The 57,671-nt window shown below is 35.1% G+C and carries 48 protein-coding genes and 1 tRNA gene (2 of these 49 cut by a window edge); 16 read left to right on the top strand and 33 right to left on the bottom strand.

Going from position 1 to position 57,671, the window contains the following annotated elements; genetic code table 11:
* The 15 genes from nuoL to aspS all read right to left on the bottom strand — a co-directional run.
* Nucleotides 1–1,401, bottom strand: partial view of an NADH-quinone oxidoreductase subunit L gene (gene nuoL, locus ACFX5F_RS08575; RefSeq protein ID WP_379851655.1) — the 5' portion only. It extends 483 nt beyond the left edge of the window; only the first 1,401 of its 1,884 coding nucleotides appear in the window; its start codon is at nucleotides 1,399–1,401; the stop codon falls past the left edge of the window.
* Between the two features lie 6 nt (nucleotides 1,402–1,407).
* Complete coding sequence (gene nuoK, locus ACFX5F_RS08580; protein ID WP_066079401.1) at nucleotides 1,408–1,728, bottom strand: NADH-quinone oxidoreductase subunit NuoK; 321 nt, start codon at nucleotides 1,726–1,728, stop codon at nucleotides 1,408–1,410.
* A 1-nt stretch (nucleotide 1,729) separates the two neighbouring features.
* Nucleotides 1,730–2,242 carry an NADH-quinone oxidoreductase subunit J family protein gene (locus ACFX5F_RS08585; RefSeq protein WP_379851656.1) on the bottom strand — a complete coding sequence of 171 codons (513 nt, stop codon included), beginning with the start codon at nucleotides 2,240–2,242 and terminating at the stop codon, nucleotides 1,730–1,732.
* Entirely contained in the window at nucleotides 2,242–2,787 is a 546-nt protein-coding gene (locus ACFX5F_RS08590) for a NuoI/complex I 23 kDa subunit family protein (RefSeq protein WP_379851657.1), read from the bottom strand. The genes ACFX5F_RS08585 and ACFX5F_RS08590 overlap by 1 nt, the downstream gene beginning before the upstream one ends.
* Nucleotides 2,788–2,902: 115 nt before the next feature.
* The gene (gene nuoH / locus ACFX5F_RS08595) at nucleotides 2,903–3,955 is read right to left on the bottom strand and encodes an NADH-quinone oxidoreductase subunit NuoH (protein WP_379851658.1); all 1,053 of its coding nucleotides are present in this window, start codon (nucleotides 3,953–3,955) and stop codon (nucleotides 2,903–2,905) included.
* Nucleotides 3,948–4,997 (bottom strand): NADH-quinone oxidoreductase subunit G, encoded by a 1,050-nt coding sequence (locus ACFX5F_RS08600; RefSeq protein WP_379851659.1) that lies wholly within the window; start codon nucleotides 4,995–4,997, stop codon nucleotides 3,948–3,950. The genes nuoH and ACFX5F_RS08600 overlap by 8 nt, the downstream gene beginning before the upstream one ends.
* Before the next feature lie 56 nt (nucleotides 4,998–5,053).
* Nucleotides 5,054–5,428: a four helix bundle protein gene (locus ACFX5F_RS08605; RefSeq protein ID WP_379851660.1), complete on the bottom strand. Its 375-nt coding sequence runs from the start codon at nucleotides 5,426–5,428 to the stop codon at nucleotides 5,054–5,056.
* 7 nt (nucleotides 5,429–5,435) lie between these two features.
* Nucleotides 5,436–6,803: an NADH-quinone oxidoreductase subunit NuoF gene (nuoF, locus tag ACFX5F_RS08610; protein WP_379851661.1), complete on the bottom strand. Its 1,368-nt coding sequence runs from the start codon at nucleotides 6,801–6,803 to the stop codon at nucleotides 5,436–5,438.
* 1 nt (nucleotide 6,804) lies between these two features.
* Nucleotides 6,805–7,335, bottom strand: coding sequence for a complex I 24 kDa subunit family protein (locus ACFX5F_RS08615; RefSeq protein WP_379851662.1), 531 nt, complete (start codon nucleotides 7,333–7,335; stop codon nucleotides 6,805–6,807).
* Between the two features lie 49 nt (nucleotides 7,336–7,384).
* Nucleotides 7,385–8,623, bottom strand: coding sequence for an NADH-quinone oxidoreductase subunit D (locus tag ACFX5F_RS08620; protein ID WP_379851663.1), 1,239 nt, complete (start codon nucleotides 8,621–8,623; stop codon nucleotides 7,385–7,387).
* A gap of 35 nt (nucleotides 8,624–8,658) precedes the next feature.
* Complete coding sequence (locus ACFX5F_RS08625) at nucleotides 8,659–9,180, bottom strand: NADH-quinone oxidoreductase subunit C (protein WP_379851664.1); 522 nt, start codon at nucleotides 9,178–9,180, stop codon at nucleotides 8,659–8,661.
* A gap of 3 nt (nucleotides 9,181–9,183) precedes the next feature.
* Complete coding sequence (locus tag ACFX5F_RS08630) at nucleotides 9,184–9,732, bottom strand: NADH-quinone oxidoreductase subunit B (protein ID WP_035668744.1); 549 nt, start codon at nucleotides 9,730–9,732, stop codon at nucleotides 9,184–9,186.
* A gap of 86 nt (nucleotides 9,733–9,818) precedes the next feature.
* Nucleotides 9,819–10,184 (bottom strand): NADH-quinone oxidoreductase subunit A, encoded by a 366-nt coding sequence (locus ACFX5F_RS08635; protein WP_379851665.1) that lies wholly within the window; start codon nucleotides 10,182–10,184, stop codon nucleotides 9,819–9,821.
* A 242-nt stretch (nucleotides 10,185–10,426) separates the two neighbouring features.
* Nucleotides 10,427–10,621: a cold-shock protein gene (locus ACFX5F_RS08640; RefSeq protein ID WP_007137066.1), complete on the bottom strand. Its 195-nt coding sequence runs from the start codon at nucleotides 10,619–10,621 to the stop codon at nucleotides 10,427–10,429.
* Between the two features lie 126 nt (nucleotides 10,622–10,747).
* Entirely contained in the window at nucleotides 10,748–12,499 is a 1,752-nt protein-coding gene (aspS, locus tag ACFX5F_RS08645; protein WP_379851666.1) for an aspartate--tRNA ligase, read from the bottom strand.
* Between the two features lie 160 nt (nucleotides 12,500–12,659).
* On the opposite strand from aspS, the gene ACFX5F_RS08650 reads away from it, so the two are divergent.
* Together ACFX5F_RS08650 and ACFX5F_RS08655 are read left to right on the top strand one after the other, a co-directional pair.
* On the top strand, nucleotides 12,660–13,673 hold the full coding sequence (locus tag ACFX5F_RS08650) for a TlpA family protein disulfide reductase (protein ID WP_379851667.1): 1,014 nt from the start codon (nucleotides 12,660–12,662) through the stop codon (nucleotides 13,671–13,673).
* A 177-nt stretch (nucleotides 13,674–13,850) separates the two neighbouring features.
* On the top strand, nucleotides 13,851–14,216 hold the full coding sequence (locus tag ACFX5F_RS08655; protein ID WP_379851668.1) for a toxin-antitoxin system YwqK family antitoxin: 366 nt from the start codon (nucleotides 13,851–13,853) through the stop codon (nucleotides 14,214–14,216).
* 120 nt (nucleotides 14,217–14,336) lie between these two features.
* Here ACFX5F_RS08655 and ACFX5F_RS08660 read toward each other — a convergent pair whose 3' ends face one another.
* The 10 genes from ACFX5F_RS08660 to ACFX5F_RS08705 all read right to left on the bottom strand — a co-directional run bounded on the left by ACFX5F_RS08660 (nucleotide 14,337) and on the right by ACFX5F_RS08705 (nucleotide 33,363).
* The gene (locus tag ACFX5F_RS08660) at nucleotides 14,337–16,022 is read right to left on the bottom strand and encodes a sodium/sugar symporter (RefSeq protein WP_379851669.1); all 1,686 of its coding nucleotides are present in this window, start codon (nucleotides 16,020–16,022) and stop codon (nucleotides 14,337–14,339) included.
* Nucleotides 16,023–16,151: 129 nt separating this feature from the next.
* Nucleotides 16,152–17,168 (bottom strand): UDP-glucose 4-epimerase GalE, encoded by a 1,017-nt coding sequence (gene galE, locus ACFX5F_RS08665; protein ID WP_379851670.1) that lies wholly within the window; start codon nucleotides 17,166–17,168, stop codon nucleotides 16,152–16,154.
* Nucleotides 17,165–18,217 carry a UDP-glucose--hexose-1-phosphate uridylyltransferase gene (locus ACFX5F_RS08670; protein ID WP_379851671.1) on the bottom strand — a complete coding sequence of 351 codons (1,053 nt, stop codon included), beginning with the start codon at nucleotides 18,215–18,217 and terminating at the stop codon, nucleotides 17,165–17,167. Before ACFX5F_RS08670 ends, galE begins: the two co-directional genes overlap by 4 nt.
* A gap of 1 nt (nucleotide 18,218) precedes the next feature.
* Nucleotides 18,219–19,388 carry a galactokinase gene (gene galK / locus ACFX5F_RS08675; RefSeq protein WP_379851672.1) on the bottom strand — a complete coding sequence of 390 codons (1,170 nt, stop codon included), beginning with the start codon at nucleotides 19,386–19,388 and terminating at the stop codon, nucleotides 18,219–18,221.
* 56 nt (nucleotides 19,389–19,444) lie between these two features.
* The gene (locus ACFX5F_RS08680; protein ID WP_379851798.1) at nucleotides 19,445–21,844 is read right to left on the bottom strand and encodes a DUF4982 domain-containing protein; all 2,400 of its coding nucleotides are present in this window, start codon (nucleotides 21,842–21,844) and stop codon (nucleotides 19,445–19,447) included.
* Nucleotides 21,845–21,942: 98 nt separating this feature from the next.
* Nucleotides 21,943–22,998, bottom strand: coding sequence for an aldose epimerase family protein (locus ACFX5F_RS08685; protein ID WP_379851673.1), 1,056 nt, complete (start codon nucleotides 22,996–22,998; stop codon nucleotides 21,943–21,945).
* Nucleotides 22,999–23,152: 154 nt separating this feature from the next.
* A complete protein-coding gene (locus ACFX5F_RS08690; protein WP_379851674.1) occupies nucleotides 23,153–25,375 on the bottom strand; it encodes an alpha-galactosidase in 2,223 nt (740 codons plus the stop codon).
* An 89-nt stretch (nucleotides 25,376–25,464) separates the two neighbouring features.
* Nucleotides 25,465–28,599, bottom strand: a complete 3,135-nt coding sequence (lacZ, locus tag ACFX5F_RS08695) for a beta-galactosidase, LacZ type (RefSeq protein WP_379851675.1) — start codon at nucleotides 28,597–28,599, stop codon at nucleotides 25,465–25,467.
* 160 nt (nucleotides 28,600–28,759) lie between these two features.
* Nucleotides 28,760–30,277 (bottom strand): RagB/SusD family nutrient uptake outer membrane protein, encoded by a 1,518-nt coding sequence (locus tag ACFX5F_RS08700; protein ID WP_379851676.1) that lies wholly within the window; start codon nucleotides 30,275–30,277, stop codon nucleotides 28,760–28,762.
* A gap of 11 nt (nucleotides 30,278–30,288) precedes the next feature.
* Nucleotides 30,289–33,363, bottom strand: coding sequence for a SusC/RagA family TonB-linked outer membrane protein (locus tag ACFX5F_RS08705; protein WP_379851677.1), 3,075 nt, complete (start codon nucleotides 33,361–33,363; stop codon nucleotides 30,289–30,291).
* Nucleotides 33,364–33,887: 524 nt separating this feature from the next.
* On the opposite strand from ACFX5F_RS08705, the gene ACFX5F_RS08710 reads away from it, so the two are divergent.
* The 5 genes from ACFX5F_RS08710 (at nucleotide 33,888) to ACFX5F_RS08730 (ending at nucleotide 36,798) form a co-directional block, all read left to right on the top strand.
* Entirely contained in the window at nucleotides 33,888–34,886 is a 999-nt protein-coding gene (locus ACFX5F_RS08710) for a GntR family transcriptional regulator (protein ID WP_379851678.1), read from the top strand.
* A 97-nt stretch (nucleotides 34,887–34,983) separates the two neighbouring features.
* A complete protein-coding gene (locus tag ACFX5F_RS08715) occupies nucleotides 34,984–35,394 on the top strand; it encodes a hypothetical protein (RefSeq protein WP_379851679.1) in 411 nt (136 codons plus the stop codon).
* A 35-nt stretch (nucleotides 35,395–35,429) separates the two neighbouring features.
* Nucleotides 35,430–35,657, top strand: a complete 228-nt coding sequence (locus ACFX5F_RS08720) for a hypothetical protein (RefSeq protein WP_379851680.1) — start codon at nucleotides 35,430–35,432, stop codon at nucleotides 35,655–35,657.
* A 114-nt stretch (nucleotides 35,658–35,771) separates the two neighbouring features.
* The gene (locus ACFX5F_RS08725; RefSeq protein WP_379851681.1) at nucleotides 35,772–36,425 is read left to right on the top strand and encodes a hypothetical protein; all 654 of its coding nucleotides are present in this window, start codon (nucleotides 35,772–35,774) and stop codon (nucleotides 36,423–36,425) included.
* A 79-nt stretch (nucleotides 36,426–36,504) separates the two neighbouring features.
* Nucleotides 36,505–36,798, top strand: coding sequence for a hypothetical protein (locus ACFX5F_RS08730; RefSeq protein ID WP_379851682.1), 294 nt, complete (start codon nucleotides 36,505–36,507; stop codon nucleotides 36,796–36,798).
* Nucleotides 36,799–36,845: 47 nt separating this feature from the next.
* Here ACFX5F_RS08730 and ACFX5F_RS08735 read toward each other — a convergent pair.
* Nucleotides 36,846–36,925, bottom strand: a tRNA-Leu gene (locus ACFX5F_RS08735).
* Nucleotides 36,926–37,215: 290 nt separating this feature from the next.
* On the opposite strand from ACFX5F_RS08735, the gene ACFX5F_RS08740 reads away from it, so the two are divergent.
* The 3 genes from ACFX5F_RS08740 to pth all read left to right on the top strand — a co-directional run bounded on the left by ACFX5F_RS08740 (nucleotide 37,216) and on the right by pth (nucleotide 39,901).
* Entirely contained in the window at nucleotides 37,216–38,157 is a 942-nt protein-coding gene (locus ACFX5F_RS08740; protein ID WP_073205007.1) for a ribose-phosphate pyrophosphokinase, read from the top strand.
* Between the two features lie 132 nt (nucleotides 38,158–38,289).
* Entirely contained in the window at nucleotides 38,290–38,901 is a 612-nt protein-coding gene (locus ACFX5F_RS08745) for a 50S ribosomal protein L25/general stress protein Ctc (protein WP_379851683.1), read from the top strand.
* Nucleotides 38,902–39,226: 325 nt separating this feature from the next.
* Nucleotides 39,227–39,901, top strand: a complete 675-nt coding sequence (gene pth, locus ACFX5F_RS08750; RefSeq protein WP_379851684.1) for an aminoacyl-tRNA hydrolase — start codon at nucleotides 39,227–39,229, stop codon at nucleotides 39,899–39,901.
* Between the two features lie 52 nt (nucleotides 39,902–39,953).
* Here pth and ACFX5F_RS08755 read toward each other — a convergent pair whose 3' ends face one another.
* Nucleotides 39,954–42,716: a zinc-dependent metalloprotease gene (locus ACFX5F_RS08755; RefSeq protein ID WP_379851685.1), complete on the bottom strand. Its 2,763-nt coding sequence runs from the start codon at nucleotides 42,714–42,716 to the stop codon at nucleotides 39,954–39,956.
* Nucleotides 42,717–42,931: 215 nt separating this feature from the next.
* Here ACFX5F_RS08755 and ACFX5F_RS08760 point away from each other — a divergent pair, with 215 nt between their 5' ends.
* From ACFX5F_RS08760 to ACFX5F_RS08780, 5 genes are all read left to right on the top strand, one after another.
* The gene (locus tag ACFX5F_RS08760) at nucleotides 42,932–43,861 is read left to right on the top strand and encodes a bifunctional riboflavin kinase/FAD synthetase (RefSeq protein WP_379851686.1); all 930 of its coding nucleotides are present in this window, start codon (nucleotides 42,932–42,934) and stop codon (nucleotides 43,859–43,861) included.
* Nucleotides 43,862–43,980: 119 nt separating this feature from the next.
* Nucleotides 43,981–44,424, top strand: coding sequence for a hypothetical protein (locus tag ACFX5F_RS08765; RefSeq protein ID WP_073205796.1), 444 nt, complete (start codon nucleotides 43,981–43,983; stop codon nucleotides 44,422–44,424).
* 83 nt (nucleotides 44,425–44,507) lie between these two features.
* A complete protein-coding gene (locus ACFX5F_RS08770) occupies nucleotides 44,508–44,945 on the top strand; it encodes a hypothetical protein (RefSeq protein ID WP_379851687.1) in 438 nt (145 codons plus the stop codon).
* A 100-nt stretch (nucleotides 44,946–45,045) separates the two neighbouring features.
* A complete protein-coding gene (bioB, locus tag ACFX5F_RS08775; RefSeq protein WP_073204988.1) occupies nucleotides 45,046–46,131 on the top strand; it encodes a biotin synthase BioB in 1,086 nt (361 codons plus the stop codon).
* A 104-nt stretch (nucleotides 46,132–46,235) separates the two neighbouring features.
* The gene (locus ACFX5F_RS08780; RefSeq protein WP_379851688.1) at nucleotides 46,236–47,099 is read left to right on the top strand and encodes a cupin-like domain-containing protein; all 864 of its coding nucleotides are present in this window, start codon (nucleotides 46,236–46,238) and stop codon (nucleotides 47,097–47,099) included.
* A gap of 99 nt (nucleotides 47,100–47,198) precedes the next feature.
* On the opposite strand, the gene ACFX5F_RS08785 is transcribed toward ACFX5F_RS08780, so the two are convergent.
* The 4 genes from ACFX5F_RS08785 to ACFX5F_RS08800 all read right to left on the bottom strand — a co-directional run bounded on the left by ACFX5F_RS08785 (nucleotide 47,199) and on the right by ACFX5F_RS08800 (nucleotide 54,156).
* A complete protein-coding gene (locus tag ACFX5F_RS08785; RefSeq protein WP_379851689.1) occupies nucleotides 47,199–49,757 on the bottom strand; it encodes a DUF8693 domain-containing protein in 2,559 nt (852 codons plus the stop codon).
* A 204-nt stretch (nucleotides 49,758–49,961) separates the two neighbouring features.
* Entirely contained in the window at nucleotides 49,962–53,366 is a 3,405-nt protein-coding gene (locus ACFX5F_RS08790; RefSeq protein ID WP_379851690.1) for a DUF8693 domain-containing protein, read from the bottom strand.
* A 298-nt stretch (nucleotides 53,367–53,664) separates the two neighbouring features.
* Nucleotides 53,665–53,955 carry a DUF8693 domain-containing protein gene (locus ACFX5F_RS08795; protein ID WP_489753079.1) on the bottom strand — a complete coding sequence of 97 codons (291 nt, stop codon included), beginning with the start codon at nucleotides 53,953–53,955 and terminating at the stop codon, nucleotides 53,665–53,667.
* A 9-nt stretch (nucleotides 53,956–53,964) separates the two neighbouring features.
* Nucleotides 53,965–54,156, bottom strand: coding sequence for a hypothetical protein (locus ACFX5F_RS08800; RefSeq protein WP_379851692.1), 192 nt, complete (start codon nucleotides 54,154–54,156; stop codon nucleotides 53,965–53,967).
* Between the two features lie 560 nt (nucleotides 54,157–54,716).
* On the opposite strand from ACFX5F_RS08800, the gene ACFX5F_RS08805 reads away from it, so the two are divergent.
* Nucleotides 54,717–55,196 carry a regulatory protein RecX gene (locus tag ACFX5F_RS08805; protein WP_379851693.1) on the top strand — a complete coding sequence of 160 codons (480 nt, stop codon included), beginning with the start codon at nucleotides 54,717–54,719 and terminating at the stop codon, nucleotides 55,194–55,196.
* 15 nt (nucleotides 55,197–55,211) lie between these two features.
* Here ACFX5F_RS08805 and ACFX5F_RS08810 read toward each other — a convergent pair whose 3' ends face one another.
* Complete coding sequence (locus tag ACFX5F_RS08810) at nucleotides 55,212–56,366, bottom strand: beta-ketoacyl synthase N-terminal-like domain-containing protein (RefSeq protein ID WP_379851694.1); 1,155 nt, start codon at nucleotides 56,364–56,366, stop codon at nucleotides 55,212–55,214.
* A gap of 100 nt (nucleotides 56,367–56,466) precedes the next feature.
* Nucleotides 56,467–57,671, bottom strand: partial view of an adenosylmethionine--8-amino-7-oxononanoate transaminase gene (gene bioA, locus ACFX5F_RS08815; RefSeq protein WP_379851695.1) — the 3' portion only. 67 nt of this gene lie beyond the right edge of the window; the window shows 1,205 of its 1,272 coding nt (coding positions 68–1,272); the start codon falls outside the window, past its right edge — the gene reads right to left on this strand; its stop codon occupies nucleotides 56,467–56,469.

Consider the following 57,671-nt stretch of genomic DNA (forward strand, 5'->3'; position numbering starts at 1 on the left):
CAATATGGCCAAAACGATTAAAGGAAAAGTAATCAAAGATGGACTTTCATGTAAATGATGTTTTTGTTCTGGGGTTCCTCTAAATTCTTGAAAGAACGTTAAAAACATCAACCTGAACATATAGAAAGCAGTCATTATAGACGCAACCGAAGCAACAATCCATAAAGGAATGTTATGATGGAAAGCCACTAACAAGATTTCATCTTTCGAGAAAAACCCAGAAAATAATGGAACTCCGGAAATCGCTAAGGAAGCAATTAACATCGTTATATAAGTTATTGGCATCGCTTTTTTCAAACCTCCCATTTTTCGCATATCTTGTTCTCCGTGCAAAGCGTGAATCACAGAACCCGAACCCAAGAACAAACAAGCTTTGAAGAAAGCATGTGTGATTACATGGAAAACAGCAACTTCGTAAGCACCTAAACCTAATGCAAGAAACATTAATCCCAATTGAGAAACGGTAGAATATGCTAAGACTTTTTTGATGTCATTTTGAACCAGTCCAATTGTTGCGGCTACCAAAGCAGTAACTGCTCCGACAACTGCGATTATAGATTGAACGCTTGGAACCAAATCAAACAAGAAATTTAATCTTGTAATCATAAAAATACCAGCGGTAACCATCGTAGCTGCATGAATCAATGCAGAGACCGGAGTTGGACCTGCCATCGCATCCGGCAACCATGTATATAGTGGAATTTGAGCCGATTTACCACAAGCCCCGATAAATAAAGCAAAAGCGGCAACACCAATCCAATAGCTATTTAAATTGGTAGCCGTAGCAATTGCAGTTCTTAATGTAGCAAAATCTAACGTAGAGAATAAACTTCCAAGAATAAAAATCCCAACTAATAAACCTAAATCCCCAATTCGGTTCATGATGAAAGCTTTCTTAGCTGCATCATTAAAATCTTGGTTTTTATGCCAAAAGCCAATCAACAGATACGAACAAAGACCTACGCCTTCCCACCCAATGAACATTACTAATAAGTTACTTCCTATTACTAAAGTGATCATGAAGAATACAAACAGATTCAAATAGGCAAAAAACTTGTGCATATTTTCATCATCATGCATGTAACTGATCGAATACAAATGAATCAAAGATCCAATCCCGGTTACGAACAGCAACCATAAAATTGACAATTGGTCCAATTGAAATCCGAAATCAACTTTAAAATTACTGATTTGAATCCAGTCAAAAAGTGAAATGTGGATTCCTTCCGGTTGCGACGAAATTCCATTGAAGAAATAAGCGGTAGCAATAAAAGAAACCACAACTGAACTGGTTCCAATTATTCCAGACAAACTTTTCCCCAGACTTTTCCCGAAGAAAACATTGATTAAAAATCCTAAAAAAGGAGTAAGAACTAAAACTAAAGCTATATTGGTATTCATTTCCATTTATCCTTTTAAGTTTTTTAAATTATCAATAGTAATTGAGCCTAGATTTCTAAAAATAGAAACTAGAATTGCCAATCCTACCGCAACCTCTGCCGCAGCAACAGCCATCGAGAAGAAAACAAAAACTTGTCCTTGCGCATCTTGATGATAAGTCGAAAATGCCACAAACAATAAATTTACTGCATTCAGCATAATTTCAATTGACATAAATACGATAATGGCATTTCGTCTGTACAACACTCCAAAAACGCCAATACAAAAAAGTATTACGCTTAGGAATATATAATTTTCAATACCAATGTGGTTTAAAATATTGTTCATCTTATTTTTGCAATTTTTCTTTTTTAGACAATAACACCGTTCCAATCATAGCAACCAAAAGTAATATCGATGCAAATTCAAAAGGAACCATATATTCATTTAGTAATATTTTACCTAATACTTTTATAGACTGAAAATCTTCTCCTGTAGAAACGTACTCTCCAACAATTGGTTTTGAATTTATAAAAATTAAAATCAGAACAACGCATATTAAACAAAAAGAAACGATAGCGCCTAATCTTGTTATCCTAGGCCTATGAACTTCTTTTTGCTCATTTAAATTCATCAACATGATGGTGAATAAAAATAAAATCATAATCGCTCCCGAATACACAATAATGTGAACAATTGCCAGAAACTGCGCATTCAATAATAGATAATGACCTGCAATCGAAAAGAAACAAATCACTAAATAAATAGCACTGTGAATTGGATTTCTGCTAAAAATTGTCAAAAATGCCGTTGACAAAGTTATCGCTGATAAAACACAAAAAATTATAAGTATCGTAGACATTAGTTAGCGTTTTTAAGTTGAGCGTTTTTCATTGCCATTTCCAACGGCATGACCAATTTGTCTTTTCCAAAGATAAAATCTTCTCTTTCATAACTCGAAGGAACCAATACTTTAGAAGTCGTCAGGTAAATGGCGTCTTTCGGACAAGCCTCCTCACACAATCCACAAAAAATACAACGCAACATATTAATCTCATATATCGACGCATATTTTTCTTCTCTGTACAAATGTTTTTCATCTGCTCTGCGCTCTTCCGCTTTCATCGTAATGGCTTCCGCAGGACACGATAACGCACACAAACCACAAGCCGTACAATTCTCACGACCTTCCTCATCGCGTTTCAACATGTGCTGACCACGATATACAGGGCTCCTTTCACGTACCTGCTCCGGATATTGAATCGTTACTTTTCTGGTGAACAAATGCTGAATCGTAATTATCAAACCTTTGACAATCGCAATAAGATACATTCTTTCCCAAAAAGTCATCTCCTTGTTAGAGACTAGCTTTTTTCTTCCCGATAAGGATATACTTTCTATTGACATTTTTTATTTTTATTTGAAGCTTAATCCTGCTCTTCGTTTCAATCTTTATTGTTTTTAAAGAAAAACAAATAAAGAATTTCCACTGCTATCAGGGCTATGGCTTTTTCGGTACTAATTAAAATCCTAAATAAGTAGCAATTTCTACTCGCAAAATTACAATTCCGGTGATGATGATATTAATGATTGCCAATGGAATTAATATCCTCCAACCCAAATGCATCAGTTGATCGTATCTAAATCTTGGAATAGTCCAGCGAACCCACATATAGAAAAAGATAAATCCACATAATTTGATAAACAAAGCGCCAAATCCTAAAACATTCGCAATATTTACCCCCCAATTTTCAACAACCCAACTCATTCCAGGATAATTATAGCCTCCAAAGAATAAAACCGCCAAAATCGTAGAGGAAATAAACATATTCGCATATTCAGCAAATAAATAAAAACCCATTTTCATCGATGAATATTCCGTATGGTATCCTCCAATAAGTTCTGTTTCGCATTCCGCTAAGTCAAAAGGAGTTCGGTTTGATTCTGCAAAAGCACAAATTAAAAATATAATAAAAGACAACGGTTGGTAAAACACATTCCAATTCATTCCTGCTTGCTGTTCAGATATCTCTCTTAAACTCAACGTTCCGGTCATCATCAACAAAGCAATCATCGAAAGCCCCATCGCAACTTCATAAGACACCATTTGTGAAGCAGCACGAACCGCACCAATCAGAGAGAACTTATTATTAGATGCCCAACCCCCAATCATAATACCATAAACACCCACTGAAACAACTCCAAAAAAGTATAACAATCCAATGTTTAAATCAGTTGCCTGCAATAAAATATCTCTTCCAAATAAATGCAGCCTGTCTCCCCAAGGAATTACGGCACTCGTCATTAAAGCGGTACTCATTGCAATTGCCGGACCTACAAAAAACAAAAATCTGTTTGGTGTATTAGGTTCAAATTCTTCTTTTGAGAATAGTTTTAAACCATCAGCAAGCGGTTGTAACAATCCGAAAGGACCGGCTCTGTTTGGTCCAACACGATCTTGAAGCCAAGCGGCCACTTTACGTTCTGCCCAAGTGGAATACATTGCCATCAACATTGTCAAAGCAAAAACTGCAACAATAATGACACTTTTTTCTATGATAATAGTACTATCCATTATTACCCAAGCTTTTTTGATTAATAATGTCTTCTTCGGTCAATGGAATTTCGGCCATGCTTATTTTCTTGCGGTCTTCTTCTCTACCTAAAAGGATATGATCTTCGGTAGCGATTTCCACTTTTTGTAATTTTCTGTTATATTTATTTTGGTTAATCACCGAATCTTTTTCAAATGCTCTCGGTCCTTCAATAGTCCATTCTGTAATCTCTTTGTGATCAAAACGACATCCATTACAAATAAATTCATCTACTTCATGGTACTCATCTTTTCTTCCGGTAACTCGTTGAATTTCGTCACCAAACATCCAAACGGTAGTCTTTCCAGAACAAGTAGGGCAATTTCTGTGTGCGTTATAAGGCTTACTGAACCAAACTCTAGATTTAAATCGAAACGTTTTGTCTGTTAAAGCACCTACAGGACACACGTCAATCATATTCCCAGAAAACTCATTATCAACCGCTTTTGAGATACAAGTCGAGATATTCGAATGATCTCCTCTGTCCATTACTCCATGTACACGATCGTCAGTCAATTGATCCGCCACCATTACGCAACGGTAACATAGAATACAACGGTTCATGTGCAATTGAATATTGGGACCTATATTTTCGGGTTCAAAAGTTCTTTTTTCTTCGATAAAACGAGTTTCTGATTTCCCGTGTTCGAAGCTTAAATTTTGCAGATCACACTCTCCTGCCTGGTCACAAACCGGACAATCTAAAGGGTGATTGATCAATAAAAACTCTGTTACTGATTTTCTGGCTTCGGTTACTCTCGGTGAAGATTTACTATTCACTTCCATTCCGTCCATACAACCAGTGACACAAGATGCCATTAATTTAGGCATTGGTCTTGGATCAGCTTCACTTCCTTTGGCAACTTCCACTAAACAACAACGGCATTTTCCACCGCTTCCTTTTAGTTTAGAATAATAGCACATTGCCGGCGGAACTACCTCTCCACCTATCATACGTGCTGCCTGCAGGATTGTTGTTCCTGGTTCTACTTCTATGCTTTGACCGTCTATGGTTACTTTCATGTTTAAAGTCTTAACGTCTTAAAGTCAAATGTCTTAATGCCGAATACATTTCGACTTTATTTCTTTTGACTATCATTTAAATATTTTATAAATCCACTTAATAATTTTGATATATCCGAAACATTTAAATATAATTCATCGAATTCTATCTTTGAAATATAGTTTAAATCTAATGCTAAATATAATTGCGACCTTATTTCGGCAGCTGATGCTTTTGATACATATAAAAAATAAACAAACTCTTTATCTGTATTCCTTTCAAAACCTTCAGCAATATTTGAAGAAATTGAAATTGATGCTCTTCTAATTTGTCTAACTAAATCAAAATCTTTTTTAAAAATTGTATTCTCTGTTATTTCATAAATCCTTTTATTAAATAATCTAGATTTTTGCCAAGAATTAATTTCTTCAAACGATTTAAATTTTCCCATTCTTTCTTTACGTTATGACTTTCGACTTTACGACATTGAGACTATTAAAAGGTTCAGCAACAAAATGGTCTCTATTTTTTATTTTTTCCGGGAAACGAATGTGGTATTCAAATTCTTCTCTAAAGTGACGAATTGCCGCTGCCACTGGCCAAGCCGCCGCATCACCTAATGGACAAATTGTATTTCCTTCAATTTTACTTTGAATGCTCAACAGCAAATCGATATCTTCTTCACGACCGTGACCATTTTCTATTCGGTGTAATACTTTTTCCATCCAGCCTGTTCCTTCACGACAAGGAGAACATTGCCCACAACTTTCATGGTGATAAAAACGGGAGAAATTCCAAGTATTACGGACGATGCAAGCAGTATCATTATAAACAATAAAGCCACCCGATCCTAACATAGAACCAGTTGCAAATCCACCATCACTTAACGATTCGTATGACATCAAACGATCTTCGCCAGCGGCAGTTTTATAAATTAAATGGGCAGGTAAAACGGGAACAGAACTTCCTCCCGGTACAAAAGCTTTTAAAGGTCTATCCGAACTCATTCCGCCTAAATATTCATCCGAATTCATGAATTCGTAAACACTTAAACCCATTTCAATTTCGTAAACCCCTGGGTTTTTGATATGCCCTGAAGCCGAAATTAATTTGGTTCCTGTAGAACGTCCAATACCAATTTTGGCATATTCCGCACCTGAATTATTAACAATCCAAGGCACTGCGGCGATCGTCTCTACGTTATTTACAACCGTTGGATTTGCCCAAAGTCCTGAAATAGCAGGAAATGGTGGCTTGATGCGAGGATTTCCTCTTTTTCCTTCCAACGATTCAATCAAGGCAGTTTCCTCACCACAAATGTAAGCTCCGGCACCACAATGAACATAAAGTTCTAGATCGTATCCTGAACCCAATATATTTTTACCCAAAAATCCAGCAGCTTTTGCTTCGTTAATGGCTCTTTCTAATATTTTATACACCCACATGTATTCTCCACGAATGTAGATATACGAAAGGTTTGCGCCCAAAGCATAACTAGAAGTAATCATTCCTTCAATTAATAAATGAGGAATAAATTCCATCAAATACCGGTCTTTGAAAGTTCCAGGCTCAGATTCATCTGCATTACAAACTAGATGTCTTGGTTTTCCTGATTTTTTATCAATAAAACTCCATTTCATTCCTGCGGGGAATCCTGCTCCACCACGACCACGCAATCCTGAAGTTTTTACTTCTTCGACCACTTCATCAGGTGTTAAAGTTTTTATGGCTTTTTCTACTGAAGCATAACCCCCGTTTTGACGGTACACTTCGTAGGTTTTAATTCCGGGAATGTTTATTTTATCTAATAATATTTTTTGTGACATATTATTTATCGTGTAATAGTATTGTATCGTTTTTGCAATCCGCAATTAATTGATCGATTTTTGCTGCAGTCAAATGTTCTTTGTAAAAATCGCCTAACTGCATCATCGGAGCGTATCCGCAAGCCCCTAAACACTCAACACCTCTAACTTCGAACAAACCATCCGCAGTGGGTTCACCCACTTTTACACCTAATTTTTCACAGGTATAATCCATTAAATCCTCGACTCCATTCAAACAACACGGAGAGGTCTGACAAAATTCGAACATGTATTTCCCAACTGGTCTTTGGTTGTACATCGTATAAAACGAAACTACTTCGTAAACCTCAATCGGCTTGATCAAAAGAATTTCGGCTACTTTATTCATTAATTCAATACTCAACCAATTGTCGTGAGCATCTTGAACTTCATGCAAAACAGGCAATAATGCCGATTTTCTTTTGTCTTCAGGATAATGACTAATCAATTCATTGATGCGAGTCATCAATGCTGAAGTTATATTTATTTCTTGTTTGTGATAAGTTCTTTCCATTTTTTTTAAATCTGAAATCTAAAATCGTTAATCAACAATCTGATATCTTTTATGCGTCTAATTCTCCGGCAATAACATTTAAACTTGACAAAATAACAATTGCGTCCGATAGTAATGCCCCTTTAATCATTTCTGGATACGCTTGATAGTAAATAAAGCAAGGTCTGCGGAAATGCAATCTATACGGTGTTCTGCTTCCGTCAGTAACTAAATAAAAACCTAGTTCTCCATTTCCACCTTCAACAGGATGGTATATCTCGGCAACTGGAACAGGAACTTCACCCATTACAATTTTGAAATGGTAAATCAACGATTCCATACTGGTATAAACATCTTCTTTTGGAGGAAGGTAATAATCCGGAACATCTGCATGAAAGTCATTTCCTTCCGGCATTTTTGCCAATGCCTGACGAATAATGCTCAAACTTTCCCAAACTTCGGCATTACGAACACAAAAACGATCGTACGTATCACCTGATTTTCCCACAGGAATAATAAAATCAAAATCTTCGTAAGAAGAATAAGGTTGCGCCACACGAACATCATAATCAACACCTGCAGCACGCAAATTTGGACCTGTAAATCCGTACGCCATAGCTTGTTCAGCCGTAATAGCACCAACGTTTACCGTTCTGTCAATAAAAATTCTATTTCTTTCGAATAAGTTTTCAAATTCTTTCCAAGCTGCTGGAAATTCTTCTAAAAACACATCTAATTTTCTAAAAGCTTCTGGCGACCAATCTCTTTCGAAACCACCAATTCTTCCCATATTAGTAGTCAAACGAGCACCACAAATTTCTTCGTAGATTTCATAGACTTTTTCTCTAAATTGGAACACATATAAAAATCCGGTATAGGCTCCGGTATCTACACCAAGGATCGAATTACAGATGATATGATCCGTGATTCTGGCCAATTCCATTACAATTACTCTTAAATATTGCGCTCTTTTAGGAACTTCAATATCTAATAATTTCTCTAATGTCATCCACCAACCCATATTGTTTATAGGCGATGAACAATAGTTCATTCTATCAGTAAGAGGCGTGATTTGGTAAAAAGGACGATTTTCAGCAATTTTTTCGAAAGCTCTGTGAATGTAACCAATAGTTGGTTCCGCTTCAAGAATTCTTTCACCATCCATCAACAAGATATTTTGAAAAATACCGTGTGTAGCTGGGTGAGTAGGTCCTAAATTCAGTATAGAAAGCTCGCTTCCGTCTTCGTTTAGTTGCTCCTTTATTCTTTTAGCATAGCGATGCTCTGGTGGTAATAATAGTTCTGACATTTATTTAATGTGAAAAATTATAATAGTGAGTATTTTTAATAATTGTCGGTTGTTCTTCCAAAGAAACGGTCATCTTTATCCGTTCTTCCGCTATCTTCCATTGGAAATTCTTTTCGCATTGGAAAAGAAATCATTTCATCCATATTCAAAATACGTTTCAATTGTGGATGACCAATGAAGTTTATGCCATAAAAATCAAACGTTTCTCTTTCCATCCAATTTGAACTTAAGAAAATATTAGATATCGTTTTTATTTCTGGATTTTCACCATTGATAAATGCCTTGATTTTAATTCTTTTGTTTTCGTACCAATTGTGCAAATGATAAACAACTGCAAATTGATGGTCCACATCATTGTCAGGATAGTGAATCCCACACAAATCAGTTAAAAAATGAAAACGTAATGTAGGGTCATTTTTCAAAAAAAGAATCACCGCCGTAATTTTATCGGCAGCGACTTCAAATGAAAATATATCTTTTTCCTGCTTGAATTCAAAAACAGCCAAATCAAATGTTTCGACTAATTTTTCTTGGATTTGTATCGTTTCTAGCGCCATTATTTATTTGATATTATAAGAAGCCAATAATTCTTGGTATTCCGGAGAACTTCTTCTTCTTACGGATTCATTTCTCACTAATTCCTGCAATTTCATAACACCATCAACAATTTGTTCTGGTCTTGGTGGACAACCAGGAACATAAACATCGACCGGAATTACTTTATCAATCCCTTGCAAAACAGAATAGGTATCAAAAATCCCACCGGAACAAGCACAAGCACCAACAGCGATTACCCAACGAGGTTCTGACATTTGCTCATAAACTTGACGTAAAATAGGCGCCATTTTTTTTGAAATTGTTCCCATCACCATAAGCATATCCGCTTGACGAGGAGAAAAACTCACTCGCTCCGAACCAAAACGTGCTAAATCATAATGCGAAGCCATTGTAGCCATAAATTCAATCCCGCAACAAGAAGTTGCAAAAGGCAAAGGCCATAATGAATTGGCGCGAGCCATTCCCACAACATCATTTAGTTTTGTAGCGAAGAAACCTTCCCCAACAACACCTTCTGGCGGCTCAACCATATTTATTTTAGAATCGCTCATTTTTTATTATTTTGAATTGTAAAATTTAGATTATAAATTAGAATGACACCATTTTAAATTTATAATCCAGCTTTTAAAATAAATCTTTATTCCCACTCTAACGCTTTCTTTTTGATAATATAGAAAAAACCTACCAAAAGCAAAAGCATAAAAATCACCATTTTAACCATCCCTTCCATTCCTAATTCTTTGAAATTAATTGCCCACGGATAAAGAAAAATCACCTCAACGTCAAACAGAACAAATAATATAGCAACAAGAAAATATTTTACCGAAAACGGAATTCTTGCATTACCTACAGATTCGATACCACATTCAAAGTTTTTATCTTTAATTTCGGATGATCTTTTAGGACCTAATTTTCCAGAAATAAATATGGTACCAACAACAAATCCTACAGCTAAAATGAACTGCATTAAAATTGGGATATAATTTAATTGATCGGATTGCATGTTACGTATATTTATGAATGAGAATAAGCCACAAAGATAGGTTTCAAGTATTTAAAACACAAGTTTAAAACAATTTTTAGTTTAAACGAAAATACCATAACTCACTAATTTTTATTGATTCCAAATAAGAGCGAACTTTTTCAATTTTCTCAATAACTCTTTTCGATACAAACAAAAAAAAAACGTTTCGAAATAAATCGAAACGTTTTTAAACATTCTTAACAAAAAAATGATTTTTTTGCTTAGATAACTGCTACTTTCGCAGCAACTTTTCCTTTTCTTCCTTCTTCTTCTTCATAACTAACTCTGTCACCTTCGCGCAATTCTTCCGCGTTGATTCCTGATGCATGAACAAAAATGTCTTTTCCTGTTTCTTCGTCTGTAATGAATCCGTAACCTTTAGACTCATTGAAAAATTTAACTGTACCTGTACGCATTGTAATAGTAATAATAATTTATAATGAAGCAAATGTAATATTTAATATAATACGAAATGCTATCTTCTGTTTTTATTTTGTAAAAATATTGATATTCAACGTTTTCTAACAATTTTAACCGACAAACTACACAATATCTAATTTGATATGCAGCTCTTTTAACTGCGATTCGTCAATTACAGATGGTGCATCAATCATAACATCCCTTCCAGAATTATTTTTTGGGAAAGCAATAAAGTCCCGAATCGTTTCTTGACCGCCAAGAATCGCTACCAATCGATCCAATCCAAAAGCCAAACCTCCGTGTGGTGGCGCACCAAACTGGAATGCATCCATTAAGAATCCGAATTGTGCCTTAGCCTCCTCTTCTGTAAAACCTAAATATTTGAACATTAGTTGTTGTGTCGCTTTATCATGGATACGAATTGAACCACCGCCAATTTCATTTCCATTCAAAACCATATCATAGGCATTAGCACGAACTTTCCCAGGATTAGTTTCTAATAAATGCATATCTTCTGGTTTCGGAGAAGTAAAAGGATGATGCATGGCATGATAACGGCCGCTCTCATCATCAAACTCCAACAACGGAAAATCAACAACCCAAAGTGGCGCAAATTCAGTTGGTTTTCTCAAACCTAATCGTGTTGCTAATTCCATACGCAATGCGCTTAATTGGGAACGAGTTTTGTCAGCCGGCCCCGAAAGCACAAAAATCATATCTCCAAGTTGTGCTCCGGTTGTTTTTGCCCAATTGCTCAAATCATTTTGATCGTAGAATTTATCTACCGATGACTTATAAGTTCCGTCTTCGTTGCATTTTACATATACCATTCCTGAGGCACCAACTTGAGGACGCTTTACCCAGTCAATTAAACCATCTATTTCCTTACGGGTATAATTCCCTGCTCCCGGAACGGCAATTCCAACCACTAATTCCGCAGCATTAAAAACTGGGAATTCTTTGCTTTTCGCAACTTCATTCAACTCACCAAATTCCATTCCAAAACGGATATCCGGTTTGTCATTTCCGTATGTTTTCATGGCATGTTCGTAGGTCATTCTTGGGAACTTCTCTACTTCGATACCTTTTATTTCTTTTAGCAAATGTCTTGTCAAACCTTCAAAAATATTTAATATATCTTCTTGCTCCACGAAAGCCATTTCGCAATCTATTTGCGTAAACTCTGGTTGTCTGTCTGCACGTAAATCTTCATCACGGAAACATTTTACGATTTGGAAATATTTATCCATTCCGCCCACCATCAATAATTGCTTGAAAGTTTGTGGCGATTGAGGCAAGGCATAAAACTGTCCTTCATTCATTCGAGAAGGAACTACGAAATCTCTGGCTCCTTCCGGAGTCGATTTAATCAAATAAGGCGTCTCTACCTCACAAAAATCCAAATCAGAAAGATATTTTCTAACTTCCATCGCTACTTTGTGACGAAACAGCAAGTTGTTTTTTACTGGATTTCTACGAATATCAAGGTAGCGGTATTTCATTCGGATATCTTCACCGCCATCCGTTTCATCTTCAATAGTGAAAGGAGGCGTTAAAGCTGCATTCAGAATATTTAGTTCAGTGACTAAAATTTCAATGTCACCGGTAGTCATGTTTTTATTCTTGGCTTCACGCTCAATAACAGTTCCTTTTACCTGAATTACAAATTCACGACCTAAGGTTTTTGCCAATTCAAAAACTGATTTTTCAGAACGGCCTTCGTCAAATATCAATTGGGTAATTCCATATCGGTCACGTAAATCTACCCAATTCATAAACCCCTTATCGCGAGATTTTTGAACCCAACCGGCAAGCGTAACTTCTGTATTAATATGTGAGGCGTTTAGTTCACCACAATTATGACTTCTGTACATGATTTAAATTTTAGACTGCAAAAGTAAACACAAAAATCAAATTAATACAGAAAACTATACAAGTAGATTACATTATAAATAAAAAATTATGTTAATGCATAATTTTTTTATAAGCAATTTCTTTATTTTTGAAATGCTATAAATATAAAACCAAACAATTATGAAGAAATTATTTTTTACTGCACTTGTATTACTCAGTACTTTAAGTGGCATTGCTCAAAAAAGTAAGTATATGACGTTTCAAGGCGAAATAGCCAATAAGAACGGGGATGCAGTTTATATTACTGACGGCAAAAATAAGTTGATTAAAAAAATTCAGGTCACTAGTGAAGGCACCTTTAAAGACACCTTGCACGTAGCACATGGAAGATATAGTTTGTCTGACGGAAATGAATTTACTATTGTATACTTGAAAAATGGTTTTGATTTAAAGTTAAAAATGGATACTAAAAAGTTTGATGAATCCATAATATACTCCGGAAAAGGGGCGCTAGAAAATAATTTTTTAGCGAAGAATTCCTTATTTGAAGAACAAACGGATATGGGCAGTTTACTTGCGGCGTCTGAAGTTGATTTTTTGAAAGGATTGGATAAGAAAAAACTAGAAGATTTAAAACGTCTTCAAAACACAAAGTTAGACCCTATTTTTATTGATCTTCAAAAGAAAAGCATCGATGAAAATTACAATGGCGTAGTTAAGTACTACAAAATGAATTACGAAGCTAATTTGGCTAAAAGCAAATTGGCGAATACAATGTCTCCCTCTTTTAATTATGATAATTACGCCGGAGGAAAAACAAAATTAGAGGATTTTAAAGGGAAGTATGTTTATATTGATGTTTGGGCAACATGGTGCGGCCCTTGTCGTGCCGAAATACCTTTTTTGAAAAAAAATGAAGAAAAATACCATGGAAAAAACATATCATTTGTAAGCATTTCTGTTGATGTACAAAAAGATATAGAGAAATGGAAAACTTTAATCAAAGACAAAGAATTGGGCGGTGTACAACTTTTTGCAGATAATAACTGGAATTCTCAATTCATTAAAGACTATGGAATAAACAGTATTCCTCGATTTATTTTGATAGATCCAACAGGCAAAATCGTAAGCGCTGATGCATCAAGGCCTTCTTCTGCGGAATTACAGGTTCAATTGGATGCTCTTTTGAATTAATCAAGAAATTTCAGAATAACAAAGTCAGTGCGTAAACACTGGCTTTTTTTATGTTTTTTAATTTTCCAATGTTAAGCTTTTGTCTAACGTTACTAAATTGTTATGTAAATGTGTTTTAAATGTAAAATATTATTTAATTTTGAATAACAAATCTATAACACATTAAAAACTAACGATATGAAAAATTACATAATTTTAGCAGCAGTATTGTTCTCCGGGATCATTTTTGCACAAGAAGTAAAACCGGTATTGGAACCTTTTGGAAAAAAGCTTAAAGCAACTTACTTTTTTGAAAACGGTCAAGTACAACAAGAAGGTTTTTTTGAAAACGGGAAATTAGAAGGAGCTTGGGTTTCTTACGATGAGAAAGGAAACAAAACTTCCTCAGGCGAATATAAAAAAGGAGTTAAAACCGGGAAATGGTTTTTTTGGTCTCAAAACAATGACGATAAGTTCAATAGTTTAAGTGAAGTTGATTATTCAGATAACAGAATCGCTTCCGTTAAAAACTGGAAACAAGAAGCAATAGTTAATAGAGACTAAATTACTTTTTAAATTTAAAAAAAGCTTTCGTTTTACACGAAAGCTTTTTTTATTTACTTTTTTTCCTTTTACAGCGATTTAAACCACTGACAAAAATATTTTAGCATCGATTACTTCTACCTACCAAAACTTAGCATACAAAGCGAAAATAGTCAACACTAGGATCACTATTAATACTGTAGTTTGTGGTTTCAATTTAAACATTTCAGTATCTAATTCAAATGCTTTAGGATTTACCTTCGGTCCTGCAAAACTGATGACAATCATAAGAAGAATGGTAATTACAAATGATAATCCCATACAGATGTGAAACGGTATCTCAAATCCACCTTTCCCATTGGCGTAAGCTGTATACAATAATGTTTCATTCCCAAATAAAGCCGGTGCAAATTCATTAAACAAAACAGATAATAAGAAACCCGAGATTACACCAACTATCGCTGCAGTCCCCGTCGTTCTTTTCCAGAACATTCCAAGGAAGAACATGGCAAATACTCCAGGGCTAATAAAACCAGTATATTTTTGAATATAAGTAAAACCACCAACGCCCCCGATTCCAAGCACATCATTCCAAGTAAATAAAACAGCAAGAAGCATGGCAGCAAAAACAGCATATCTTCCAATGTTTACCTGCCCTCTATCACTTGCGTCTTTTTGAATATATTTTTTGTGAACATCAAGCGTATAAATAGTAGAAATACTGTTCACTTTACCAGCTAAAGACGCAACAATAGCCGCAGTTAAAGCTGCTACAGACAATCCTTTTAAACCAGTTGGAAGGAACGTTAACACAGCAGAATAAGCGCCATCTTTACCACCCACCAATTGAGGCAAATGACCATTCTCATACAAAACATAAGCAGCAATACCAGGCAACATTACTATAAGTGGCATAAACAATTTTAAAATACCTGCAAATAAAATGCCGGTACGTGCAGTTTGCAAATCAGCCCCCAAAGCTCTTTGGGTTATGTATTGGTTACAACCCCAATAATTCAAATTAATAATCCAAATACCCGCTAAATAAGAAAGTATTCCCGGGAAAGTAAGATACTTATTGATGTCATTTTGAGATGAAGCAGCAGTTGGTTTAGGAATAATCATTTTGAAATGCTCCGGAGCTTCTCTCATCAATACTTTGAAACCTGCAATGGCATCATGACCAAATCCAAAATACTCTCCAACTGTAGTCAAAGCAATATAGGAAGTAACCAATCCTCCAATAATCAAAACAGCAACCTGAATTACATCGGTATAAGCAACCACTTTCATTCCACCCAAAGAGATTACTAAAGCAAAAACAGCAAGACCAATCATAATTGCATGCAAATATTCTCCACCTGCCAATCCATTAATGGCAACAGCCCCTAAATACAAAATAGAAGTTAAGTTTACAAATACATACAAGAACAACCAAAACACCGCCATAATTAAAGCAGTTGATTCGTTATACCTTGTTTTTAAAAATTGTGGCATGGTATAAATCTTGTTCTTTAAATAAACCGGAATAAACCAAACGGCTACAACAATCAAAGAAATAGCAGCAATCCACTCATAAGCAGCAACGGCAATTCCTAAGAAGAATCCCTCGCCGCTCATACCAATAAACTGTTCAGCAGATATATTAGACGCAATCAGAGAAGCTCCAATGGCCCACCATGTCAGTGTTCCTTCTGCCAGGAAGTAAGCCTTGGCATCGTGCTCGTTTTTTTCACGTTTGCGATAAACTGTATATCCATAAGTAGATACCACGATAAAATAGATAATAAATACTGCGTAATCTGCGAAGGCAAGATGCTGGTTCATAGGTAATTTAGTTTATAATAAGAATTAAAAAATCTTGTCATTACGCTCATGTAATGCACAATTATATTTTATTGAAATGCAATTAAAGTTATTTAAATTGATGTACTTTCTGGATCAAAAATTAATTAATTATTTACTTCTAACTTTCTGTTCCCATTCCCAAGCGCTTGCAATCGATTCTTCAAGAGTTGACTCTGTTTTCCATCCAAGAATGTTGTTTGCTTTTTCAGTATTGGCGTAAGCCGAAATCACATCCCCTTCCCTTCTGTCCACAATCTTGTAGGGTAATTTTTGGCCGCTTACTTTTTCGAAAGCTGCAATAACTTCCAAAACAGAACTTCCTGTTCCTGTTCCCAGATTAAAAATTTCTATTTTATCTACATTCTTTTTGTTTACCAATCGCTGCAAAGCAATAACATGTGCTTTTGCTAAATCAACGACATGAATGTAATCCCTTACGCAAGTACCATCAGATGTCGGGTAATCATCTCCGTAAACAGATAATTCTTTTCGTAAACCAATTCCGGTTTGAGTGATAAAAGGAACTAAATTTTGAGGAGTTCCTATAGGTAATTCACCTATTTCTCTTGATGAGTGTGCCCCAATAGGATTAAAATACCGCAACAAAATAGCGTTTATACCACTTACTTTTGTAACATCAGTAATGATTTCCTCTCCAATTTGTTTGGTATTCCCATACGGCGACATTGCCGGTTTAACCGATGCATTTTCATTAACCGGCATCGTTTCGGCTTGACCATAAACTGTGCAAGAAGAACTGAAAATAAAATTAGCTTCCTGTTTTTGTTGCAATTCCTGAAGCAAATAAATTAAAGTATTAATATTATTTTCATAATACAAAAGCGGATTGCCTACGCTTTCGCCTACTGCCTTAGAAGCCGCAAAATGGATTACGCCGGTAACATCAGAATGTCTTTTGAAAAAATCCTGAACCGACGCTTTGTCTCTCAAATCCAACTTTTCAAAAACAGGCATTATACCTGTTATAGCAACTATTCCTTTTAAAACCTCTTCAGAAGAATTAGAAAGATTATCAATAATTATAACTTCAAAACCTTCGTGTTGCAATTCGACAACAGTATGCGAACCAATAAATCCCAATCCGCCGGTAACTAGTATTTTCATAATTTATTTTTATAATGAACATTCGGCCGCTCTTTTAACACCGAAGCACTTTTTTCAGGAGTAATATCTCTTTGCGATTCCCCCATCATTTCGTAGCCTACCATAAATTTCTTTACAGTTGCAGAGCGCAACAATGGCGGATAAAAATGCATGTGAAATTGCCATTCAGGATGTAATTCCCCATCAGTTGGCGCTTGATGAATTCCTGACGAATACGGGAATGAAGTCTCAAACAAATTATCGTATTTTGTAGTCAATTGTTTTAAAGTCAAAGCAAAATTAGTCGTTTCCTCATCGGTAAAATCAGTAATTTTCCCAAAATGACGCTTGCTGATTATCATGGTTTCATAAGGCCAAATTGCCCAAAAAGGAACCAATGCCACAAAATGTTCATTCTCAATTACTATACGTTCGTTTAGTTTTAATTCCTCTTGCAAATAATCTTGCAAAAGTGTGGTTCCATGTTTATCAAAATAGGCTTTCTGGTTATTTTGCGTTTTCTCCACTTCGGTAGGTAATGACGATTGCGCCCAAATTTGTCCATGCGGATGCGGATTGCTGCACCCCATAACACTTCCTTTGTTTTCAAAAATCTGAACGTGATTGATATAATCAATAGTACCTAAATCAGTATATTCTTTTTGCCAAGTATGAATGATATTTTCAATCGCAGCAACTGGCATTTCCGGTAAAGTAAGATTGTGCTTTGGTGAAAAACAAACTACACGGGAAATACCTCTTTCTGGCTGTGCCTTGAAAAAAGTTTCCTTTTTGTCCTCTTCAAATGCTATTTCTTCCTGTTTTAAAGCAGCAAAATCATTTTCAAAGACAAAAGCATTTTCATATGCTGGATTCACTTCCCCATTTGCTCTAACATTGCCTGGACATAAATAACATGTTGGGTCATATTCTGGTAAAGAATCTGATATAACTGTTTCGTTTTGTCCTTGCCAAGGTCTTTTTGAACGATGAGGAGAAACCAAAACCCATTCGTTAATTAATGGATTATAGCGTCTGTGCGGATCTTCGTTGATATCAAATTTTTTCATCCTAGTTATTGTTATAAAGTGATGTACCGTTTCCGATTTTAACATCATAAATTTTTAATTCTATTCCAAAAGTGTCAAAATAAAGTGCCGAAAGTTCCTTTTTGATTCGTTCTTCGTGCCCTTTTTTAATCAAGTTAATGGTGCAACCTCCAAAACCACCGCCCATTAATCGGGAACCAACTACTGCTTCTTCCCTTTTTAGCGTATCAACAATCATGTCTAATTCCGCACAGCTTACTTCATAATCTTTAGACAATCCTTCGTGAGTTTCAAACATCAATTTTCCTAAAACTTCAATTTTTCCATTATCTAATGCTTCACAGGCTAGTTTTACCCGGTTGATTTCTTTTACAACAAAGAGACATCTTTTGAAAACATTCTCGTTCATTACATTTTGTAATCCTAAAATATGCTCTTCATTACAATCTCTAAAACTAGTTATCCCCGGAAAATTATTTTTTATGATTTCGATACCTTCTTCGCACTGCTGTCTTCTTTCATTATAAGCCGATGCCATTAAGGAATGTTTTACATTCGAATCGAATAAAATCAAAGAATAATCATTAAAATCAGCGTTATGATATTCATATTCCAATGTTTTGCAATCAATTTTTATGACTTTATTTTCTAAACCCATAACACTTGAAAACTGATCCATTATCCCACAATTGATTCCTACCCAATGTTCAGCACTTTGCCCCATTAGTGCAATATCAACCGGTTTTATATTCAAATTAAAAAGTTCATTTAATCCAAATAAGAAACCGCATTCTAAAGCTGCTGAAGAAGACAAACCTGAACCTACGGGAATGTTACTGCTAAAAATACAGTTAAATCCATCAAATTTAAAATCTTTTAATTTCAACTGATTGATAACTCCACGGATGTAATTCGTCCATACATTATCTGTCAATTCCATTGAACTGGTAATATCAATTTCAAATTCATCTTCAAGATCTATGGCGATTATTCTTGATGTGTTAGAGTTGCTTTTTTCGAAAGCAAAACAAATAATTTTGTCAATAGCTGCTGGCAAAACATAGCCGTCATTGTAATCAATATGTTCCCCAATGATGTTAATTCTTCCGGGAGAAAGTACTACTTTTTCGGGAGCGTTGCCAAATGTTTCTTGAAAAAAAGCGGTCGTTTTTTTAATTAAAAAATCGTTCATTATTTTGAAATTATTAAATTATTTGTTTTTAAAGTCTTATTTGATGCTTCCTGTTTTTATTTTTTTGTCGACACCAAGGTCAATTTACCACTCTTAAGACCAGCTCCATTTACTTCAAGTTTCACATCACCTTCGGTTGTCGTAGATTTCACAAGCACTACTAACTTTCCGCTAAAAAGTTTCATGGTATCTTTATGAAATATTTCAAGTGAAGTGGCATCACCATTGCAAGCAGCTCTGTAAGTACCCGCTCCTGTAACCTTAAATTTTAACTGATTCGTCGCCGTTGGGCAAGGAATTCCATTTTTATCAACTACAGATACGGTTACAAAAGAAATATCTTCTCCATTGGCACTGATTGTTTTCCTGTCCGCGTCTAAAACAATTTGGTAAGGCTTCCCAGCAGTATGCACTTCTTCTTCGGTAACAGCTTTACCATTGTCATCAAAAGCCACCACTTTTACAATTCCCGGCTCATATTTCACATCCATCCACATTAAGCGGTAACGATTCTGAGGTGTACTCTTGTTTTTTTTCTGCACACCCATGCTTTTGCCATTGATGAAAAGTTCAGCACTATTGTAGTTTGTATACACAAAAACCGGAATTGTTTCTCCTTCACGTCCTTCCCAGTTCCAATGTGGCAAGATATGAAGAGTTGATTCCTTCGTATTCCAGCGGCTTCGGTATAAATAATAGCGGTCTTTAGGTAAGCCCGCTAAATCGTTGATTCCAAAATAAGAACTGCGAGACGGCCAGCTTTCGTCATAAGGCGTAGGTTCGCCTAAATAATCAAAACCAGTCCAGACAAACTCACCAATAACCCAAGGTTTATCATCTTGAAGCACAAAATCTTCATCAGGTACATTAGACCAGCTACAGGCCTCCAAATCATAAGAAGAAGATTGAAAGTCAGGATATTGCTTCATATTTTCTTGAACCACGGGAAATTTATAGACCCCTCTAGAGCTAACCGTTGAAGCGGTTTCAGAACCTAAAATAAACCCTTGAGGAAATTTATTAAATGCTTCATCGTATAAATGCACGCGATAATTCAATCCTGGAACATCCAGTAAAGCTCCAAACCCAGATTCCATAGTCGCTTTTACCTGATCCATACCAACCGTTACCGGACGTGTTGGGTCTTCTCTATGAAATATTTCCTGTAACCATTTGGCTCGCTTTACACCAGCTTCTCCCCATTGATCAGGCACTTCGTTTCCAGCACTCCACATTACAATAGAAGGATGATTTCGTGTGGCCTGCACTAAATTCACGATGTCTTTTTCGGCATAATCCTCAAAAAAACGATGGTACCCATTTTCTACTTTTGGTTTTGCCCATTCATCAAAACTCTCCGCCAAAAATAGAAAGCCCATTTCATCTGCCAACTCGAGTTGCTCAAAAGATGGCATGTTGTGTGAACTGCGTATCGCATTGCAACCCATGTCTTTCAATATCTTCATTTGCCTGCGCAACGCTGCTTTATTTACTGCAACTCCAAGAGGACCCAAATCATGATGCAGACAAACTCCTTTAAATTTGGTTATCTTTCCATTTAGACTAAAGCCTTTACTAGGCTCGTATTTTATTTCTCGTATTCCAAAACGTGTTGTAATGGCATCTTTAAGTTCTTTTCCAACATACAATTGGGAAACCGCTTTATACAAATAAGGAGTTTCGGGGCTCCACAATTTTGGTTTCTCTACTTTTATATTTTGATCAAATTCTTTTCCGAATTGCAAAGTCGACTCTTCTGAATTTAGTTTATGTCCTTCGGCATCAAAAATAGTGGTGACTAAACGAGTGTTTTCTCCAGATGCTGTGGTCTTAATGTTAACTTTGGTCACATCTTCACTGATAAAAGGTGTCGTTACAAACTGACCCCATTGATCAATGCTTTCGTTGTTTTTTATAATAACACTTACTTTTCGATATAAACCTGCGCCAGGATACCAACGGGAAGCAAATTCTTTATTTGTCAATTTTACAGATAATGTGTTGGCTCCTTCTTGTATAAATTGGGAAACATCAAAATAAAAATAACTATAGCCATAGGCCCATTCTCCCACTTTTTTCCCGTTTAAATACACTTGAGGTTCACTCATGGCGCCTTCAAAAAGTAAAATTATTTTTTTTTCTTTTGAATCTTTAGGTAATGTAAATGTATTGCGATACCAGGCTGTTCCAATATGGGGTAAAGCCCCTGTTCGTCCTGTTTTTTCGGTAGCTATGTTTTCTCCGTTTTGAACAATGGCAACCTTCTGTATATCTACATTTTTATCAAAAGACCCGTAAATTGCCCAGTCATGTGGAACGGTTACGGTTTCCCATTTCGAATCATTAAAATTCACTTTAAACGCCTCTTCAAAATCGCCTTTTTGAAATTTCCAATTAGAACTAATATTGACTACTGTTCGTGACTGTGCTTGAATTTCTCCAGAAGAAAAACCCATTAGAATTAGCAATAAAAAAATACAATATCTCAAAATCTTTTTTTTAATAAAACTTGAACAAATTAGGAATAGGAACTGTAACTTTTAAAAACCTCTAATTAAAAAGATTGAAACTTATAAATCGTTTTATGATGATAAATCTCCTCTTTTCTTAAAACAGAACTTGGGAAATTTTCATGATTTGGTGCATCCGGAAAATTTTGTGTTTCAAAACAAATTCCACTCAATGAATGATAATCTACATTTTCTTTTCCTTTTATAGTATTGAAACAATTACCTCCCACATAAATGTGAACCCCGTGTTGATTCGTATAAACCGTCATTTTCAGATTATTCTTTTTATTGAAAAGCGATGCCGCAAATTCATTTTCCTTTTCTAAAACAAAGGTGTTATCTATTTTTGAAGGACACTTTTTAGGCTCGTTAAAATCGAAAGGTTTATTATCTAAATCCAAAAACCTACCAGTTGGACTATTTTGATCAGTAGTCTCTAACATTTTTTGAGAGTTAACGATTAACTCCTGTTCTAAAATATCAGAATCGTGACCATCGAGATTAAAATAACTGTGATGGGTTAAATTCACAACTGTATCTTCGGTTGAAATGGCTTTATACTCTATAATTAATTCATTGTCTTCCGATACCATATAGGTAATTTCTACTGATAAGCCTCCTGGATAATTTTCTTCCCCATCAGGACTGAAATACGCTAAAGTTATTGATGGATTTTCACCTTCTTTCACGTTTTTTGTCCACCACATTTTCTGACTAAATCCAATATTTCCGCCATGTAACGAATTATTGTTATTGTTTTTATTTAAATGAAAAGCCTTACCGTTCAAACTAAAAAAGCCATTGTTAATTCTGCCGGCATAACGTCCAACAGTCGCTCCAAAATAAGGCGCACTCTCTAAATCAAATGATTTAATGTAAGCCTCTAAAGTATCAAAACCCAATACCACATCAACAAATTCACCGTTTTTCAACGGCATTTTCAATGAGGTAATAGTCGCACCATAATTAATTACTTGAAGCCTCATTCCATTTTTATTAGTTAATTCATACGAATCAACAACTTCACCATCATGCATTCTACCAAATAACCCCATTATACAACTGTGTTTTAAATGTGATATCTCTTTTATTATCATCATTTTTTTATTAAATACAAAAATCAAAAATAAACCAATTGCCCAAAAATACATACCAGTACCTACCAGTTTTTAAACATTAAAAAAACTTCTAATGTTTACTATTCGACGGTTAATTACTAATTCGAAACCTTTGCCTACATAATATATTTTTAGCCTATTTCACTTCTGTTATTTCAAGCACTACACTAGTTCTCATTAAATTTACATTTGGATTTATCCCTACCTTCATAAGGAAATCACCTGAATAAATATTTTCTGCGGGCATCGTAGAAATAGCGCCAGGATATAGATTTAATTCTTTTACTGCATATTTTTTGTTTGGATCTAATCCTTTCAAAACTACAGGAAGTGGGGTCGCTGTCAACATAAATCGATTATTTACCAAATAATTAAAAACAACTGCCTTACTCTTCTCTTTATCAACATACATTAATGCCGAAATATCATTTTCATGTGGATTTACCAAACGATACAAATCACCATGCCAAACAACATCTTTGAATGAGTTATAGTTTTTTATGGCTTCTTTGCAAAACAACTTATCCTTGTCACTTAAATGACTTACTACAATATCAAATCCTAACTTACCCATACTCGCTACATCGACTCTGAATTTCAAAGGCTGTTTTCCCCAGTCAGTAACATGATTATCCGTTGTAATAGAAGGAAAGAAATACGAATAATCCCATTGCATAAATATTCTTTCTATAGGTTCTGTGTCGTCACTAGGCCAGAACTCTGTGAAATATTTCAACATTTCATAATCTCCACGTCCACCTCCACCTGAGCATAGCATCATAGGAACTTTAGGATATTTAACACGGATTCTCTCCAACACTTTATACAAACCTCTTATATAATCAACGTATAAATTAGATTGTGGAATTCCTTTTTTATTAAGATAGGCTGAGTAAGCGTTGTAAATAACTGCATTACAATCCCATTTTATAAATGCCAATTCAGGATTTTTTACAAAAAGGTTGTCTACTATCCCGAATACAAAATCCTGTACTTCCGGATTTGATAAATCAAGCACTAATTGGTTTCTATAATACACTTCTGGCCTTTCCGGTTGACGAATTACCCAATCCAAGTGCTTTTCATACAACTCACTTTTGGGATTTACCATTTCAGGCTCAATCCAAATCCCAAATTTAACACCTTCTTTTTTGGCTTCTTTCACTAAATAACCTAATCCATGAGGTAGCTTCTTTGCGTTTTCTTTCCAATCTCCAAGACCCGCTTTATCATCATTTCTAGGATATTTATTTCCAAACCACCCATCATCTAACAAGAACATATCCACTCCAATATCTTTGGCATCTTTGAATAAATTAGAAATTTTATTTTCATCAAAATCAAAATAAGTCGCTTCCCAGTTGTTTAACAACGTCAGACGTTCTCCTTCACCATCCAAAACTCTATATTTCCTTGCCCAATCATGAAGATTTCTACTCGCCTCGCCAGTACCATTATTAGATAAAGCGTATATTAAAGATGGTGTTTTAAAAACTTGGTTAGCAGGCAAAAGATATTCAGAAGCATATGGATTAACTCCTGCAATAAGACGAAGATTCTTATACGAATCAACCTCAAAATCTAATTTAAAATTACTGCTCCAAGCCAATTGTCCCAGCATAACTGTACCTTCAGTTTCTGAAGCAGGTTTCCCAAAAGACAAAATAAAATTTGGGTTTTGAAGTAACATTGCTCTTGTACCCAATTTAGAATCTACCGTTCTGATTCCCTGTAAAAGTTTTGATTCAATAGGTTGCATTTCTTTTAGATACTGCCCTTGAAAACTAGTCAAATAAAAATCTTTATTGGTAAAATATAAATTAGCCGAAGCAAATTTCTGCAACAGAACGGCCTTCTTTTCATTGTGTTTTATTTCTGACCATTGCTCAATTACATTTTCTTTTGGCCAAACTTTATAAAACAAAGTCACCTCAAATGGGTAAACAGGATCTTTTAAAACAATACTTGTAATAGAGGAATTTGCGTCAACTTTTTCTATTTTATGACTTACGTATTTAAGTTCCAAAGAGGGATTTCCATCAGCATGTTTCACTTGAATAGCCGGCTCTGAAAGATTCCAAGTTCCTGCAGTCGTATAGGTCCCATTATAAATTCCAGCATTTTCGTCTTTGAAATTATAAGCTCCAGAAACGGATGGATATTCACTGACATTTGCCAGAGGTTTCCCAAAATAGACAGTCATTAAACGATCACTACTATCTGTCTGCAATAACATCATATTGCTATTGGTTGCGATGGGTATTGTCACTTTTTGCGCCCATAAACTGATAGCAACAAACATAAAAAACAATATAAAAACACATTTTTTATCGAAACAGAATTTTAATTTTTCTTTCATAATAATTAATTTTAACGACACCCTTTCACCTGCTTAATTTATTTCACTCCTATCTCTAATTTATAAAACAGGAGTGAAATTTTAATCCTTTATTTCTTTTTAGGTTTAATAACAAAACCATAATTATATTCTTTATTTTTCAATTGGTACTGTTTGTGTGGCATAGCGCCCCAACTGTTGTCTCCTCCAACACCTCTTTGGGCTAAATCAACACAAATTACAACTTCATTTCGTGGTGTAATATCATTTGTATGACGGTATTTTTTAGTCAGACCCGGATCGAAATCTTCAGGATAATTATGTAATGCACTTACTCCTAGCGGCTGTAAACCTTCTATTTCAATTCCATTTCCTGAATTATTTGTAAGTGTTAACCAACGAACATCTGTTTTATATCCATTCTCTTGAGGACGTGTGTAAGGAACATATTGATCAGCAACCTTACTTTGGTAAATCCCTTTCAAAGAAGAAGTGTTTCTATCTTGATAATTCTCCCAAGGTCCTCTTCCGTAGTAACTAAAATTATCAAAGTCATTTTTGAGAGAGAACAACATCCCAAAACGAGGCATTTCGGCCAATGGATTATTTCCTGCTTTGAATGAGTTCTGTACTGTTAAACTACCGTCAGCGTCCATTGTATAAGTAATGGTATAATAAGATGCAACATCTTTTAAGAAAAGGCGAGCCACTACTATTGTTTTACCGGCTACTTCTTTAACCTCGATAGTATCCAAACTACTAAATCTTCCTACAGTCCTCCATACATTACTGCTCACTTGCATGTAATTCCCAAAATCATTATCCGTTGGGGCACGCCAAAAATTAGGAACTGGCATTTGATTGAAAAAATAGTCTCCGTTAGATTTATATTGTTGCATTAAACCCGTTTTCTTATTTATGGTGACTTCAACTCCAGCGGCACTAAGAGTTACAGTGTCTTGAGTATCTTTAACTGTAAAATTTGTGCCAGCAGCTGCTGCTTTGACAAAATACTTGGCCTCTCCAATTGAAAACTGTTCACGTGCTACTTCAAAATTTTGAGGTAACACTTCCGTACCTTCTTTTGTGTAGGCAAAAATATTTAAAAGATATTCCACTCCATCTTCAGTAGCCATTTTTGGCAATTCAAGCTGAACCTGTTTCTTAGATTGTGGCGCAAGAGCGATAGCAACAGTTCCTGTTTTGATAACTATCCCGTTTTTTAGCACTTCATATTTGAAACGATATTTATCAAGATTAGTATAACTAAATCCATTTTCTACCTGAATAATTCCTCTTTTCAAATCAACACCAGAAAATAAAATATCCTGATACACTTTTTTCACTTCAAAAGCACCCGGATGCGGAGTACGGTCCGGCCAAACTAATCCATTATGACAAAAATTTTCGTCATTGGTATAATTTTGACTTCCCATATCACCACCATAAGCCCAATATTTACGTCCTACTTCATCAGTCATTTCAAATCCTTGATCCACCCAATCCCATATAAATCCTCCTTGCATATTTTTACTGCTGTGAATAACATCCCAATATTCTTGAAAATTTCCACTGCTATTACCCATCGCATGAGAGTATTCACACATGATAAACGGACGTTTTACATCCTTACGCTTGGCATACTCTTTCATGTAATCCATACTTGGATACATCGGACAAACCACATCAGTATTCTCTTGTTCTCCTGCCTGCTCAAATTGAACCAATCGCGTTTTATCTCTGTTTTTTATCCAATTATAAGCCTCTTGAAAAACGGGTCCGTTTCCACATTCATTCCCCAAAGACCAAAGAATGATAGAAGGTTGGTTTTTGTCGCGTTCCACTAAGCTAAAAATACGATCCATGTGAGCAGCTTTCCACTCCGGAAGATAAGCAGGATGTTTTGTTTTATCAAAAGAACCTTGCAATTCAGCTCCCATCCCATGGGTTTCAATATTAGCCTCGTCCACTAAGAACAAACCATATTTATTGCATAATTTAACCCACATTAAGTTATTTGGATAATGACTGCAACGAACTGCATTAATATTAAGTTGTTTCATTAACTTAATATCTTTCATCATGGTTTCTTTATCCTGATAATGTCCCGTTTTAGGATTATGTTCATGAATATTGACACCATGAACCATAATTCTAACCCCATTAACCAATAATTGTCCGTTTTTCAATTCTACTTTTCGAAAACCGATTTGTGTAGCAACCGTTTCAATAAACTTTCCATTTTCATCCTTTAGCGTAAGCAATAAAGAATAAAGATTTGGTCTTTCATTACTCCATAATTTAGGTGCGGAGACATTTTGTGTAAAAGTGGTTGATTCAAATGAATTAGCTCCTACATTAATTTTTATTGTTTTCTTAAAAACTTCTTTCCCGTTTGCATCTACTAATTTAGCTTCAACAATCTGATTGTTTTTAGCAACCGCATTCATGTTCTTCAATTTAACATCAACAGATAGGCTGCCGTTTTTATAGGAAGCATCAAGATCAGGGCGCGCAAAGAAATCAGCAATACGGGTATTAGTCGTACTATAAAGATAAACATCGCGATCAATTCCTGACAAACGCCAAAAATCTTGATCCTCTAAATAGGAACCATCACTCCAACGGTACACCTCAACAGCAACCTGATTTTTACCCGCTTTTACATACTTAGTTATATCAAATTCTGTTGGACTTTTTGTATTTTCACTATATCCTACTTTTTCTCCATTTACCCAAATATACATCGCTGAAGTTCCTGCTTCAAAATGAAGGTAAACACGGCGTCCGTTCCAGTTTTCTGGCAACTCGAAAGCACGTCGGTAAGACCCCACTGGATTGTCCGCATGATTAATAAACGGTGGATTTTTGACAAATGGATACGTAATATTAGTATAAATAGGAATTCCATATCCAACTAATTCCCAGTTTGACGGTACTGCAATTTCTTTCCAATTGGTAGCATTGAAATCTGTTTTATAGAAATCCATTGGTCGTTCAGCTGGTGTTGGTGACCAATTAAATTTCCACTTTCCGTCTAAAGTCAGAAACCAAGGAGAGCGCGTATAATCATCAGCAATAGCAGAAGATTCATCAGCATAAGGCAAAAATGCCGCTCTGGCAGGTTCTCTATTAATCTGAAATATAGCTGGATTTTCCCAATCATTGGTCGTTGGCTTTTCTTGTGCTGACACAACCAAAGAAATAAGGGTAAAAATGCAGGATAAAACTGTTACTTTTTTCATATATAATGAATTTAAAAACGAATTACTTTTATCTGATAAACTTAACTTAAAGCTATCTGATTTATAAGAGATGACAAATGATTAATTCGTTATGTACAACGCATTAACCATTTGTCAAGTTCTTATTTTAATCTTTATTAATTAAAAGGTATAACCCAAATTACCAATTGGCATTTTGTGTCATTTTTGGGTTGTTATTCAACTCACTTTCCGGAATAGGAAAGTAGTTGTATTTAGCCGAGTAATTAAGATAGCCGCCAACTTGACTAGCTTTAATTACTTTTTCTAAAGTACCCCATCTTCTTAAATCATACCAATGAATCCCTTCACGAGCAAATTCAATATTTCTTTGGTGCATAATCTCGTCCATCATTTGGGTTTGATTCCATCCAGTCATTGTGATAGCAGCTAATTTTGCTCTGTCTCTTATTCTTTTTACTAAAGGTATTGCTTCAGCAACTTTTCCTTGCATCGTTTTTGCTTCAGCAAGCATTAAAAGAACATCAGCATAACGCATTGCATATTCATTCAATTCAGATTTCCAATCCCCTTCATCAGCATTCCACCAGTTTTGATTTTTTCTTATCCATATAGCATTTACCCCAAACTTTGATGCAAAATCATAAGTATAGTAAGTACTGCCCGGATAGTTCCAAGCCAAAGTAGTTAAAGCTCTAGGATCAAAATTATTATCAGCTGTTTTTTCCTTAGTCATAGCATCCAATAATACTTTCGTAGGCAACAACTCAAACCAACCTCCAACTTCACCTGGCGCTAATTCTTGTGCCATAGTAGTTGCTCTAGTTCTTTCGGATGGATTTCCACCCCAAATTGTAGCACCACCTTGTCTGCTGAATTGAATTTCAAACACTGATTCTTTACTGTTTTCATGTTTGCCATCAAATAATTGTGCATAATCATCCAAAAGTCCAAACCCATTTGCAGATTCGTTATTAACCAATTTAGAAAATTGCTCTTCAGCTTTTGCCCAATCTTTTAAATACAAATACGATTTCCCAAGGTAAGCGATTGCCGTATTTTTAGTTACTCTGCCTTTCAAAGCTGAAGGATATATTGCAGGTAGTGGACTTGTTACAGCCGCTTGAAAATCAGCAATTACTTGTTTCCACACTTCCTCTTCTGTTGATTTTTCTTTAAAATAATCTGCTGATTCTTTTACTAAATCAGTGAAAATTGGCACACTCCCAAATTCATTTACCAAATTAAAATAATTCAATCCTCTAAGAAAGGTAGCCTCAGCAACTATTTGCGCTCTTTTTGTTTCATCAATGTTCTTGATTTGAGGAGCATAATTAATTACTTGATTAGCACGAAATATACCAATATACATCGCTTTATACATCCCGGTAGTTTCACTTGTACTAGGTGTATTTTTATAGCTGGAAACGGCATAACGACCTGGAACATCATTTCTTGCAACAAAATTTTCGGTTCTGTTTTCTTTCAACTGCATTGCTTGTATTTCCCAATAACCTGCGTTATTGTTATCTACTAATACATTATAAACAGTCGCTAATCCAGACTCCAAATCCTCAGGAGTTTGCCAGAAAGAACCGGTTGTTACTTTACTAGGGTTTTGTAATTCTAAGTTATCTGAACAAGAACTAAATAAAGCTAGTCCTCCTACAAAATATAATATAATTAATTTCTTTTTCATTTTTCGTTGATTTAAAAGTTAAGTTGCATCCCAAAAATAATAGTCTTGCTTAATGGATACGATTTATAATCGATTCCTCTACCTCCAAGTCCATCAGCCGAAACATCTGGATTGTATCCTGTGTATTTAGTAGCAGTAAAAAGATTATCGCCTGCAACATAGAATCGACATTTGTCAATTGCTAATTTTTGACTTAAGTCATTAGGAAAAGTATATCCTAATTGAATCGTTTTTAGTCTAAGATAAGATCCATTTTCAAGAAAACGATCAGAGTAATCAGCCCCGTTATCATTTGGATCATCAATATTTAATCTTGGAAAATTAGAGTTTGGATTAAAAGTAAATGAATCTAAAGTTGAACTGGCATAATTTGTATTTGCTTTTACTGTTGCTAAGTCCGTATTATTTCCATTGTATATTTCATTTCCTTGAACTCCTTGAAGAGCAAGAGTCATATCAATTCCTTTCCAATCTGCTTGAAGACGAAATCCGTATTCAAAATTAGGAAAAGCACTACCTCTAAATTGTCTGTCTCCAGCATCAATTTTTCCATCTCCATTAAAATCAACATATCTTATGTCCCCAATTTGAGCTCTTGGCTGAATAGGATTTCCATTAAATTTATGCGCATCCAATTCCTCTTGAGTTCTGAATAAACCGTCAGTTTTAACAAGGAAAAAAGAATAAATAGGATATCCTACTTTACTGTAAGTCACTGCTGATCCGTGAAATGATCCACTAGAACCTGCAAGAATCTGACTTCCAGTGCTCAATTCTTCAACACGGTTTTTTACACTTGAAATATTAGAAGTTATAGAGAAATTAACCTCTCCAACTTTTTGATTAAGCGTTAAACCCATCTCAAAACCTTTATTTGAAACCTTACCTGCATTAGTATAAGGGTCATTACTAGAACCTACTGACAATGGAATTGGCACACGTAAAAGTAAATCAGAAGTGTTTTTTTGGAAATAATCAAAAGTATAATCTAACTTCCCATTCCATAAACCTAAATCAAAACCAACATTGGCGGTCGTCGTTGATTCCCATTTTAATCCAATAGCAGGATATTCTGTTTGGATATTACCAATCCAAAGTGTATTTGGCTCTCCTGTACCATAACTTATTCCTGATGTAATTGATCCAAGATACTGGTAATCTCCAATTTCTTGATTTCCTAAAATACCATAACTTGTTCGTAACTTGAATTCAGACACAGGTAAGTCTAGGTTTTTGAAAAAATCTTCTTTTCCTATTCCCCATGCTGCAGAAACTGAAGGGAAATTTCCCCATTTGTTTTCTGGGCTAAAACGAGAGGAACCATCACGTCTAAAAGTTGCCGTAAGGATATATTTGTTATCATACGAATATATCGCACGTCCAAGATAAGAAATCAATTTATTCTCAGTAGCATACCCTGAAATAGCTGGTTGTTCAGCACCTGCCAAAACAAATATACCATCTGGCATTCCTTGTACTGATCCTGAAATAGCACGGAAATTATTTTCATAAATGGTATGTCCTACCAATAAATTTACCGAATGCTTACCAAATTTTTTAGAGTAGTTTAAAGTGTTCTCAATTTGATAATATTGATTTAATTCACTTCCTTCCGCTAAAGTGTTTTTTAAATTCTTGAAGAATCCACCCACTTCATAACGTGGTGTATAGTTATAACTTTTATGCTCAGAAATGGTTGCTCCAACATTCAATTTATACTTAAACCCATCAAAGAAACTTGCTTCAGCATAGGTATTAATCAATGCTTGGTAGTAATCATTTTTTACATCAAAAAGATTCAAAGCTGCTACGGGATTGAATATATCCGTAACTGCACCTGATGCTCCACCATATCCGCCTATTGCATTTTCATTATAAATTGCAAACCCCGGAAGCATAGAAATAGCAGCTCCAAGAATATTTCTTCCTTGTCCTGGTATTCCTGGTAAATCATTTCTTTTTTCTTTGGTCAACATTACTGTTTCTCCAATTTTAAAAATACCCTTTTTATAATCCGATTTAACTCTTAAGTTAACACGGTCATAATTAGTTTCCTTGATAACTCCTTCTTGATTAAAGTAGCTCAAAGACATATTGTATTTTAAATTATCTGAACCTCCAGAAAGTCCTAATGAATAGTTTTGTGTAGGAGCATCTCTGAAAATTTCATTCTGCCAATTAATTCCTGCACCAGAAACCTGAGGGTTCATTGCAATGTCCAATGGTGCTTTTCCTGCCCCACTATATGCTGCATTACTTACCTTTGCCCATTGTTCTTGATTTAATAAATCAAGTTTTTTAGTCACACTGGCTATACCATAAAATGAATCAAAGCTCACTTTCATTTCTCCTTTTTTCCCGCTTTTAGTGGTAATCAAAATCACACCATTTGCCGCTCTTGATCCGTAAATTGCAGCCGCAGAAGCATCTTTCAAAACTTGAATTGATTCGATGTCATTTGGGTTAAGGTTATTCATTGAAGCAACAGCAATATCATCCACTAATATCAAAGGATTGTTATTATTTAACGATCCTGCACCTCTAATCTGAATTCTGGTTCCGGAACCCGGGGCACCACCAGCAGACTCTACAGTAACACCGGCAATTTTACCTTGTATTGCACTCCCTAAATTTGTATTACTTTGAGAATCCAATTGTGCTGCTTTTAATCCTCCAACAGCTCCGGTTAAATCACTTTTCTTTACAGTTCCGTATCCAATTACTACTACTTCATCTAAGGTATTGTTCTCTTCTTTAAGCGAAACATTAATTACTTTTCTTCCAGCAATAGCTTCTTCTACTTTAACATATCCAATATAGGAGAAAACTAGTGTAGCATTAGGATCAGCTGCATTTAATTTAAAATTTCCATCAGCGTCAGTCATGGTTGCATTAGCAGTTCCTTTTACAGCAACCGAAGCACCAATTACGGTTTGGGATGTTTTTTGATCTACAACAGACCCTGTAATAACATTTTGAGCCTGTAAACTAATACACGAGGTTATAATGATTATTGACAAAGTGAGTTTAGATGTTAAGAATGCCTTAATCCTTAACAACTGATTTACGTTCTTAATGGTTTTCATAAATTCATGGTTTTAAAAATTGGTTGGTTAATAATTTTTTTTATTCGTTTAATTATCCTTTTATAAAGAGAGAGAAGATTAGCATTTTTCTTAATGAAATAAAAAAATTGAAATTGAGCTCGAAATTAATTTATCCGGAATTATTGCTGTTGTTCAATTTTAATCTTCATACTCTTTATTAGTTTGCCATCGTAAAATATTAGTCCTTTTTTAGATATTATGTTTATGTGTGACTCGCCTATAAATTAGTAACCGAGCACAAATTTTTACTGCGGCACAATGCAACTATGACAGCAACATACTTAATGATTTTTAATTCCATTTTCGTTAGCTAATTCCCAAAAACAAATACCTTCTTATTAGACATAAATCAAACAATCTATTTAATATAGTGGCCATAAAATATGATATGTGTTTTTTTTAATTTAATTTTTTACGAAATATTAAAAATCAAAAGTAAAATAAAACTTAATTTTAACACACCAGTACCTACCAGTTTTTATATATTTGCAAAAAGCTTTTCCATGAAAATCATTAATATTCAAAACAATCGGGGTGTCCCAAAATACAAACAAATCATTTTCTCTATAGAAAAAATGATAGAGAAAGGTCATTTAAAAAAAGATGAAAAACTCCCTTCAATAAACAAAGTATGTCTAGAATTTTCATTGTCTCGGGACACGGTTTTACAAGCCTATGAAGAATTAAAAAAAAGAGGAATTATTTACGCAATTGCAGGCAAAGGATACTATATAAAAAGCACCGAAGTAAGAATAAAACAAAGGATATTTTTACTTTTTGATGAATTAAATATTTTCAAAGAAGACATCTACAATTCATTCTTAGAAACCATCGGTGATGACGTTCAGGTTGACATTTTTTTTCATCATTTTAATGTTCCCGTTTTTCAAAAACTGATAAATGACAGTAATGGAAACTACACAAAATACATTATCATGCCTACCAATTTAGTCGAGGCAGCATCAGTTATAAAAACCCTACCAGTTAATGATGTTTACATATTAGATCAAACTAATCCAGAACTAAAACCGTACCCTGCGATCTATCAAAATCACCTCAACGACATTTATAAAGGATTACTAAAAGGGAAATCCAAATTAAACAAATACGAAAAAATGATTATGATTTTCCCCGGATTTCGAGAACCACTAGGAATGAAAATAGGTTTTGAAAATTTTTGCAGAGACTTTGCTTTCAATTATGAAATCATAACTGAGTTTCGGAATCGGGAAATAAAAAAAGGTGAAGTGTATATTATTCCAAGCGACCGAGATTTGGTTCGTGTTATTGAGAAATCTAAACTTCAGAAGCTAGAATTAGGCAGCGATTATGGCATTATTTCATACAATGAAACACCGCTGAAAAAAATAGTCGAAAACGGAATCACAACCATTTCAACGAATTTTGAAGCCATGGGCAAAATTTTGGCGCAAATGATTTTAGAAGGCAAAAAAAAACAAATCGAGAACAAGTGTGATCTGATTATCAGGAATTCATTGTGATGCAAAATTAAAAAACACTCTACTTTACGGAAAACCTCAAAGTGAATGGTTTTTAATGGATTACATTTGAGTTTTTTTAATCTAAATCTTTAAAACAATGAAAAAATTATTACTTATATTGATCTTGATAGTTTTTGGGTGTAAAGACAAAGAAGAAACTAAATTTATTAAAGTACAGGAACAAAGAAAAGAGAAAGGAAAAAAAACCCGTACTTATGCAGATGCGATTTTAGAACTGAATGCTGAAAAATTAGCTCTATTATCGATTATAAAAAAAATCCCAAACGATACCTTACATCTAGTTTTAAAAGATTATTTAAACAAAACATTTTCTTTAGTTACCGATGTTAATAAAGTTGATAAAATAATTGATACCATTTCTCAAAAATATCATATCTCAAAAATTAAAGTTGCAAGTATAGTTTTTAGTTACAATTATGAAATGCTAACTAAAGATGAAATTGAACAAAGTGCGATTGAAAACGAACAAAATAATAATCAAGAATAAGAATTCATTAACTGTTAAATCTAAAATAAAAAACTATGGAAAGAATATGGAAATTGGCAAAAGCATTTGCATTTATATTAAGTTTAACGGCTTTTGTATATGTTGGACAAATCATAAGCCAAAAGGAACGCTATCAATCTGTAACAACTAATTCGAATGCAGGAATCATAATAATTGACACTCAAACAGGCACAGTTCAGTATTTTTCTGGACAAGATAATGTTTTTCATAAAATTGATTTCAAAGAACATACTTTTAATTAATAATTACTAAGTCTGTTTTAAAATCACTTTCTCATTTGTTTAGAAAGTCACTTCACGAAAGGATAAAGAAATATTGTAATTAATCCTAATTTTAAAATTCAAAATACAGGCAAAATGGCAGATAACAAAACGCTTAATAATCGTATGAATATTAGATACCTTGAAGAAGAATACAATACACAGAAAATGATTTTCTTAATTGAAAACCCTGAAAAGACAGAAAGAAACTTCATAGAGAGTAAGATTGAGCAATTTAACCAATTAGAACTAGAACAAAGAAGAAAATGCGATTTAACCGACGACGAAGTATACAATGAAATTAAAAAAAGCAATAGATATATAACTGGCATTGAAAACAATTATGATAAAAAATCTATGGAAGACTACTTAGAACGAGAATTTATAAACCATAGACAAAAATATATTTTCAAAGAAAAAATAGAGGAAGGTATACGTTCAAAATTTTACAACGCTAAACTTAAAAGTTTACCTAATACAGAGACAACAAAAGAGGAAATAGAGCAAGAAGAAAAAACACCCTATAAAATTGCTTTACTAAAAGAATTAGGTTTTTTCGATTTAGATAAAGTTAAAAATATATCGAAAGAAAAACAATATATAATTATTCAAAAACTTATTGGAGGAACTCTACGAACTGTAAAAGGAAATATTTTAGTACTTAATCCTGAAAGCAAAGAAGACAGGATGAAATACACTGCAAACAACCATATTGAGAACATTAAAGACTACTTAGATAAACTTAAATAGATTTCATGGGAGAACGGTTGGGCGAATAAACTAAAAATACCCCAAGTAATATTGTTGAAATAAATTTAAAATTTCAACGATGCAACAAATTCAATTCCTTCAAACAACTCCCCAACAACTACAAAGCAAAATTAACGCAGGGGTAAAAATTATTTTAAAAGATTTTCTAAAAAATATCAATTACAAAAAATGTAAAAGGCAACTTTTAAAAAGAGAAAAAGAAAAATTGGCAAAAGCTATTTTATTAATTTTCAGAATAACGATACTCTTAATACATTTTATAGAACCTGCATTAATACAAAATAATCAATCCATAATAATCTCCTTATTATCTCAAGTAATAATGATTCTCATAAAAATAAATAAAAAATAGAAACCCCCATAAAACCAAAAAAACCGCTTCTTTCGAAGCGGTTTTTGTACCCGGAGCCGGAGTCGAACCGGCACGGTTTCCCACAGGTGTTTGAGACCAGCGCGTCTACCAATTCCGCCATCCGGGCTTAGCAGACATGAAATAACGACAGTTACCTCAACGCAATAAAAGATGTGATTGTGTTTAAATCAACCATCAATTCCTTTAACACGGTGCAAATGTAAAAAATAATATTAAATGTTCAACTAAAAATACTTAATTTTTTCCTTTCAGAGTTGAATAAATTTTATAAATTTGCACCTCGTTAAAAACACAACACACAACTAACTACACCCGAGGCAAATACACACATACGGCTTTATACAAACAACAAAGCCAAACTGTATGGATCGCAGCGGAATAAAAACAACAAATTAAATGTCACACCTAGAACCAGAAGCTAAAATTTTTGCTTGTTCACAAAGTGTCTATCTTGCTGAAAAAATAGCAGAGCAATACGGAATCCCTTTAGGGAAAATCACCATGTCAAAATACAGCGACGGTGAATTTCAGCCTTCTTACGAAGAATCTATCAGAGGATTACGAGTTTTTATCGTTTGTTCGACTTTTCCAACTGCAGATAATTTGATGGAATTGTTACTGATGATTGATGCCGCAAAACGTGCTTCGGCAAGACACATTACGGCAGTAATTCCATACTTTGGTTGGGCAAGACAAGACAGAAAAGACAAGCCAAGAGTTCCGATAGGAGCTAAATTAGTGGCTAAATTATTAGAAAGTGCTGGAGCAACAAGAGTAATGACTATGGATTTGCACGCAGATCAAATTCAAGGATTCTTTGAAAAACCAGTTGATCACCTTTTTGCATCGACAATATTTTTGCCATATGTGAAGAGTTTAGGATTAGACAATTTAACAATTGCTTCTCCTGACATGGGTGGTTCTAAAAGAGCTTACGCCTATTCTAAATTTTTAGAATCTGACGTAGTTATTTGTTACAAACAAAGAAAAGAGGCCAATATTATTGACACCATGGAATTGATTGGTGAAGTAAAAGGTAAAAATGTAATCTTAGTAGATGACATGATTGATACCGGAGGCACTTTGGCGAAAGCCGCTGATTTAATGATGGAAAAAGGAGCATTGAGCGTAAGAGCGATTTGTACTCACGCCATTTTATCCGGTAGTGCTTACGAAAAAATAGAGAATTCAAAATTATTAGAATTAATAGTGACTGATTCGATTCCGTTGAAGAAAGAATCAAACAAAATAAGAGTGTTGAGTTGTGCGCCACTTTTTGCTGAAGTTATGCACATGGTACATCATAACAATTCCATTAGTGGAAAGTTTATAATGTAATATTTGGCAATATGCAAAAGGCTTTAAGCCGTAAGCATATTAACACTGCCTAAAACATATTACATTTGCATAAAGCCTAAAGCTTAATGCCTAAAGCATAAATAATTATTTAATAACTATATTTTTTTTACAATGAAATCGATTACAATTAAAGGATCAGAAAGAGAAAGCGTGGGTAAAGTTGCGACTAAAGCCCTACGTAATGCTGGATTGGTTCCTTGCGTATTATACGGAGGAAATCAGGCAGTTCATTTCTCAGCAGAAGTTATGGCTTTCAAAAACTTGGTTTACACTCCAAACGCTCACACAGTTGAGATCGATCTTGGAAAAGGAAAATCATTTAACGCTATTTTACAAGATATCCAGGTTCACCCGGTATCTGACAAGATTTTACACATTGACTTCTTTCAGTTATTTGATGACAAAGAAATCACTATGGAAGTTCCTGTAAAAGTAGTTGGAACATCTAAAGGAGTTCTTGCTGGTGGTGTTTTACGTTTGAACACTCGCAAACTTAAAGTAAAAGCTTTACCTAAAAATCTTCCAGATTTTATTGAAGCTGACATTACTCCACTTGAAATGGGGAACAAATTGTACGTTACTAAATTAGTTAACGAAAACTACAAATTGATTCACCCTGACAACACTGTTGTTGCTCAAGTAAGAATCTCTCGTGCGGCTATGAAAGCAGCTCAAGAAGCAGCAAAAGCAGCGAAAGCTCCTGTAAAAGGAAAGAAAAAATAATATTTTTTCAATCATTAAAGAAAGCATCAGTTGTAAAACTGGTGCTTTTTTTATGCGCATTACTTTTTGTCATTGCGAGGAACGAAGCAATCTCATTTTTCCATTTTTTACTATTAGGAGCACAGCTACCCATTTTCACAACAACTCTACTCCTGCTGTCCGTTCTATCTTTTTCCTATTTACCCTGTCAGGGTTCAAAACCCTGACAGGGTAAATAAAAAAAGGATGCCACTTCCATCAGGGCTATCCAGAACTATTTTGTTCTCAATAACGATTTTCTAAAAATCTACTAGTCCAATACTCTAATTAAGACTATTTTTGCAGCATGATAAAATGGATTTCAAATTTATTCTCATCACCAAAAACAGAAGACAACACGGATTGTATGAAACCAGAGGTTCACGAACACCAAAAAAACAATATAGAACGCGTGAGTAATAAATTTTTAATAGTAGGACTCGGCAATATTGGCGCCGAATATATAAACACTCGCCACAACGTTGGTTTTAAAATAGTGGATTTCCTGGCCCGAAAAGAAGGAGTCAACTTTGAAACTGTAAAACTGGGCGCCCTCGCCGAATGCAAGTTTAAAGGAAGAACTTTTTTGCTACTCAAACCAAACACGTATATGAATTTGAGCGGCAAAGCAGTACAATACTGGATGGTCAAGGAAAATATTCCTTTAGAAAATATTTTAGTCATTACAGATGATCTAAATCTTTCATTTGGAACCATTCGCATCAGACAAAAGGGAAGCGATGGTGGACACAACGGATTAAAAAACATCAATCTTGTGCTGAACACGCAAAACTACGCCCGATTCCGTTTTGGGATCAGTGATGAATTCAAAAAAGGAAAACAAGTTGATTATGTTCTTGGCGATTGGGACGATGCCGAAAAAACGGCACTTTCCGAGCGACTGGAATTAGCTTCCGAGATTATAAAATCATTTGGAACTGCAGGATTAGAAAACACCATGACCGCATTCAACGGAAAATAAAAAAAGGGAAACGTTAGTAAAACGTTTCCCTTTTTTAGTAATTCTATTTTGATTATTCAATCACAATCTTTCTGACATCTTTTCTATTTCCATCAATTACTGTCAATAAATAAACCCCGGGCTGTGCATTTTTCAGTTGAATATTTTCATTGAAATTCGACTTGTTTTTAAATTGATTTTCAAATAGTTTTCTGCCCAACAAATCATGGACTATTACCTTCACTCCATCAGTAGAGTTGCTTGTAAACTGGATGTTAAAATTCCCTTTGTTTGGATTTGGATACAAAACAAAATCATTAATTTCAAATTCAGGTGCCGCAAGTGTAAACGATTGTGTACAAATCGTAATAGCCGCTGAATCTACTTTACCAATATCATTAACCTGAGTATCGCTGGCTCTAAATGTCCAAACGCCTTGTTTACTTTGCCCATTAAAAGCCGCTAAAGGATTAAATGGAATCACAGTTTGGGCTATAATTGTCCCGCAAGCAAGCGCTACTCCAGCATCATCGTAATTCAATATCAAACTGCTATTAGAAGCGCCACAACTTCTATCGAACAACTTTACAATCGTACCTGTTGGACTGACCACTTCTAGCTGTACATCTGATAAATATTTATGGGAAAAACTAACAGCAAAATTCACATCGACAATTGTTTCTGTTGAAGCTGGAATATTTATAGTTTTAGAAATAGTTGAATTATCAGGTATATTAAAAGGAGTTGCAAAAGCATAAGTAGTACAAGAAGAAGTGACAGAATATCCTATAGCAAATGCTTTGCTGTTTACAGCATAGTAGATATTTGCTGTTGGCTCAATCAAAATTCTACAATTTGTAGCTGCAACATTGGGAACAATAATAGTTTCTGAACCATCATTTGGCGTATTGCCAATTAAAAGTGTAGAAAAAGTCAAACCACCATCTGTAGATAGTTTAATATTTACATTTGCTGATCCAGGTAGACCATTAGAACCATTCATACTCCATGTTATTGTTTGTGATGATCCCTTAGCCCAGCTTAAATTATCCGTGTTTTGCGAGGTTACAGCAAATGGCCCAGCTGTTCCACTTACATTTACTATCATTTCATCTGTATTCGTTTGTGCAGTACCCTGCGCAGCATTGTCTCTCCCTGTTAAAGTAAAATGTAGTGTTCTGGCAACAGAAGCTACAGATTCCCATGCTGAGGTCAATCGATTAGATAAAACGGAACTATAAGCAGGCATGTATCTAACCTTTGAGCTACTAGGGTAAATTGATCTAAAAAGAGGCCCATCTGTTTTTGTAGGAACAGCAAAACTATCTGCTCCACCTTGCGCTATTGCCGTATCATTTTGCTCCCAACAATAGGAAACAGTATCGCCATTGATATCAGAACCAGTACCGGTCAATTTAAAAGCGGTACCATTAGGTATTGTATAATCTAAACCCGCGCTAATTGTTGGCGGACTATTAGTAAGTATCGTACTAACAGGGCAAGTTTTTGCAGAAAGATTATCTTGTATTTGCTTAATGCTTGCATAGGCAAAATAATCATCTGAATTAGCTTGGACATCGTAACTAACTGTAATTCCTGCATAACCCATAATCGTAGAACCGCTTCCAGGCTCAACATTTACTCCAGTTCTTTCCGTGCTATCAAACGAAAAGGTGTGGTTAGCGCCTAATTGATGCCCCATTTCATGTGCCACAAAATCAATATCAAACGTATCTCCTTGTGGTATACCGTCACTAGGCGATGTGAAAGCGCTTCCTTTTCCAATACTATAAACTGGAGTAGAATCTGTATTTCTAAGTGGTTCACAAACACACCCAATACAACCTGCATTTCCTCCCCCTCCTGAAGTTCCTGAAACTCCAAATAAATGACCAATATCATAATTTAATCCTCCAATAGCACTAGTTAACGTAGTTTGTAGTTCATTATTCCAAGTTCCAGGACAATCATTAGTAGTACTGCTGCAACCCGCAATCGTTTTTAATCCGGTAGCTGCATCTGAATATGGATCAGTGGCTGAATCCGTATATATTACATCCGTATCATTTGCAATAATAACCAATTGCACGGCTAAATCTTTATTAAATATCCCATTTACCCTAGCCATAGTATTATTCATAGCTGCCAAAGCATCGGCTTTTGTTCCAAACGAATTTCCTTTAATTGCCCTGTGATAAAAAGCATACTCCCCCGTACAAGACAAGGCCAATCGCAAAGTTTTAAAAACTCTATCATTAGCTGCAATTTTGCCGGTTACATTTAATAATTTTTTATTTAAAGCCAAATCCTCTGTTTTACAACTGAAAGGTAAATTTCCTTTATCTCTGTTTTTCGAATCAAAAAGTACGTAAATATTCTTTTCTTTGACATAAGGCTCTATAAACTCAGAACCTTCATCAGCTCTCAAAATCATAGTTTGAATTCCGTTTGGCGACAGACTAAAATTTATTGATGCTTTCTTGTCTGTAATTCCAATTCCAGCATAAGCCCTGATTTCAGGGTATTTAGCCTGTAACTCCGGTTCAAAATTTGAAGATTCCCAAACCGAAAACTGTTCTAATTTCCCATTTTTATTTGGAATTAAGATTTCGACTCTATTTAATTTGGATGTTTTATTTTCCAAGGAAAGCAACGATTGCCTCAAAACCACGTCATCAAATTTAAAAAACAATGCGTCCGCTGGATCCATCGCTACATTCTTTCTATCCGAAACAGTATTATTGTCCAGATTAACTCTCGTCCAAGGAGAATTATTTTGCGCATTCATAGTTGAATAACAAACAACAATTATAAAGAATAGTATAATTTTTTTCATGAGTAGAATTAATTAATGTTCAAAATTAAATCATTTCTGTTAATGTTGAAGTTCATTGTCCATTATTTTAAACAAAAAAATAAATTTAGTGCATTGATTTATTAATTTTATTTGAAAAATGGAATCTATCTGCAAAAATCTGTCGAAAATCAATTACTCAAACAGTTACATTTAATCTAGATAGTATAAATTTGCACTATTATAAAACATTTGCTTTGAAGATTTTTCATTCTATAAACGATTTCAGTTCCGCAAAAAAGACTATCCTTACTTTGGGCACCTTTGACGGAGTTCATATTGGTCACAAAAAAATTCTGGAAAGGGTTATACAAAAAACAAAAAACGAAGACTACGAAAGTTTAGTCCTTACTTTTTTCCCTCATCCCAGAATGGTTTTACAGAAACATTCTGATATAAAATTACTGAATACTATTGATGAAAAAATATTTTTACTAGAGAAAAATGGAATTGACAATCTGGTTATTCATCCTTTTGACGAGACTTTTTCCAGATTAACCGCTGAAGAGTTTGTGAAAACCGTCCTTGTAGACCGATTTCATATTCAAAAAATAATTATAGGTCACGACCATCGATTTGGCAGAAATCGCACGGCTAACATTGATGATCTTATTGCTTTTGGAAAAGAATATGATTTTGAGGTAGAACAAATATCCGTTCAGGAAATAAATGATATTTCGGTAAGTTCAACCAAAATCAGAAAGGCATTATTCGAAGGTAACATGGATTTGGCAAATAAATATTTGGGGTACGAATATTTCCTAACTGGTACTGTAGTCAAAGGAAAACAATTGGGGAGAACAATAAACTTCCCTACTGCTAACTTACAAATCGAAGAAAATTATAAACTAATTCCACAAAATGGAGTTTATATAGTAAAAAGTATTATCAATCAAAAAACTGTTTTTGGCATGATGAACATTGGCTTCAACCCCACTGTTGGCGGTCAGAATCAGACCATAGAAATTCATTATTTTGATTTCGACGCCGATTTATACGACCAAAAAATAAGTGTCTCCATTTCACACAGAATTCGCTCTGAGCAAAAATTCGAATCGGTATCCTTTTTAAAAGCGCAACTGAAAAAAGATGCATCAACTGCAAAAGCTTACCTAAACAAACCATAGTTTTCGCAACAATTCTTTTTAAACTATTTTATAAAATATTGGCATATTTTCTGTAAATTTGATAAGCAATGTATTGTTTCTCAATGAGATCTTTTTTTAATTCTTTAAAAACTAGTCGTATGAATCTGCCAAAAGAAATTTCAAATGGATTAATTATCTTCATCGGAATCGGTGCTTATTTTCTATTAATGGAGGTTTTGGGCCTTGCCGATCTGATTTACTTGCGTTTATTTAATGTTTTATTCGTTTTTTACGGAACCAATAGAACTTTAAAAACCAATTTCATGGAAGGCAAAGTCATCTTGGTTCCTAATGCTGTCGCAGCCCTTCTCACTTCCTTTACAGGTGTATTTCTAAGTATCTTAGGACTTATTGCTTATAGTTATGCGCAAGGTGGTGATGCATTTGTAAAATCATTGTCAAAAACTTTTTTATTCGGAGGAAACCCGTCAGTAATGACGTATTCCATCTCTTTACTTTTTGAAGGAATAGTATCGGCTGTAATAGTTACGTTTATCCTGCTGCTAATCTGGGAAACCCGTTATGCTTCAGACAAGCATTAAATTTAATTTAGAAGTCGCTTTTTTTATTTAAAAAAGAAATATACCATTTCTTTTTTCGAAACCATTTAAAAAAAAACAGCCCTATGAAATTACCAAAAGAATTATTAAACGGAAGTATTACTTTTATCGGAATTGGAATTTTTTTTCTGTTAATGAATGTTTTATGCCTTGCTGATTTGTTCTATTTACGATTATTGAACGTCGTCTTTATTTTTTATGGAGTCAACAGAACGCTCGAAATGAACATTTCTGAAGGCAAAAAAGAATTTGTATCTAATGCTGTATCCGCAATGATAACATCGCTTATTGGTGTGTTTTTAAGCATCGTAGCCCTAGTGATATACAGCTACTCGAAAGGCGGTGATGCGTATGTACAGTCCTTATCAAAAACCTTCTTGTTTGGAGGAAACCCATCGGTAACCACCTACTCCATTTGCCTGCTATTTGAAGGAATGGCATCATCCGTAATTGTCACCATGTTATTGATGTTATACTGGAACAACAAGCTTTCAACTGATTAACCATTGCTTTTTTAATTGCTCTCATTTGGCTTTTTAAAAACTATTAAATTGCTTCTTTAGAACAATTTGATTACTTTTGGCGCATCAAAAAATTGTATCGATGAGCATTACAAAACATAACTGGACGAAAGACGAGATTATCGCAATATATAATAAACCTATGATGGATTTGCTTTTTGAAGCAGCTTCTATACATAGAGAACATCACGATCCTAACGTCGTTCAAGTATCTACTTTATTATCTATAAAAACAGGGGGATGCCCGGAAGACTGTGGCTACTGTCCACAAGCGGCACGATATCACACTGATGTTGAAGGCAATGACTTAATGTCCGTTAGTCAAGTTAAAGCACAAGCTTTGCGAGCAAAATCAAGCGGCTCATCACGTGTATGTATGGGAGCAGCCTGGAGAAACGTAAAAGATGGCCCAGAATTTGACCAAGTCCTTGAGATGGTTCGCACGATTAATAAACTAGACATGGAAGTGTGTTGTACACTTGGAATGATCACTGAAAACCAAGCACATCGTTTAGCAGAAGCTGGATTATATGCTTACAACCATAATTTAGACACTTCAGAAGAATATTACAAAGAAGTAATTTCAACCCGTGGATTTGAAGACCGCTTGCAAACTATCGAGAATGTTCGTAAAACCAACGTTACCGTTTGTAGTGGAGGTATCATTGGAATGGGAGAAAGTATTGAAGACAGAGCTGGAATGCTAGTGGCTCTATCTACCTTGAACCCGCAGCCAGAATCAGTGCCAATAAATGCACTAGTCGCTGTTGAAGGAACTCCAATGGAAGAAGAAAAACCAGTGGAAATATGGGAAATGATACGAATGGTAGCAACCACGAGAATCATCATGCCGGAAACACAAGTGCGTTTGTCAGCAGGAAGAATGAATATGAGTCGTGAAGGTCAAGCTATGTGCTTCTTTGCAGGTGCTAACTCAATCTTTGCAGGTGATAAATTACTGACGACCCCAAATCCCGACGTAAATGAAGATATGAAAATGTTTGAAATGTTGGGTTTGAATCCGCAAAAAGCATTTACTAAAGTTTCTCAACCTCAAACTGTTGAGGCCGTAGATTCTCAATTTACACCGTTAGGTGAAAAGCCAAAATGGTCAAGACCAGGACATACAATCGAGAGAAATCTTGAAGCTTCCAAAAAGGAAAGTTAATGTAAAATAATATGACAGAGATTTCAGTTACCTTTGCATAAAGCTTTTATTAATTTTGCTCCTAGTTTACACTAGGAGTTTTTTTTTAATTTAAATATTTTAGTATGCCATTACAACTGACTGAAATTGAACGTGTAAAAACCATTTCAAAAGAAGATTTTTATGCCAATTTTGTAAAAAAACAAAAACCTGTTGTAGTAGAGCAACTAACATCTGATTGGCCTGCTTATGAAAAATGGAGTTTGAAATATATCAAAGAGATCGCTGGCGATAAAATTGTCCCGTTATATGACGACCGCCCCGTTTCGTACAAAGATGGATTTAATGAGGCACACGCAAACATGAAGATGTCTGATTATATTGATCTTCTTAATTCAAAACCGACTAACTTCCGGATTTTTCTATATAATTTAATACAAGAAGTGCCTTTGTTAAAAAAGGACTTCCTTTGGCCTAATCTAGGATTAAGGCTTGTAAAACAACTTCCTATGTTATTCTTTGGAGGTGAAAATTCGAAAGTTTTTATGCATTATGATATCGACTATTCGAATATTTTACATTTTCATTTCCATGGAAAAAAGCGATGTGTTTTATTTTCGCCAGATCAAACACCCTATTTATACAAAGTGCCTTTCTCTCTAATCTCAAGAGAAGATATTGATTTTGACAATCCTGATTTTGACAAATTTCCTGCTTTGAAGCAAGCCAAAGGTTATGTCACCGAATTAAGACACGGTGAAATGCTTTACATGCCAGAAGGATACTGGCATTATATGAAATACCAAACTCCAGGCTTTTCTATGAGCTTAAGGGCTTTTCCCAGAAGCATTATTAAATTATCAAAAGCTGCATATAATGTATTTATCATGCGACATATTGATAATTTTATGAAAAAAAGAAAAGGCCAAAAATGGATTGATTACAAAAATGAAAAAGCATTAAGCACGACAAATAAGAATTTTAGCTAAGCATTTATTACACTCTTAAAAACATCATTAAACACTAAAAATCCCATCCTGCTAAACAGAATGGGATTTTTTAATGCTTTATAAAATTGTCAAATATTTCTAATAAATAACTTTTTTAGAAATTTCTTGACCATTCGACAAAGTAACTTTTACTACTACCGTTTGTTTATTTACAGTAATATTTGAAGTATGGAATTCATTAGTATCAATGGCCTCTTTATCGAACACTTTTCTGCCCAGCAAATCAAATACCGTAACTCGTTTAATATTTTCAAGTGCTGATTTTATTTTTAATTCATTTCTGTCTTTAGTGATTGAAACCGTGTTTCCCGGTTTTTCAAAACTGCCGGTAGCTAAAATTTTATCGGTATATCGCAATACGAACCGGTCATCGAAAGTCCCGCTTTCGGTCGTAAAACTGTAGGGTTCTTTCTTCAAATCATGTATAACATTCAATAATTTATCTTCAACAAATATATTTACATTAGAGTCTGAGAAAACTCCTTCTTTGGAATCGATGTTGATGTCGAATGTATCTGCCACTGCAGAAAAATAACCCAAACGAACCTCATCTTTTTCGTCGAATGCCGATTTCCCTTGTATTTTATAAGTTCCCTCATCGATGAAGGAATAAAAATTAATATAATTACCCCCATCATTTAATAGTCCATCATACCCATTATCATATCCATTGGTAGCTTTGTCAAAGTAACCAATCAATTGCTGGCTGAACATCCCTGTTTTATTCTCCAGATTCAGCCAAACTCGATCTTTGGCTACAATTTTGTCCTTCACTGGTAAAGTTTTGTAAAACTGGGAATTTGCGGCGACAGGTGCAGACAACCGCATCGAATTGTTGAATATTACATTGCCATTTACACTTGCTTCTACAAAAAAACCTTGCCCAGAAGCGATATATCCTAATGGTTTGTTTGATTGTTCTACACCTCCCGTTCCGTTTATCGCTCCTACATAACTGCCTTGCGTCCCTGTACCTCCACTTAAATTATATACGGCATAATCATCTGAAGAAAAATTATACGCATCCGGTCCTGGATTACTGGCAGAAATATCCATTTTATGTGTCCAAAAATACAACGTTCCTTCTATAGCACTTTGAGATATAGTACTTGTATTGGCATTTATAAAAGCATCCGCAGAAATAGCTGAGGCATACGGATTCCCTACTAAATTCCAATCATCATCGGTAACACCTCCTGGAGTCAAGAAAACTGGCGACTTCACTATACCATTGTTTACTTTTCCTGTAAAAATTACGGTTTCGGTAGCAGGAAAAGTCCCCCAGGTTCTTCCCATAATAATGTACCCTTTTCCAGGAGACATGGAAGTTGCGGATGACCAAACATCCTCGTTATCATCAAAACCATCTGCTGGTGCAACATCTAAAAAATTTTGAGGCATAAATTCATAAGCGTGGTCTACCCGCCAGTTTGCAAACGGAGTCCCCGCACTATTACTGATTGCCGTAGATGCGACAGGAGTTGACCAATAGGTATAGTCAAATTTCTCAAAAGGGGTTGTCGTTTTGTTTACTGTGGTTGTCCCATTATTAGTGACCGTACCTGAATCGTTTACCATTACCAATGAACCTTGGTTTTTTATGTTTAAGGTAGCGCCTGTATTTATAACTAAATTATTTTGAATGGTGACAAAATATTGATTTTCAATCGTCAGAGCATTAGGGCTGTTGACAATCAGACTACAGGCAATTATATTAGGATGTGAAGCATCCGTGGTGTAATTAGCATCAATTAAAACTGTATTTGTAGAAGTTGGTATGCCATTTGACCATGCAATACCGTTCCAACTTGTTGTAAGAGAAACAATAGAAACAATGGAAGATGCTAATGACATGCAGGAACTGACAGCAACCTTATAGGAGTAATTCCCAGCTGACAGGCCAGAAACTGTTGTTGTACTGCCGGTCCCTCCCGTGACAATCAGTACGTTATTTTGGTACAAATTCCACGATCCTGATGCAGGCAAACCTTGCAATTCTATTGTACCTGTTGCAACGGTACAGTTTAGTTGCGTAACCGGACCTACACTAGGAGCTGTAGTAGCGCAGCTAACGACGCCATTAAATATAAAATCATTAATACTGAAAGTTCCCAAAGTATTTGTCCCTCCCCAACCATAGAACCGGAAAGTTATTGGGGTTGTAATACTTTGAAAAGCAGATAAATCTACTGCTATCGGTGTTACTTCAGATGCACTATTAGGAATTATGGGAGTGGCAATATTTGCTATATAATTATCGAGACTAGATCTGAAAACAAAATTCGCAGGACCAGTAGCAGAAACTTGAGCCTTGTAAATAAATTTCGCGTAATTAATTTGATAGCCGGCGTTTGGGGTTATGGTGAACTCAAAATAATCATTGGTATCCAAACTTGATGAATCCCAATCCTTGGCGTTGTATCTGTTATCCCCTCCATTGCCGTTTAATCCACTTCCTTTACTTATTCCTGAAACCGTAATATTAGGATCAAACGTTTGTCCAGTGACATAATGTGTTGGAAGTACTGCTAAACCCGGATCTGCGCCTATAATTCTATTTTCAAAAATAGCCTGACCAAAAGCGTTGTTTAAAAAACTTATGAAAAAAATTCCAATAAATCGTATTTTAATTTTCATAAATTTTAATTTATCAACAGGTCTATTAATACCAGGGAAGCAAAAATAAGGAAAAACCTTGCATATAACAATACCCACATTTAGTGATATTTACCATAAATAAAAAATAAATATATTTCTCCTTTGCAAACTCCAAAACATAAAAAGCCCCATCCTGCAGAGACAGAATGGGACTTTTTAAAAATTTAACTCAATTATTTTCTTCTAATAAATAACTTTCTTAGAAATCACCTTACCATTCGACAAAGCAACTTTTACTACTACCGTTTGCTTATTTACAGTAGTATTTGAAGTACGGAATTCATTAGTATCAATAGCCTGTTTATCGAACACTTTTCTGCCTAACAAATCAAATACCGTAACTCTTTTTATATTTTCCAATGATGATCTTATCTTTAGTTCATTTCTGTCTTTGGCAATTAAAACCGTATTGTCATTCAAGTCAAAATCTTTTGTTCCCAGCGTTTTGTCAGTGTATCGCAATACAAAACGGTCATTGAAAGTCCCGGCTTCAGTACTAAAACTGTAAGGGGAAGATTTGATATCATGAATTACGTTCAATAATTTGTCTTCAAGATATACTTTTTGATCATTAAGAAACATTCCATCAACATGGTCGATACTGATTGTTGTATTACCCGCAACATTAACTTTATAACCTAAAGGAACCGTATCAGCTTCTACAAATGGCAAAGCTCTTGCTTGTATAGTCAGCTCATCCGTTCGGAGAAGGCTATATAAACCGTACGTTTCACCACCAAAAGATGTTCCGTCGTAACCTGGATCATATTGATCTGTAGCTTCAGCCGCATAACCAACGAGTGCCTGACTAAAATTTTCAGAATTATTTGTCAAATTAAGCCATACTCTGTGAGACTGTGATGAATCAGTTTTTTTGCTTGTTATTTTATAAAAATTAGTGTTAGTCCCAGTCGCCCCAACTCGCATCGTATTGTTAAAAGTTACATTTCCTGGAGCATCTACTTCTACAAAAAATCCTTGACCTGAAGCAATAAATTTCGTCGGGACATTCCTGTTCCCGGTTCCGGTAAGTACTCTAGCGGTGCCAGTCCCTCCCAATTTAGTATACGTTGCATAATCCGTAGCTGAATAGTTATTGCCAGTTAAAGTATTACTGTGTGTCCAAAAATACAATGTTCCGGAAATTGTTTTTGTACCCGTACCCGTGGTGATATTTGCATCTATAAAAGCATCCGCATCTAGTGCAGATGGATATGGATTTCCAATCAATCGTTCTCCAGTTCCAATATCTGGTCCTGATGTTCTTACAGTCACCGGTACGTTTATTGTACCATTATTAGGAACCCCAGTAAACTGAAAAGACACACTTGCTGCAACACTAGTACTTATTCCTTCAGGGGAACGAATTGCATAACCAATTCCTGGCGCAAAGGATGTATTTGAAGCATTTACATTTGACCAGTCATTATTGTATTCAAAATATTTATCAGCTTGCGTATTTGGAGAAAAATTCAACAACGTTTGAGATCCACTTGTTGGGGATGACCAATACGTAAAATCATCATTAATGATAGGCGTCGAATTTCTTTTTACAATTATATTAATAGCATTAACTCCAGTATAATTGGTTTGCACTAAACTGGCATTATTTTCAAGAGTCAGCGTTCCTCCCCCCGCTGGTATAGCTGCGGTACCAGCAACTGTCAAAACACCATTCATACGAACAGCGCCATTCGTTACGGTCAATGCATTGGCTACATCTAAATTACTGCTAACAGCCCAGCCCCCATTAACTCCGTTGAATGTCAGATTATAAAACTGTCCTGCTGTTCCTGAGATCGTTTTCCCCGTAGCAGTACTGTTAAAGTTTATGGTACTAGTTCCAGTGGTAAAAGTGCCATTATTAGTCCAGTTTCCTGCCACATTGTGGGTAAGGCTTCCTCCTGTAAAAGTCCCATCTGTTATAACCACATCACTACCAAAAGTTTGCCCAACCGTAGGAGTTACAGTTCCCGCATTAACTGTTATAGTACCCGTATATGTATTGGCAAAACTCATAGTCAGCGTTCCGCTTCCGTCCTTCGTAACTGTTCCTGTGGTTGTCGCAATCGCAGCAGTACTAAATGTTGTATTTCCTGAACCACCAATTGTCAGCGGTAAAGTAGCACCTGTAACACCACCTGTTATTGTAAGTGTTCCAGCGTCAGAATTAATCCTTGCTCCACCACTACCTAGTGTTATAGCTCCTGACCAAGTATTGCTATTAGCCAAATTACGTAACGCTCCTCCAGAACTTACACCCGTTCCTATAAGCGTATTAATCGGTTCTGAAATATTTAGTCCGTTACCGTCTATTTGAATTGCTGCGCCATTAGCAATAGTTGTACTACCAGCAGTTGTTCCTAAACCACTGTTGTTTTTTACATTAACAATACCTGATGTGACAGTGGTTACACCAGTGTAGGTATTAGTTCCTGATAGTGTCAATGTTCCTAAGCCATCCTTCGTTATACCAAATGCAGTACTCACTATACCACTTAGCGTTAAATCATTCACCGAAGTTGTTTCGTCAGCCACTAAAAAAGTTCGTGTTGCACCTAAAGCAACGGGACAGCTAATACTAGCGCCTGCTCCGGAACCCGTAATTTTATTTACAGTAACATTTCCTCCCAAAGTTAACATCCCTGTTCCAGATAAGGTAGAACCTGATGCGCCACATTCAAGAGTTAAGCTTGTAGGAGCAGTGAGAGTGAATCCACCATTTGCCAAGATTGAACCTCCTTTTATGGTTAAAGGAATTGAAGATAATGTCTTGTTTTGATTTAATGTAACAGTACTATTGTTAATAACTTGTATACCACCTGTTGCTGTTGAAAAAGAAGCAGGCCATTCGGAACCAGTAGTTCCAGTCCAACCACTATATTCTAAAATGGACCCGTTACTATAGGTTAAAGCAAAGCCATTAAGATTAAGGGTTGCCGTTCCTTGCAATGATAAATTCTGACTCACAGTTGTTGCTTCTCCTAATGATTTAACACCAGAACCAGCTAAAATTAAGAAATCTATACCAGCCCCTACAAATGAATTATCCAAAGTTTGTGGTCCTGCGGCATCTAATTTTACGATACTGCTTGGGTTAAAAGCCCAAAGGTTTACTCCTACCGAAGCTGTGGTAGAACTTAACCATATCAACCCCCCGCCATTGACAATCACAGTTGGATTATTACCCGCTCCATTTTTATTTAAGCCATTATTTATGGTCACCTTAAAGGTTCCATTAATAGTCATACCTGGATTTAAGTTGTTTTTTATTCCAAAGGTATTACCACCATCCGACAAAGTACCACCTGCATTTATGGTAACATCACCCGTCTGATTGAGATTTGCGGTAAGCGAAATAACTGCACCCGAAACAATGATTACACTATCACTTATACCTGGCACTGCTCCTCCAACCCATGATGAATTGGCGTTCCAATTTCCAGTAACGGCATTACTTGTAATTGTTGCGGCACTCACAACATTCGAAAACAAACAAACAAATAAAACCATCAACAGCAAACGAATTGTTGTTGATGGTTTTAATGACAATAAATGTATTTTAGTTTCAGAGTATTTTTTTTTCATATCGTATTATTTCACATTTTCTTTACGCTAAATGCAACAATATTTAGTTGGTTTTTTAACCAAAAAAAAAAAGGAAATTAGCTAATGTTGCAATATCGATTCATTTTTCAAATAACACCAATATAAACGACCAAGTACAAAACAATCCGATTAAACGCATGTTTTTAAATATTTACTAAATAAAAAACTCCATTAGTGTATAACAAATCAATTTTTAATATATCAAAATAGTATTAAAAAACAATCAAATCTTAATTAATAATTCTATCCGTAATGTGCAACTCTTTTTGCGCAGAAACTAATACGTAGGATCTGATTTTTCACAAAGAGCTGTGGCTGTATTTACTTTTATTGTTCCGTTATTAGCAATTATCCCGGAATCATTTACCATTACCAAAGATCCCTCATTTGTTATATTTAAAATTGCTCCTGCATTAACCGCTATATTATTTTGAATAGTAACAAATTTGCCTTCTGTAATAGTAAGTGACACTCTAGTACTAATGATTAAATTACAAGCTGTTATGTTGGGATTTGTAGTCATATCGTAATTCCCTGCAAGTATAACAGTTCTGTTTATCGTTGGAATTCCATTTGACTAAGAGCCTGTCCATGTGGAGGAGAATTTATCAGCTATTATGACATTTCCGATCGTTGTATCGGAGGAAGTAAAACCAGATTCTCCTACAACGGTAAAGGAATAAGAACCGACAGCTAAATCCGTAATTGTCATATTTGTTCTTCTACCGCTTATTCCGCCGGGATTAACTATCCAGTTTCCTGTAGGCAAACCACTAAGTTCAACACTTCCAGACGAACTACAATCAACTGGTTTGACGAGCCCAATTACAGGCTGTAAAGGGATTGTATCGCCATGCCCAATTAAAACCGATTCTGCAGCGACAGAAAACGAATCTGGGTATCGTTGAAAAGAATTTACCGATAGTGTTTTCCATGAAATTCCATGCCAAGAAGAGACGTGATTCCATAGTTCAGATTTTGTAAATCATTAGTTTACAGTAGTTTGATAAAAAAAATGTTTGCGCTAACACTAATGCTAGTGTAGATAGTAGATTTATTTTCATAATAGTATAGATTTGGGGAAATCATTTATAGATGTTACACTAAGTAAATAAAAAAGAAATTCAACACCCTATAAAATCGATAACTTGCATCGATACCTGTTACACTGCTGATTTTAAGTCATTTGACGAGCTATTTTTCAAATAAAACCAAGTCGTTATCTATGTAAAACTAAAAAACCATTTAGGATGATTCTAATTTGTTTTCAAAATTCTATCTTTTTAAATCAACAATAAATACTTAAATTCACCATTTTAAAACCGACACATGAACCCAGTTTATTCCATAAAAGCAGCTCTGCAAAAAATAGAACAATATTGCGCCTATCAAGAACGCTGTCATGAGGAAGTGATACAAAAATTGAGAAGTATGAAAATGGATTCGGACGAAATTGACTCCATAATGGTACATCTTATAAGTGCTAATTTTCTCAATGAAGAACGTTTTGCATGCAGTTTTGCCAGAGGAAAACACAGAATCAAAAATTGGGGAAAAATCAGAATTGTAAACGAATTAAAGTCAAAAAAAATAACACAAACTCTAATCAATATTGCACTAAAGGAAATCTCCCCTGAAGAATATGCAACAACTTTTCACACATTGGCAGAACGCCACTGGCAATCCATACGAGAAACCAATCTGATGAAGAAAAGAAAGAAATTCTGTGATTATATGCTTCGCAAAGGATTTGAAAGCAATTTAGTTTTTGAAAAAGTCAAAGAGTTGGAGAAATTAAAGGAAGACTAAAAAAGGCCAGCTAAACTACAAACTCAAAAGTACGCTTACCGCGTTTCCACCAAAACCTACCGCATTAATCAATACTTTTCTAATAGGTTTTGTTTGTAATTGTGCTTCCGCAAAAGGAACTCCGATGAACCTATTGTGTTGCATCATCATAATAGCCAGTTCCAAACTCAAAATCCCCGATGCACCAAAAGTGTGCCCGATTTTCCATTTGTTGGTAGTCAATAAAGGAAGTGTTTCACCAAAGATTTTCTCAATAGCTCTGTATTCAGTTAAATCACCTTTTATCGTTCCTGGTGCGTGCATGACGATCACATCAACTTGCGATAAATCCGTATTTTGCATAGCCATTTTCATTGATTTCTGGAAACAAGTCGCTTCCGCTGAGATGGAAATATTATGCTCCAAAATTTCGGTGGCATAACCAATTCCTTCAATGTAAGCCAAGGCATTTTCTTTTTCCCCAATTTCGAGACAACAAACTCCGGCACCTTCACCAAGAATCATAGTGCTTTGTTTTTTTTCTAAATCAAGCGCACGATTTGGATAATCTTCTTTACTATTGGAATAAATTTTCAACGCCCGCATTTGCGCAATTGTAAAATCTGTCAATGGTGCTTCACTCCCACCAACCAGAAATTTATCAGCCATTCCGGATCGAAGCCAAGCCACACCGTTTAGCATAGCATGCAAAGCCGTAGAACAAGTAATGGAGTGCGAAATTTCAGGACCTGAACTTTGCAAATCATGGCTGACCCATGAGGAAACATTACCTAAAGTTGTTGTAGGAGAAGCAAGTGTATGCGCTTTCCCCGTTTCTAAATATTCTTGATAATGCTTTTCAAATAAATCAGTGGCACCGCGAGAAGAACCAATGTTGATTCCGAATACATCATTCTGAGTCCAACCTGCATTTTCTATCGCTTTCCTTGAAGCCGCCATAGCATACAAAACAGATTTATCTAACGATTTATATTTATTATCTGATTCTCTTAAGTCAGCAATAACTTGTTCAGAATTAGTATCTAAAGCCGCAACATAGGTTTTTTTATTGTCTAAATCATGTTCCGTAAAACAATGATTTTGATTAAGATAATTTTGCCAAATCACTTCTGGAGTATTCCCTAACGGTGAAATAGAAGCAATGGCGGTTATGGAGATTGTTTGTGACAAAATGCTATTTTTATTTAAAGGCAAAGGTCGCGAAGTTTTTTTTGAAATTTACGGGATTTAAAAATTTATACTTTCAAAACATACCTTTATTGTTATAAATTTATACTATTTCTAAAGCCTTTTCGACCACTTGATACACTTTTTCTAATTGCTCATCAGTAATAATATATGGAGGCAGAATGTAAACGATGTTCCCAACAGGACGCAGAATTATTCCGTTCTCAATAAAAAAATCATATAGTTTATTGCGCAATGTTCCGTAGTAACTGGTGGCACTTTCGGTTTTTATTTCTAAAGCAAAAATGACTCCCAGTACTCTTGTTGTGGTTACTTTTGGATGGCTTTTTATATGTGCCTGAAAGTCCAAATGATTTTGATTTACCCGAGCAATATTAACTTGCATCTCATCGGTTTGCAACAAATCTATACTTGCCAAAGCCGCCGCACAACCCGTAGGATTTGCCGTAAATGTATGCCCGTGAAATAATGCTTTATTAATATCATCATCATAAAAAGCCGCAAAGATTTCTTGGGTAAAAGTGGTTATCGCCATAGGAATTGTTCCTCCGGTCAACGCTTTTGACAAGCACATCATGTCTGGTTTTTCTATTTGATAATCCGTTGCAAAAGTTTTACCCGTTTTTCCAAAACCGGTCATCACTTCATCAGCAATCGTCAGCACTTTATTTCCCTGACAAATTCGGATTAATTGGTCCAACGATTCTGGCTCATACATCACCATTCCTGCTGCTCCCTGAACCAGTGGTTCATAAATAAAACCAGCGCAGTTATTATCTTTTATTACTTTGTTCAGTGCATCATAACTTTCCTGTTCTTTTCCTTCTAAAGGTACCGGGATCCGAACCACATCAATGAACATTCCTTGAAAAGCCTGAGTATAAAATGAAATTCCGCTAGCCGCCATTGCTGCAAATGTATCACCATGAAAAGCATTTTCGAAAGCAATTATAGTAGTTCTCTTTTCTCCTTTATTGAAAAAATATTGCAATGCAACTTTGATAGCCACTTCAACAGCCGTAGAGCCATTATCTGAAAAGAAAACTTTTTGCTGATTTTTAGGCAAAATTTCAATCAACTTCTCTGCAACCAAAATAGCTGGCTCATGAGTAAATCCGCCAAAAAGAACGTGTTCTAATGTTGTGAGTTGCTTGTAAATCGCATCGGCAATGAATTTATTTGAATGACCGTAAGGATTCACCCACCAGGAAGCGATTGCATCTATATATTCTTTGTTATTCTCGTCCCACAGTAAAGCCCCTTCCCCTTTTTTAATGGCAATTGGCA

This window comes from Flavobacterium zhoui (assembly GCF_042787235.1).
In the GTDB taxonomy this organism is placed as follows: domain Bacteria; phylum Bacteroidota; class Bacteroidia; order Flavobacteriales; family Flavobacteriaceae; genus Flavobacterium; species Flavobacterium zhoui.

What these genes read in the sequence shown, in the direction of transcription:
- aspS (WP_379851666.1), bottom strand. Translation starts at nt 12,499, where the DNA reads ATGTACAGAAGTCATAATTGTGGTGAACTAAACGCCTCACATATTAAT.
- ACFX5F_RS08690 (WP_379851674.1), bottom strand. Translation starts at nt 25,375, where the DNA reads ATGAAAGAAAAATTAAAATTCTGTTTCGATAAAAAATGTGTTTTTATA.
- ACFX5F_RS08710 (WP_379851678.1), top strand. Translation starts at nt 33,888, where the DNA reads ATGAAAATCATTAATATTCAAAACAATCGGGGTGTCCCAAAATACAAA.
- ACFX5F_RS08660 (WP_379851669.1), bottom strand. Translation starts at nt 16,022, where the DNA reads ATGAACCAGCATCTTGCCTTCGCAGATTACGCAGTATTTATTATCTAT.
- ACFX5F_RS08765 (WP_073205796.1), top strand. Translation starts at nt 43,981, where the DNA reads ATGAATCTGCCAAAAGAAATTTCAAATGGATTAATTATCTTCATCGGA.
- ACFX5F_RS08685 (WP_379851673.1), bottom strand. Translation starts at nt 22,998, where the DNA reads ATGATGATAATAAAAGAGATATCACATTTAAAACACAGTTGTATAATG.
- ACFX5F_RS08605 (WP_379851660.1), bottom strand. Translation starts at nt 5,428, where the DNA reads ATGGGAAAATTTAAATCGTTTGAAGAAATTAATTCTTGGCAAAAATCT.
- ACFX5F_RS08650 (WP_379851667.1), top strand. Translation starts at nt 12,660, where the DNA reads ATGAAGAAATTATTTTTTACTGCACTTGTATTACTCAGTACTTTAAGT.
- ACFX5F_RS08630 (WP_035668744.1), bottom strand. Translation starts at nt 9,732, where the DNA reads ATGAGCGATTCTAAAATAAATATGGTTGAGCCGCCAGAAGGTGTTGTT.
- galE (WP_379851670.1), bottom strand. Translation starts at nt 17,168, where the DNA reads ATGAAAATACTAGTTACCGGCGGATTGGGATTTATTGGTTCGCATACT.
- ACFX5F_RS08805 (WP_379851693.1), top strand. Translation starts at nt 54,717, where the DNA reads ATGAACCCAGTTTATTCCATAAAAGCAGCTCTGCAAAAAATAGAACAA.
- ACFX5F_RS08780 (WP_379851688.1), top strand. Translation starts at nt 46,236, where the DNA reads ATGCCATTACAACTGACTGAAATTGAACGTGTAAAAACCATTTCAAAA.
- ACFX5F_RS08600 (WP_379851659.1), bottom strand. Translation starts at nt 4,997, where the DNA reads ATGAAAGTAACCATAGACGGTCAAAGCATAGAAGTAGAACCAGGAACA.
- ACFX5F_RS08785 (WP_379851689.1), bottom strand. Translation starts at nt 49,757, where the DNA reads ATGAAAATTAAAATACGATTTATTGGAATTTTTTTCATAAGTTTTTTA.
- ACFX5F_RS08640 (WP_007137066.1), bottom strand. Translation starts at nt 10,621, where the DNA reads ATGCGTACAGGTACAGTTAAATTTTTCAATGAGTCTAAAGGTTACGGA.
- ACFX5F_RS08700 (WP_379851676.1), bottom strand. Translation starts at nt 30,277, where the DNA reads ATGAAAAAGAAATTAATTATATTATATTTTGTAGGAGGACTAGCTTTA.
- ACFX5F_RS08725 (WP_379851681.1), top strand. Translation starts at nt 35,772, where the DNA reads ATGGCAGATAACAAAACGCTTAATAATCGTATGAATATTAGATACCTT.
- ACFX5F_RS08790 (WP_379851690.1), bottom strand. Translation starts at nt 53,366, where the DNA reads ATGAAAAAAAAATACTCTGAAACTAAAATACATTTATTGTCATTAAAA.
- ACFX5F_RS08740 (WP_073205007.1), top strand. Translation starts at nt 37,216, where the DNA reads ATGTCACACCTAGAACCAGAAGCTAAAATTTTTGCTTGTTCACAAAGT.
- ACFX5F_RS08620 (WP_379851663.1), bottom strand. Translation starts at nt 8,623, where the DNA reads ATGTCAGAACTATTATTACCACCAGAGCATCGCTATGCTAAAAGAATA.
- ACFX5F_RS08590 (WP_379851657.1), bottom strand. Translation starts at nt 2,787, where the DNA reads ATGTCAATAGAAAGTATATCCTTATCGGGAAGAAAAAAGCTAGTCTCT.
- ACFX5F_RS08625 (WP_379851664.1), bottom strand. Translation starts at nt 9,180, where the DNA reads ATGGCGCTAGAAACGATACAAATCCAAGAAAAATTAGTCGAAACATTT.
- lacZ (WP_379851675.1), bottom strand. Translation starts at nt 28,599, where the DNA reads ATGAAAAAAGTAACAGTTTTATCCTGCATTTTTACCCTTATTTCTTTG.
- galK (WP_379851672.1), bottom strand. Translation starts at nt 19,388, where the DNA reads ATGAACGATTTTTTAATTAAAAAAACGACCGCTTTTTTTCAAGAAACA.
- ACFX5F_RS08655 (WP_379851668.1), top strand. Translation starts at nt 13,851, where the DNA reads ATGAAAAATTACATAATTTTAGCAGCAGTATTGTTCTCCGGGATCATT.
- ACFX5F_RS08635 (WP_379851665.1), bottom strand. Translation starts at nt 10,184, where the DNA reads ATGCAATCCGATCAATTAAATTATATCCCAATTTTAATGCAGTTCATT.
- nuoF (WP_379851661.1), bottom strand. Translation starts at nt 6,803, where the DNA reads ATGTCACAAAAAATATTATTAGATAAAATAAACATTCCCGGAATTAAA.
- ACFX5F_RS08770 (WP_379851687.1), top strand. Translation starts at nt 44,508, where the DNA reads ATGAAATTACCAAAAGAATTATTAAACGGAAGTATTACTTTTATCGGA.
- ACFX5F_RS08705 (WP_379851677.1), bottom strand. Translation starts at nt 33,363, where the DNA reads ATGAAAACCATTAAGAACGTAAATCAGTTGTTAAGGATTAAGGCATTC.
- nuoH (WP_379851658.1), bottom strand. Translation starts at nt 3,955, where the DNA reads ATGGATAGTACTATTATCATAGAAAAAAGTGTCATTATTGTTGCAGTT.
- ACFX5F_RS08585 (WP_379851656.1), bottom strand. Translation starts at nt 2,242, where the DNA reads ATGTCTACGATACTTATAATTTTTTGTGTTTTATCAGCGATAACTTTG.
- nuoK (WP_066079401.1), bottom strand. Translation starts at nt 1,728, where the DNA reads ATGAACAATATTTTAAACCACATTGGTATTGAAAATTATATATTCCTA.
- ACFX5F_RS08715 (WP_379851679.1), top strand. Translation starts at nt 34,984, where the DNA reads ATGAAAAAATTATTACTTATATTGATCTTGATAGTTTTTGGGTGTAAA.
- pth (WP_379851684.1), top strand. Translation starts at nt 39,227, where the DNA reads ATGATAAAATGGATTTCAAATTTATTCTCATCACCAAAAACAGAAGAC.
- ACFX5F_RS08670 (WP_379851671.1), bottom strand. Translation starts at nt 18,217, where the DNA reads ATGAAAAAATTTGATATCAACGAAGATCCGCACAGACGCTATAATCCA.
- ACFX5F_RS08745 (WP_379851683.1), top strand. Translation starts at nt 38,290, where the DNA reads ATGAAATCGATTACAATTAAAGGATCAGAAAGAGAAAGCGTGGGTAAA.
- ACFX5F_RS08755 (WP_379851685.1), bottom strand. Translation starts at nt 42,716, where the DNA reads ATGAAAAAAATTATACTATTCTTTATAATTGTTGTTTGTTATTCAACT.
- ACFX5F_RS08720 (WP_379851680.1), top strand. Translation starts at nt 35,430, where the DNA reads ATGGAAAGAATATGGAAATTGGCAAAAGCATTTGCATTTATATTAAGT.
- ACFX5F_RS08615 (WP_379851662.1), bottom strand. Translation starts at nt 7,335, where the DNA reads ATGGAAAGAACTTATCACAAACAAGAAATAAATATAACTTCAGCATTG.
- ACFX5F_RS08730 (WP_379851682.1), top strand. Translation starts at nt 36,505, where the DNA reads ATGCAACAAATTCAATTCCTTCAAACAACTCCCCAACAACTACAAAGC.
- bioB (WP_073204988.1), top strand. Translation starts at nt 45,046, where the DNA reads ATGAGCATTACAAAACATAACTGGACGAAAGACGAGATTATCGCAATA.
- ACFX5F_RS08680 (WP_379851798.1), bottom strand. Translation starts at nt 21,844, where the DNA reads ATGGGTTTTTCTTCTGGAGAAATTCAAGCACAGTCACGAACAGTAGTC.